This window comes from Pedobacter sp. JCM 36344, assembly GCF_046546555.1.
Taxonomy (GTDB): domain Bacteria; phylum Bacteroidota; class Bacteroidia; order Sphingobacteriales; family Sphingobacteriaceae; genus Pedobacter.
The window spans coordinates 57,672-115,342 of record NZ_JBKHKK010000004.1; the positions used below are offsets into that span (position 1 = coordinate 57,672).

Annotated in this window: 55 protein-coding genes and 1 pseudogene (2 of these 56 cut by a window edge); 20 read left to right on the plus strand and 36 right to left on the minus strand. The window is 39.0% G+C overall.

Features of this window, described 5'->3' with window-relative positions:
* The 6 genes from ACHFIZ_RS05365 to ACHFIZ_RS05390 all read right to left on the minus strand — a co-directional run.
* Positions 1-823, minus strand: partial view of a sigma-54-dependent transcriptional regulator gene (locus ACHFIZ_RS05365; RefSeq protein ID WP_410883613.1) — the 5' portion only. The gene continues 512 nt to the left of window position 1, outside the view; the window shows 823 of its 1,335 coding nt (coding positions 1-823); it begins with the start codon at positions 821-823; its stop codon lies off the left edge, out of view.
* Positions 824-1,198: 375 nt separating this feature from the next.
* The gene (locus ACHFIZ_RS05370; protein ID WP_410883615.1) at positions 1,199-3,622 is read right to left on the minus strand and encodes a TonB-dependent receptor domain-containing protein; all 2,424 of its coding nucleotides are present in this window, start codon (positions 3,620-3,622) and stop codon (positions 1,199-1,201) included.
* A gap of 38 nt (positions 3,623-3,660) precedes the next feature.
* Positions 3,661-4,944, minus strand: a complete 1,284-nt coding sequence (locus tag ACHFIZ_RS05375) for a sensor histidine kinase (protein ID WP_410883617.1) — start codon at positions 4,942-4,944, stop codon at positions 3,661-3,663.
* Positions 4,941-5,615, minus strand: a complete 675-nt coding sequence (locus ACHFIZ_RS05380) for a response regulator transcription factor (RefSeq protein WP_410883619.1) — start codon at positions 5,613-5,615, stop codon at positions 4,941-4,943. The genes ACHFIZ_RS05375 and ACHFIZ_RS05380 overlap by 4 nt, the downstream gene beginning before the upstream one ends.
* A gap of 122 nt (positions 5,616-5,737) precedes the next feature.
* Positions 5,738-6,952, minus strand: a complete 1,215-nt coding sequence (locus ACHFIZ_RS05385) for an LTA synthase family protein (RefSeq protein ID WP_410883621.1) — start codon at positions 6,950-6,952, stop codon at positions 5,738-5,740.
* Positions 6,953-7,007: 55 nt separating this feature from the next.
* Entirely contained in the window at positions 7,008-7,508 is a 501-nt protein-coding gene (locus tag ACHFIZ_RS05390) for an RICIN domain-containing protein (protein WP_410883623.1), read from the minus strand.
* Between the two features lie 270 nt (positions 7,509-7,778).
* Here ACHFIZ_RS05390 and ACHFIZ_RS05395 point away from each other — a divergent pair, with 270 nt between their 5' ends.
* Together ACHFIZ_RS05395 and ACHFIZ_RS05400 are read left to right on the plus strand one after the other, a co-directional pair.
* Positions 7,779-7,913 carry a hypothetical protein gene (locus tag ACHFIZ_RS05395; protein WP_410883625.1) on the plus strand — a complete coding sequence of 45 codons (135 nt, stop codon included), beginning with the start codon at positions 7,779-7,781 and terminating at the stop codon, positions 7,911-7,913.
* Positions 7,914-7,988: 75 nt separating this feature from the next.
* A complete protein-coding gene (locus ACHFIZ_RS05400) occupies positions 7,989-8,300 on the plus strand; it encodes a hypothetical protein (RefSeq protein ID WP_410883627.1) in 312 nt (103 codons plus the stop codon).
* A gap of 295 nt (positions 8,301-8,595) precedes the next feature.
* Here the strand turns inward: ACHFIZ_RS05400 and ACHFIZ_RS05405 are convergent, their stop codons facing one another.
* The 6 genes from ACHFIZ_RS05405 to ACHFIZ_RS05430 all read right to left on the minus strand — a co-directional run bounded on the left by ACHFIZ_RS05405 (position 8,596) and on the right by ACHFIZ_RS05430 (position 13,142).
* Complete coding sequence (locus ACHFIZ_RS05405; RefSeq protein ID WP_410883629.1) at positions 8,596-9,171, minus strand: hypothetical protein; 576 nt, start codon at positions 9,169-9,171, stop codon at positions 8,596-8,598.
* A 54-nt stretch (positions 9,172-9,225) separates the two neighbouring features.
* A complete protein-coding gene (locus ACHFIZ_RS05410) occupies positions 9,226-11,004 on the minus strand; it encodes a DUF885 domain-containing protein (protein ID WP_410883631.1) in 1,779 nt (592 codons plus the stop codon).
* A gap of 237 nt (positions 11,005-11,241) precedes the next feature.
* Complete coding sequence (locus tag ACHFIZ_RS05415) at positions 11,242-11,970, minus strand: hypothetical protein (RefSeq protein ID WP_410883633.1); 729 nt, start codon at positions 11,968-11,970, stop codon at positions 11,242-11,244.
* 56 nt (positions 11,971-12,026) lie between these two features.
* On the minus strand, positions 12,027-12,239 hold the full coding sequence (locus ACHFIZ_RS05420; protein ID WP_410883635.1) for a DUF6965 family protein: 213 nt from the start codon (positions 12,237-12,239) through the stop codon (positions 12,027-12,029).
* 1 nt (position 12,240) lies between these two features.
* Complete coding sequence (locus tag ACHFIZ_RS05425) at positions 12,241-12,561, minus strand: hypothetical protein (RefSeq protein ID WP_410883637.1); 321 nt, start codon at positions 12,559-12,561, stop codon at positions 12,241-12,243.
* 404 nt (positions 12,562-12,965) lie between these two features.
* Positions 12,966-13,142 (minus strand): hypothetical protein, encoded by a 177-nt coding sequence (locus ACHFIZ_RS05430; protein ID WP_410883639.1) that lies wholly within the window; start codon positions 13,140-13,142, stop codon positions 12,966-12,968.
* A gap of 185 nt (positions 13,143-13,327) precedes the next feature.
* Between ACHFIZ_RS05430 and ACHFIZ_RS05435 the strand changes: the two genes are divergently transcribed.
* Genes ACHFIZ_RS05435 through ACHFIZ_RS05445 form a run of 3 tightly spaced genes read left to right on the plus strand, consistent with a single transcriptional unit; the run spans position 13,328 to position 15,200 of the window.
* A complete protein-coding gene (locus tag ACHFIZ_RS05435) occupies positions 13,328-13,795 on the plus strand; it encodes a protease (protein WP_410883641.1) in 468 nt (155 codons plus the stop codon).
* Positions 13,796-13,816: 21 nt separating this feature from the next.
* The gene (locus ACHFIZ_RS05440) at positions 13,817-15,037 is read left to right on the plus strand and encodes a lycopene cyclase family protein (protein WP_410883643.1); all 1,221 of its coding nucleotides are present in this window, start codon (positions 13,817-13,819) and stop codon (positions 15,035-15,037) included.
* Positions 15,027-15,200: a hypothetical protein gene (locus ACHFIZ_RS05445; protein WP_410883645.1), complete on the plus strand. Its 174-nt coding sequence runs from the start codon at positions 15,027-15,029 to the stop codon at positions 15,198-15,200. The genes ACHFIZ_RS05440 and ACHFIZ_RS05445 overlap by 11 nt, the downstream gene beginning before the upstream one ends.
* Before the next feature lie 113 nt (positions 15,201-15,313).
* Here the strand turns inward: ACHFIZ_RS05445 and ACHFIZ_RS05450 are convergent, their stop codons facing one another.
* The 4 genes and pseudogenes from ACHFIZ_RS05450 to ACHFIZ_RS05465 all read right to left on the minus strand — a co-directional run bounded on the left by ACHFIZ_RS05450 (position 15,314) and on the right by ACHFIZ_RS05465 (position 17,446).
* A complete protein-coding gene (locus tag ACHFIZ_RS05450; RefSeq protein WP_410883647.1) occupies positions 15,314-15,514 on the minus strand; it encodes a glycoside hydrolase domain-containing protein in 201 nt (66 codons plus the stop codon).
* The gene (locus ACHFIZ_RS05455) at positions 15,462-15,731 is read right to left on the minus strand and encodes a glycoside hydrolase domain-containing protein (protein ID WP_410883649.1); all 270 of its coding nucleotides are present in this window, start codon (positions 15,729-15,731) and stop codon (positions 15,462-15,464) included. Before ACHFIZ_RS05455 ends, ACHFIZ_RS05450 begins: the two co-directional genes overlap by 53 nt.
* Before the next feature lie 151 nt (positions 15,732-15,882).
* Positions 15,883-16,308: pseudogene (locus ACHFIZ_RS05460) on the minus strand (hypothetical protein); the annotation flags it as partial.
* A 133-nt stretch (positions 16,309-16,441) separates the two neighbouring features.
* Positions 16,442-17,446, minus strand: coding sequence for a hypothetical protein (locus ACHFIZ_RS05465; RefSeq protein WP_410883651.1), 1,005 nt, complete (start codon positions 17,444-17,446; stop codon positions 16,442-16,444).
* A 109-nt stretch (positions 17,447-17,555) separates the two neighbouring features.
* On the opposite strand from ACHFIZ_RS05465, the gene ACHFIZ_RS05470 reads away from it, so the two are divergent.
* The 3 genes from ACHFIZ_RS05470 to ACHFIZ_RS05480 all read left to right on the plus strand — a co-directional run bounded on the left by ACHFIZ_RS05470 (position 17,556) and on the right by ACHFIZ_RS05480 (position 18,901).
* Complete coding sequence (locus ACHFIZ_RS05470) at positions 17,556-17,681, plus strand: hypothetical protein (protein WP_410883653.1); 126 nt, start codon at positions 17,556-17,558, stop codon at positions 17,679-17,681.
* A gap of 184 nt (positions 17,682-17,865) precedes the next feature.
* Positions 17,866-18,582, plus strand: coding sequence for a pirin family protein (locus ACHFIZ_RS05475; protein ID WP_410883655.1), 717 nt, complete (start codon positions 17,866-17,868; stop codon positions 18,580-18,582).
* 1 nt (position 18,583) lies between these two features.
* Complete coding sequence (locus tag ACHFIZ_RS05480; protein WP_410883657.1) at positions 18,584-18,901, plus strand: hypothetical protein; 318 nt, start codon at positions 18,584-18,586, stop codon at positions 18,899-18,901.
* On the opposite strand, the gene ACHFIZ_RS05485 is transcribed toward ACHFIZ_RS05480, so the two are convergent.
* The 14 genes from ACHFIZ_RS05485 to ACHFIZ_RS05550 all read right to left on the minus strand — a co-directional run bounded on the left by ACHFIZ_RS05485 (position 18,902) and on the right by ACHFIZ_RS05550 (position 42,696).
* Positions 18,902-21,367, minus strand: coding sequence for a glutaminase domain-containing protein (locus tag ACHFIZ_RS05485; protein WP_410883658.1), 2,466 nt, complete (start codon positions 21,365-21,367; stop codon positions 18,902-18,904).
* A gap of 97 nt (positions 21,368-21,464) precedes the next feature.
* A complete protein-coding gene (locus ACHFIZ_RS05490) occupies positions 21,465-22,571 on the minus strand; it encodes a DUF5013 domain-containing protein (RefSeq protein ID WP_410883660.1) in 1,107 nt (368 codons plus the stop codon).
* Positions 22,572-22,740: 169 nt separating this feature from the next.
* Positions 22,741-23,769, minus strand: coding sequence for a PKD domain-containing protein (locus ACHFIZ_RS05495; protein WP_410883662.1), 1,029 nt, complete (start codon positions 23,767-23,769; stop codon positions 22,741-22,743).
* A gap of 150 nt (positions 23,770-23,919) precedes the next feature.
* A complete protein-coding gene (locus tag ACHFIZ_RS05500; protein ID WP_410883664.1) occupies positions 23,920-24,951 on the minus strand; it encodes a PKD domain-containing protein in 1,032 nt (343 codons plus the stop codon).
* 47 nt (positions 24,952-24,998) lie between these two features.
* Positions 24,999-26,477, minus strand: coding sequence for a hypothetical protein (locus ACHFIZ_RS05505; RefSeq protein WP_410883666.1), 1,479 nt, complete (start codon positions 26,475-26,477; stop codon positions 24,999-25,001).
* A 58-nt stretch (positions 26,478-26,535) separates the two neighbouring features.
* Entirely contained in the window at positions 26,536-28,320 is a 1,785-nt protein-coding gene (locus tag ACHFIZ_RS05510) for a DUF4983 domain-containing protein (protein ID WP_410883668.1), read from the minus strand.
* Positions 28,321-28,370: 50 nt separating this feature from the next.
* A complete protein-coding gene (locus tag ACHFIZ_RS05515) occupies positions 28,371-29,984 on the minus strand; it encodes a DUF5008 domain-containing protein (RefSeq protein WP_410883670.1) in 1,614 nt (537 codons plus the stop codon).
* A gap of 83 nt (positions 29,985-30,067) precedes the next feature.
* Entirely contained in the window at positions 30,068-30,868 is an 801-nt protein-coding gene (locus tag ACHFIZ_RS05520) for a hypothetical protein (RefSeq protein ID WP_410883672.1), read from the minus strand.
* A gap of 19 nt (positions 30,869-30,887) precedes the next feature.
* A complete protein-coding gene (locus ACHFIZ_RS05525; RefSeq protein WP_410883674.1) occupies positions 30,888-32,507 on the minus strand; it encodes a RagB/SusD family nutrient uptake outer membrane protein in 1,620 nt (539 codons plus the stop codon).
* A 24-nt stretch (positions 32,508-32,531) separates the two neighbouring features.
* Positions 32,532-35,678 carry a SusC/RagA family TonB-linked outer membrane protein gene (locus ACHFIZ_RS05530; RefSeq protein WP_410883676.1) on the minus strand — a complete coding sequence of 1,049 codons (3,147 nt, stop codon included), beginning with the start codon at positions 35,676-35,678 and terminating at the stop codon, positions 32,532-32,534.
* A gap of 25 nt (positions 35,679-35,703) precedes the next feature.
* Positions 35,704-36,816, minus strand: a complete 1,113-nt coding sequence (locus tag ACHFIZ_RS05535; protein ID WP_410883678.1) for a DUF5007 domain-containing protein — start codon at positions 36,814-36,816, stop codon at positions 35,704-35,706.
* 29 nt (positions 36,817-36,845) lie between these two features.
* Positions 36,846-38,072, minus strand: a complete 1,227-nt coding sequence (locus ACHFIZ_RS05540) for an ATP/GTP-binding protein (protein WP_410883680.1) — start codon at positions 38,070-38,072, stop codon at positions 36,846-36,848.
* Positions 38,073-38,088: 16 nt separating this feature from the next.
* On the minus strand, positions 38,089-39,639 hold the full coding sequence (locus ACHFIZ_RS05545; protein WP_410883682.1) for a RagB/SusD family nutrient uptake outer membrane protein: 1,551 nt from the start codon (positions 39,637-39,639) through the stop codon (positions 38,089-38,091).
* Between the two features lie 48 nt (positions 39,640-39,687).
* Positions 39,688-42,696 carry a SusC/RagA family TonB-linked outer membrane protein gene (locus ACHFIZ_RS05550; RefSeq protein ID WP_410883684.1) on the minus strand — a complete coding sequence of 1,003 codons (3,009 nt, stop codon included), beginning with the start codon at positions 42,694-42,696 and terminating at the stop codon, positions 39,688-39,690.
* Between the two features lie 658 nt (positions 42,697-43,354).
* Between ACHFIZ_RS05550 and ACHFIZ_RS05555 the strand changes: the two genes are divergently transcribed.
* The 4 genes from ACHFIZ_RS05555 to pgl are packed head-to-tail and all read left to right on the plus strand — an operon-like array spanning position 43,355 to position 47,788.
* On the plus strand, positions 43,355-44,119 hold the full coding sequence (locus ACHFIZ_RS05555) for an ROK family protein (protein WP_410883686.1): 765 nt from the start codon (positions 43,355-43,357) through the stop codon (positions 44,117-44,119).
* Entirely contained in the window at positions 44,120-45,532 is a 1,413-nt protein-coding gene (gene gndA, locus ACHFIZ_RS05560; protein ID WP_410883687.1) for an NADP-dependent phosphogluconate dehydrogenase, read from the plus strand.
* Between the two features lie 18 nt (positions 45,533-45,550).
* Positions 45,551-47,062, plus strand: a complete 1,512-nt coding sequence (zwf, locus tag ACHFIZ_RS05565; protein WP_410883689.1) for a glucose-6-phosphate dehydrogenase — start codon at positions 45,551-45,553, stop codon at positions 47,060-47,062.
* A complete protein-coding gene (pgl, locus tag ACHFIZ_RS05570; RefSeq protein ID WP_410883691.1) occupies positions 47,063-47,788 on the plus strand; it encodes a 6-phosphogluconolactonase in 726 nt (241 codons plus the stop codon).
* A 405-nt stretch (positions 47,789-48,193) separates the two neighbouring features.
* On the opposite strand, the gene ACHFIZ_RS05575 is transcribed toward pgl, so the two are convergent.
* From ACHFIZ_RS05575 to ACHFIZ_RS05590, 4 genes are all read right to left on the minus strand, one after another.
* The gene (locus ACHFIZ_RS05575; RefSeq protein ID WP_410883693.1) at positions 48,194-48,304 is read right to left on the minus strand and encodes an integrase core domain-containing protein; all 111 of its coding nucleotides are present in this window, start codon (positions 48,302-48,304) and stop codon (positions 48,194-48,196) included.
* Between the two features lie 2 nt (positions 48,305-48,306).
* Positions 48,307-48,552 (minus strand): hypothetical protein, encoded by a 246-nt coding sequence (locus tag ACHFIZ_RS05580; RefSeq protein ID WP_410883695.1) that lies wholly within the window; start codon positions 48,550-48,552, stop codon positions 48,307-48,309.
* A 77-nt stretch (positions 48,553-48,629) separates the two neighbouring features.
* Positions 48,630-49,091 (minus strand): transposase, encoded by a 462-nt coding sequence (locus tag ACHFIZ_RS05585; RefSeq protein WP_410883697.1) that lies wholly within the window; start codon positions 49,089-49,091, stop codon positions 48,630-48,632.
* A 39-nt stretch (positions 49,092-49,130) separates the two neighbouring features.
* Positions 49,131-49,625 (minus strand): DUF4833 domain-containing protein, encoded by a 495-nt coding sequence (locus ACHFIZ_RS05590; protein ID WP_410883699.1) that lies wholly within the window; start codon positions 49,623-49,625, stop codon positions 49,131-49,133.
* Between the two features lie 302 nt (positions 49,626-49,927).
* Here ACHFIZ_RS05590 and ACHFIZ_RS05595 point away from each other — a divergent pair, with 302 nt between their 5' ends.
* The 8 genes from ACHFIZ_RS05595 to ACHFIZ_RS05630 are packed head-to-tail and all read left to right on the plus strand — an operon-like array spanning position 49,928 to position 56,074.
* Positions 49,928-51,049, plus strand: coding sequence for an NAD(P)/FAD-dependent oxidoreductase (locus tag ACHFIZ_RS05595; RefSeq protein ID WP_410883701.1), 1,122 nt, complete (start codon positions 49,928-49,930; stop codon positions 51,047-51,049).
* On the plus strand, positions 51,049-51,762 hold the full coding sequence (locus ACHFIZ_RS05600) for a methyltransferase domain-containing protein (protein WP_410883703.1): 714 nt from the start codon (positions 51,049-51,051) through the stop codon (positions 51,760-51,762). Before ACHFIZ_RS05595 ends, ACHFIZ_RS05600 begins: the two co-directional genes overlap by 1 nt.
* A complete protein-coding gene (locus ACHFIZ_RS05605) occupies positions 51,741-52,823 on the plus strand; it encodes a type III polyketide synthase (RefSeq protein ID WP_410883705.1) in 1,083 nt (360 codons plus the stop codon). Before ACHFIZ_RS05600 ends, ACHFIZ_RS05605 begins: the two co-directional genes overlap by 22 nt.
* Positions 52,817-53,614, plus strand: a complete 798-nt coding sequence (locus ACHFIZ_RS05610; RefSeq protein ID WP_410883707.1) for an SDR family oxidoreductase — start codon at positions 52,817-52,819, stop codon at positions 53,612-53,614. Before ACHFIZ_RS05605 ends, ACHFIZ_RS05610 begins: the two co-directional genes overlap by 7 nt.
* A 28-nt stretch (positions 53,615-53,642) precedes the next feature.
* Positions 53,643-54,089, plus strand: a complete 447-nt coding sequence (locus ACHFIZ_RS05615) for a 3-hydroxyacyl-ACP dehydratase FabZ family protein (RefSeq protein WP_410883709.1) — start codon at positions 53,643-53,645, stop codon at positions 54,087-54,089.
* The gene (locus ACHFIZ_RS05620) at positions 54,082-55,350 is read left to right on the plus strand and encodes a beta-ketoacyl-[acyl-carrier-protein] synthase family protein (RefSeq protein ID WP_410883711.1); all 1,269 of its coding nucleotides are present in this window, start codon (positions 54,082-54,084) and stop codon (positions 55,348-55,350) included. Before ACHFIZ_RS05615 ends, ACHFIZ_RS05620 begins: the two co-directional genes overlap by 8 nt.
* Positions 55,351-55,358: 8 nt before the next feature.
* Positions 55,359-55,613 (plus strand): acyl carrier protein, encoded by a 255-nt coding sequence (locus ACHFIZ_RS05625; RefSeq protein WP_410883713.1) that lies wholly within the window; start codon positions 55,359-55,361, stop codon positions 55,611-55,613.
* Positions 55,610-56,074, plus strand: coding sequence for a 4'-phosphopantetheinyl transferase superfamily protein (locus tag ACHFIZ_RS05630; protein ID WP_410883715.1), 465 nt, complete (start codon positions 55,610-55,612; stop codon positions 56,072-56,074). The genes ACHFIZ_RS05625 and ACHFIZ_RS05630 overlap by 4 nt, the downstream gene beginning before the upstream one ends.
* Here ACHFIZ_RS05630 and ACHFIZ_RS05635 read toward each other — a convergent pair.
* The gene (locus ACHFIZ_RS05635; RefSeq protein WP_410883717.1) at positions 56,065-56,961 is read right to left on the minus strand and encodes an exopolyphosphatase; all 897 of its coding nucleotides are present in this window, start codon (positions 56,959-56,961) and stop codon (positions 56,065-56,067) included. The genes ACHFIZ_RS05630 and ACHFIZ_RS05635 overlap by 10 nt on opposite strands.
* Positions 56,962-56,966: 5 nt before the next feature.
* Positions 56,967-57,671: the end of a polyphosphate kinase 1 gene (ppk1, locus tag ACHFIZ_RS05640; RefSeq protein WP_410883719.1), read on the minus strand. It continues 1,353 nt past the right edge of the window; only the last 705 of its 2,058 coding nucleotides appear in the window; its start codon lies beyond the right edge, outside the window; the stop codon is at positions 56,967-56,969.

The window sequence follows — 57,671 nt, forward strand, 5'->3', positions numbered from 1 at the left end:
CCAGGCTAGTCTGTGTATCTCCCACTTTGATATAAGTCTGATTCTCTAACACCCGCAGGAGTTTAGCTTGCAGGTCAAGGCTCATTTCTCCAATCTCATCCAGAAATATGGTGCCCTCATTTGCTTCTTCAAGCAAACCCTTCTTGTCTTTGGCCGCACCGGTAAATGCCCCCGCTTTGTAACCAAACAATTCACTCTCGAGTAATTCTGAATTAAGTCCACTACAGTTTACTGCTACAAAAGGCTTTAGTTTTCTTGGACCTTCGTAGTGAATAGCTTGGGCAAACACCTCTTTTCCAGTACCCGTCTCTCCCAGTAAAAGAACCGTTGTACTGGTAGCAGCAACTTTTTGTGCCAGTGCAATAGCTTCCTTTATCGACTTTGAATTACCAAGGATAGCATCGAAATTATACTTCTTTACGATCCGCTTCTCCAATTCATAAACACGGGCGCTGAGCTTGGCTTTATCCATTGCTTTGTAAACAAGGGGAATAATTTTGTCATTATCGTCCCCTTTTGTGATGTAGTCAAAAGCACCATTCCGCATGGCCATTACGCCATCTGCTATTGTACCAAAAGCCGTGAGATTAATAACTTCTATGATCGGATTAATTTTCTTAATTTCAGATACCAGCTCTACTCCATTGTAGTCCGGAAGCTTCACATCACTTAAAACAACAAGAACTTCTTCCATTTTAATTATTTTAAGCCCTTCTTTGCCTGTTGAAGCTTGAAAAACTTTAAAGCCTTCCAATTCAATAATGCGGGCCAAAAGACTACATATTTTTTTCTCATCATCGATGATCAGAACTGTATCTTGCATTGGTGAAATTCTATTGGTGTTGTGATTCATATACTTTTAAATCCACTAAATTATCTTTCGCAAGATAGGGAATTATAGAATCTAATAAATCTATATAAATAGTGATGCCATCACTGATTTCCGATAAGTATATATGCTCATCTGCGCTGTGAGATCTTGCAGAATCTCCCGGTCCATTTTTTATTGAAGGCATATTAAAACAGCCTTGATCTGAACTATTGGGGGATAAATACGTTTTTCTTCCAAGATCAATCCCAGCTCGTTTACTAATTCCTGTTCCCCTGGCGATAGCTGAAGCTTCTGTTTAACGCACCGCTTCAAAATGGCGGGGTAATTTCCGTTTTGAAGCGTATTTGTTTCAATTAGATTGAAAGTTTAAAACTTGTAACTATATCCTATACGGAAGACTTGAGTCTCCAGATAATCTGTACTTCTTAATACAAAATTGTTTCCAAAGATTTCCCGACGGGTGTATAAGGTATTGAGAATATCTGTTCCATTGAAAAAGAGTTCTCCTTTGCCTTTCTGGATTTGAATCTTGTAACCCATATCTACCGAGAATCTTGAGCCAATTTTACCCTGCGGAATAATATCTGGCGCTAAATAGATAGCAGAAACCTGTAAGTTGGATTGATTGCTCAATTTAACGGAGCTATTCAATTTCGCATTCCAGGATGTAATTGCATCCTCATTCATATGATAGGTTGTTGGAACGGGATATTTATTAGTCACCGTAAACCTATCAATTGTGTTTCGGTAGATGGATGCACTAATATTCAATTTATACCAGGATGTCAATTGTTGATCTAACGTAACCTCTCCCCCCCTATTGTTACTTTTGTCTGCATTCTGAAAAATGTTATAAATCAAACTACTTCCAGAAACGGTAGTGGCAATCCTCGTAATTGTAGCATCAACATTCTTCAGGAACAATGCAGAGTAAATGCTCCCTTTCTGCCAGGTTGCTCTGTGTCCAAGTTCTATGCTTTTCGTGAACTGTGGCCGTAATGTTGGATTTCCAACCTTTATCACCTCAGGTTCATCATACTTTGGAAATATCCTGATGTCGACTTCGTTGGGTCTATCTACTCGCTCATTATAAAACACGGAGATTTTATGTTTATCACCAAGCTTGTAAGCAATCCTTAAATTAGGAAAAGGTCTAGAGTAATCATAACCATCGCTAGTGTAGGTGTTGTGCCCTGGGTTTACATCGTAATTAACTTTAACGTACTCCAGCCTTAAACCAGCTTCTATTTCAAATTTTACATTTTCGTAAACATAATTTCCATAGAGTGCAGGGATGGTCTCTTTATAGTCTGCCCAGCCACCCGCATTGACATCCAGAGGAGAATTTAATCCTGGAAAAAACTGCATGTTGGTAGGAATCGTACGCCGTCTGAATTTTACGCCAGTTTCCAGGCGACCGTGTTTTAAAGGTTTGATGTAATCAAAATTCAAGTCAGCAACATGTTCATCAGAGAGTAGTTTAAATGCGTCTTCGCCGGCAAAAGTGGGTAGTATGTTAGTAAAGAAGTATTTTTCATCCTCCCGATGGAAAGTGTAGTTGAATCCAGCATTAATAACATGACCAGGCTGTTGAAATTTATGTTGGTACAATGCCGAGGCAGTTGCAGTGTACTTCACCTCATCTTCTAAAAATTGCCAAAGTCTGCTCCTCACACTTAAGTCTGCATTGAAGTATGGAATATCCCCACGATCCAGAATTCTTTCTTTGTTTAAATATCCAGAAAAAGTAAAGCTATTCTGATCTTCCGGATTCCAATCGACCCCCATCTTCAACGTCGAAAAGGTAGTCGTCCTATTTCTTTTAACCTGTTGTCGGATTACTGTTCCATCATCGTAAATCCTTTCTCCGAAATCATTTCTGTTTAGCGTCTGGGTAGATAGAACGTCTGCCTGTAAAAAGGTGTTGACCTTATTTTTCCGATAATTCAAAGAAAGGAAAGGGTTTACCTTCGGAGTTGCTTGATACTGAGGCCTGATACCTGGAAGGTTTTCCTTTCGAACCCACAGCGCGCCCAAACCAGATGTTAGTCCCACTTTACCGTTAAATCCCTCTTGTTTATTTTTTTTATAGATGATGTTTATAATTCCCGCATTGCCATTTGCATCATACCTGGCAGAGGGGTTGTTTATAATTTCTATTCTTTCAATTGCTGATGCAGGTATATTGTCCAAACCTGTTTGTGATCCAAATCCTGTCACTGCATTTTGTTTGCCGTCAATCAAAACAGCCACCTTATCATTGCCACGCAGTTGTACCTTTCCATCTTGTATGGTGATGCCTGGAAGGTTTTGCATAGCTTGTAGCACAGATCCCCCTATCTGCGTAACGTTGTTGGACAAATTGAATGTCTTTTTATCCATCTTTTCAGATACTCCATCGCGTGCTTCGGCAACGATCGAAACTTCCGTCAGAATCCTCGCATCCGCTTCCAATTCTACTACACCCAAATTAAGAAAGGGGCTCAATAACCCTACTGTATAATTTTGCTTGTGAGTAACAAAACCAACCATGCTAACTTCAAGGATATAAATGCTACTCTTCAAGTTTTCAATCTTAAAACCTCCATTCTCGTTGGTTATCGTTCCAACGACAAATAAACTGTCTTTTTGAGTTTTTAGAACGACGTTTGCATAAGGTAGGGGCGCTTTTTTTGCGTCTTGCACATAGCCTGATAGTGTAATAGTTTGCAAGGTCTGGCCAGACACAAAAAAGGGAAAGAGCAGTAAGCCAACTAATAAGTGTTTGATATATTTTAAGAAATCATTCATATTTCGAATTTGAATGCGAATTCTGAATATATTTTGAATTAAGCAGAATTAAATGTAATTGTAAAGCTATGCGTGCGCTCGGTAAAGTTATAAGAAACTATCCAACCGTGACGGTCACAAATCTCTTTTACAATCGAAAGCCCCAAACCACTACCAGGAGTTTGAACAGATGTGGAACCGAATCTTAAAAATAACTTTTGTTCTTCCAGGGAATAAGTTCCAGCGTTGGAAACCACTAACTTATCCGAGAACAGGGAAATATCGAGTTTTGCATCATTGCATGTATACCTTATTGCATTCATCAATAAATTTGTCAGCATGATTTCTGTTAAAGTTGAATTTGCCTCAACTTGGCATTCTGCATGTACCTGAAAGGCAATCTCCCTGGTTTCAATTAGATTAGTTAATAATTCAAGCATCACACTTAATTTCAAAGACATGTTGATGGACTGCTTTGCTAAAAATTGTTGGTTTTCAATTTTCGCTAATAACAATAAATTTTTATTAATTCTTGACACCCTGGACAATGCGTTGTTGGTTTCCTCGATCAGCCGGGATTGATCAGCAGTAATGGAATCGTCCTGGATCAGCAAATCCAACTTTGACTGAACAATTGCCAGTGGAGTTTGCAGTTCATGAGAGGCGTTCTCTGTAAATTCCTTCTGGCGTTTAAAAGTCGAGAGATTACCTTCCATCAACCTGGCTATGCTGTCATTGAGTTCTTGAAACTCGATGATAGTGTTTGGAGCGAACTGTACTACCTGGTCATCACTTAAATTAAAGGCTTTTATTTGCTGGAGGGTATGATAGAAAGGGGCCCAAAGCCTTTTGGAAATATTCTTATTTAACTTGATAAAGCCTACAAGCAGAATGATAAAGAACAAGATGGTAATTGCAGTGATTGCGATGATTGTTTCATAGCTTTCTTCCACATTCGCTTCCACGATAAGGCTGTAGGGCTGACGGTTGATTTCAACATAGGTGACCAGGCCCTGAAAACGATCATATCCCCCATCAGCATTGTAATTGTCCTTCCTGTAAACATTGTAGGTACTGTCATTTTTTAAAGCCCTAACAGGCTGTATTTTAGTTTCGGGCTGCAGGGTATTCCATAAACTAATCGCAGCCAATAACTGCGTCTGGTCTGAGTTTAAGCGAACCAGGTTTTTCTTTGTAGCCTCCGCTACGAGCTGATTATGTTCATTGATTTCATGGACCCAAATCAGATCGATGATTATAAAATAGACTGGTATACTACACAAAAGGACGATCATTGAGTAAGTGGTGAAAGCTCTTAATGGCTTATCCAGTAACTTAATCATATGTCCCATTTATACCCGTTGCCGTAAAGCGTTTTCAAATAACTTCCGCATCCTGCATCCGACAATTTCTTCTTGAGGTTTTTGACGTGAGCATAAATGAAATCGTGGCTATCCAGCATATCTGCCAGATCACCAGAAAGGTGTTCAGCAATGGCGCTTTTTGAAATCACCCTTCCACGGTTGCCTATAAAAAAGATGAGCAGCTCAAATTCCTTTTTTGTCAATACAACGGTTTTTCCACAAACCTCTACAATTTTTGCAGGCAAGTTTACCGTCAACTCTCCGTGTTGGATGATATTTGCATTAGCGAAACTACGTCTCCTAATTACAGAAAAAACACGTGCTGACAATTCAGATAAATGGAAAGGCTTAGCTAGGTAGTCATCCGCGCCGAGTTCTAGTCCCGAGATTTTGTCTTCCAGAGCATTTTTTGCCGAAATGATAATGACGCCATCCTCCTTTTTTAAACGCTTAAGCTCTTCTAGAATACTTAGCCCGTTGCCGCCAGGCAACATGAGGTCCAACAAGATGCAGTCGTACCGATAAGAACTTATCTTAGCTAATGCCTGGCTGTAATCGGAGGCAAGTTCGCAGACATAGTTTTGACCGGAGAGGTAGCTTACCATATTGGCAGCAAGTTGGAGCTCATCCTCAATAATTAACACCTTCATTTAAATTTCTTTAATTATGTTTAAATTCACACTTACGCTTTGATAACTACTGATTATTAAAATGGCAAATTTCCCATGCAGCAATTTTTGGCTATTGATGCAGACTTCCGTTTTTAAACAATTCATGTGCGGTCTGATGATTCGCTTTCTTCATTAATCAACTTTAAGGGTAATAAACTAGGCGTTTGGATGTTAACATTGATATTGTATAGGAATGTCTCTGCTTTACCTTGTGGACCAAGAATCACGAGGCTGTCTGATTTTAGATAGGCACGCTTTTGATAGGTACCTAACAAAGTCCTTGGCTCGAAAGCGGAATTCTTGTCAGCACCTCGGATAACTGCATTAAATAAATCCTCGTCATTGATATCCCAGGCATTTTCAAAGTACACTAATCTATCCGGAATGACGGTTCTTCTCGTTAAATAGGTGTCATTGATTTTTAGGTTTCTTCCCCGATCAGTAATGTCAAATCCACTACTACCAAAATATTTCTTCATGTTATCGAAATAGCCATCTCCTCCATGATAAAATGTTCGGCTATAGCATACCTGTTTAAAAATATTTCCCACAGTTGTCAGGTTTTGATTATGCTGACGTCTTACTATACTATTTTCTGGAGTGGGCGGGATAGATAAACTTAAAGCTTCCATCCCCCTGACAGTTGTAGTACCCTTAGCATACCTATTGTTAAAAAGCAGACCTTGATCTGCTAAAGAATTCAAGGTTGGAGTCAACTGTTGCTTACTACCAAAATGAGCTAAGAAATCGCCGCTTAAACTTTCGACGGCAATCACGATCACATTCGGCCTAGAGGGTTTTCCAGCGACTATAATCCTTCTTCGCATAGAATTGTCTAAACTAACAAAGTGACTATTGTGATTAATTAGTTGATCTCGCATTATTTTATAAGACTCGCTTTCTAAAACTAAGGAATAGAAATCATGATAATTGAGCTCATTATTCTTGAAAGCAAAAAAGAAAGAATAGATACCCCCCTTCCAAAGTTCATTCTGATAGCGATTATCACTTGATTCAGCATAACTGTTGCTCAATAGAAACGGATAAGAAATTGAAGCTACTAACATCAATCCTGAAATCTTCAAACGATTTTTGAAAGACATTTTTGTGTCAAAAGTTATAGCTGAAAGCAATGCTACACCTAAATCATAGGTTAAACCGAGAACAAAAATATTAACTATACCGCTGGCTGTAAAGGTATTTTTTGAATGTGAAAGAATTAAAAGCGTAATCCTGACCAGCAACGAGCTGGAAATAAAAACTAATATAAAAGAAAAAAGTATAGCGTATCTAGTCTTGAATATCTGTTTAAACATAAGTTTGGTGAATTACCAAGTCTAATATTAAATTTTGTAGGAATTCTGAGTTTCACTAAATCGTTGGATTTTGGAGATAGATAATCCATTGTTGCTCGCTTGAATTTTTCTTCTTTGCCAATACGATCGCTGAATTTGTACTACCATCAGCATCCGCCGGAGTCAGATAAAGTTCAGTTGCCTTGAGGCGGATTAAATAAGTATCCTTTTTAACCTTAATAAATTCATATTGCTGATTTACAGCATCTACTAAAAGCGGCTGTTCTTCAAGAGCCACCGTCTCCTTTGCTTCACCTAAGGGCTGAAAGGTTTTTTTTGTGAAAAGATTTTTCAGTTGATAAGTGTTATCTCCCATAGACTGGAAATCCCAGGTCATGCATTTCCAATTTTGTGGACCATAAGCAACTAAAGGCGTTCCATTTTTACCATTGGCATCTTTTATTCGAAGGAGCATGCCTGTCTTCACATTTTTAATCGCGTAGGTACCTTTTATGTCTTGGGAATACGAATAACTGAATAATAAAAGCAGACAAAAGAAAGAAGTTATGATTTTCATATTAAGCTATTTAGGAAATGAATTGGTTATCATTTCAATTTTTTTTTACTAAGCTAAAAATAATATCTTTAGGAAAATCATAATCATGTCCAGATGCTAAATATCCAAATTAAGGGTTGTAAACAACCTTCCCTGTTTATCGTGTTGGGTATGAAATAATTTCCTGCCTTAGTGCCTAAGCTCTCTACCTATGCAATACATCAACTAATTTAAGTACCTACAACATCATTCAGGCCACTTGGCACCTTTGCAATAATCACAAATATCCTTATGGAAATTCTATACTTTGTAGAAGTAAAGTATCTTCAGGCAGTTGAAGAACTAAAATACGGTAGATTGTCGAAAGCACTGCACTATTTTAACACGATCCTTGACATAGACGCTGGTTATGCTAGAGCATATTAACCGATAGGTTGTTTTCACCACTATCATTTTAAGAACTATCAAACAGCGGGGTATTATTTCAAAAAGCGCATCAATTTGGAACCAAGCTTCCCTGACATTTACCCGCATTATTTGAAGATGTTGATTGTCTTAGAAATGCATAAAGCAATAATGGGCACTGCTGAAAATGCATTATTAATCCTTGGGGTTTGTCAAACGGATATCTATGAGCTCCTAGGCAATTATTTAGAAGCACAACAACATTTTACTGAAGCGGCAGCAAATTACAATATGGCAATGTTAGCAACGGTTGACCAAGCTGGTCATGTAAATTTTCAGGAACATTTAAAATGTATCGCTATGAAGACCGATGCGAAAAAGAGAATAGTATACATTTATCAGGCTTAATTTTTATCGAATTAACATTGGTAGGAATCCATGAGTAATAATTTTCCTTGGGGATTTTTTTGATATGTTGAAAATTTTATCTGTTCGACTCTATAGTAATCTTGTTTAATCCTTGAATTGAAATCGGAATAAATGTTTACAGGAGATTAACATTTTGTTCATATTGCGTTTGCATATTTATGGTGAATAGAAATACAAACCATATGAAATTCAATTATCCCATTCTACTTTTTGTTCTGGTCGCAATTGCAGCGGCAGTATATGACTTGTTTCGCAGAAACAAAAACCTAAAAACTTAGATAGAAAGCATTTTGTTGTCAGATTCTTCATTGTTTAACAACGTCTTTGCCACCCCTTTTATAAAGAAGTAATTAACTGTCCCACCTACTAATCCACCAACTATGGGAACTAGCCTCTGAGAAGTTTTTGAACCTAAAGTTAGCACAAGCTTTTCTGCTACTTCTTCCATAATATTTTTGCTTAGGGCTAGTTTGGTATCAGCTTTAACAGTTGAGGCAACAATTCTGAAGAAATCTTCAAAATTGATCTTATAACTACCTGTTTGATGGTAAGAGATAGCCAGGGTTACCCTAAACTGCTGCGTGATGAGGTTAATGATGTCTAAAGGAACGCCGATAAGCAGAGAGCTCAATCCTCCTAGTCCAGTCACCAGCCCTGACCCCGCTGCCATGTAAGCACATTGATTGATAAACCTATCAATACCCAATTTATCTACACCCTTCTTGATTCCCAACTGATCAATTCTGGAGAAGATCTGCTTAAATCCTCCAGTTGAAAGGCGCTTGATACCTTTCCTGAGTTCGGAACTAATATTTTTCGGACTAAATGAACTCATTAATAATTTTCGCATTTGGCTTAGTTTAATTAAACAGCACTAACGCTACAACCATGCCAGATCGTTTATCTATTTTTGTCTATCTGCCCAGGCATTCATTTTAGATTCGAATACTGATAAGGGCAAAGATCCGTCTTTCAGCACCTCTGTATGAAATGCAGCAATTTTGAATTGACCTCCAAGCTGCTTCATGTACTTCGCGCGAAGCTCTCTAATCTTCATTGCACCAGTCTTGTACCCTAAAGCTTGTCCCGGAATACCCATATAACGCTCTATTTCTGCAGTAGCTCCTTCAGTACTGATTGCCTCATTGTCGGTCATGTATTTTATCGCGTCCTCCCTGCTCATGTTTTTTGTATGAATTGCTACGTCGACTACCAAACGGACGGCTCTGTGCATTTCATCACCTAATGCACCCATATGCTGGTAAGGATCCTGATATAGGCCAAGCTCCTTACCCAGCGACTCACAGTATAATGCCCAGCCTTCTACGTATGCATTATGACCTCCAAAACGACGGAAGTTAGGGAGTGAGGTATTCTCCTGCGTCAATGAAATTTGATAATGGTGACTAGGGATTGCTTCATGGAGAAATAAGGATTCCATTCCTGAAGTGGTATTGAATGTTTTTGCATCAAGTATCGGAACGTAAAATATTCCAGGGCGCTTACCGTCGGCGGAACCCGAATTGTATTCTGCACTCGCTGATGCGGCGCGAAAAGCTTCCGTCTGACGAATCTCAAAGGGCGTTTTGGGTTCCCTTTCAAACATCTTTTTCAGGTTAGGCTTCATCCGTTGATGAATGTTTTCAAAAGCAGTAAGAATTTCGTTAGCGTTTTTATAAGGCATGAACTTCTTATCCGTCTTCATGTATTCAAAGAATGCTTTTAGATCTCCTTTGAAACCAACTAGGTTTTTGATACTATCCATTTCAGATTTAATTCTTGAAACTTCTTTTAATCCAGTTTGATAAACTTCCTCAGGAGTTTTATTTGTGGTGGTTTGTTGTCTAACAAGGTAAGCATACCATTCTGCACCTCCAGGCATAGCGGAATAACCCGAAGTAGTTCTTGCTTTAGATAAATATTCATTCTGCAGAAAGTCACCCAATCGTTTATAGGTTGGTATAATTACCGTAGAAATTGCATTAATATAGTCTTGGGTAAGCTTCTGTTTTTCAGCTGCGCTGAAAGTTTTCGGCATCAGGTTGATCGGTCCATAAAACAAACTCGCTTTTGGATCAGTTACAACCAGCGCCTGCATTTGAGGGATCATTTTAACTACCAAAGCCTTAGGAAGCACAATTCCCGAAGCCTCGCCCTTTCTGAAATTCGCAATCGCAGTATCAGCCCAAACTGAAAATGCAGATACACGCTTCAACCAGTCTTCATAGTTTTTGACTGTTTTAAAGGGTTGGGCACCAGTTCCGGATCCAAGTTGTCCAATGGTTAATGGCAAAGCAAACATTTGGTTGAAAGGAAGATATTCAGAATGGTATTTCAAACCTTCAATATTCATGTCCAATTGATCCTTCAAATAATCGAACGATAATTTATCATTGGCATCCAAGCTCTCCCTGTCGTAAACCTTCAAACTGTCTAGGTACCTTTCATTAAAATTTTTGTAGTCCTGAATATAAGTAACTGAACCATCATTCGCCAACAGGTCGTTATAGCGCTCATCACCAATATATGTAGCGGCCAATGGATTGATTTTTAAACCCTCCTGATAATATTGCTCACACATTGCTGAAAATTGTTTATTCGCTACAGTCGGGTATGTTTTGGCGACTTGCTTGCAAGACATTATTGTCAAAATGCATGCTGGAATTAGAAAAATTTTATTCATTTTTTTTGGTCTTACGGTTGACCAAAAATAGCAAATTATCTGACATTAGGAGTTGAGTGAAAGCGAGTAATATTATAGAACAGAAAACTTAAAAATCGTCTTTGACTTATAGGTTTGACCAGGATTTAAAACCGTATTTATAAACTTTGGTTGATATGGAACATCAGGATAATGCTGGGTTTCCAGACAAAAACACCATACTTTACTGCAATTTTGGTAACAGGGTTTTGAATGGATCTAAGTGAGCATGTGCTGAAGTATAGGCTCACATTTTTCTTTGCAACAGGGATAAAACTGGCCGTGCTTCCAGGTTGCAGACTTGGGAGACTGCCCCCACCAGAATTCGGCCAACGCCAGGGGTTTCATATTATGAAGGAAGGCATACTGTAACAGCTTAATCCCTGCGCATTCTCCAGCTCCTGCCGGAGGATTTTTATAGCCAGCGTTGCTAAAGATTCCGCGGAGGCTCTTAGACATTCCTGCTTGGTTCAAAAGGTGGTATTGATCAAATATCTTATTTTGTAATGTGGTGGAATGAATGCGGCGTACAGCCTTGAGTTCTTTCAATTTGTTATGATCGAGTTTAGTCGCTTTGATTTCCTCATTCATTCTGTTTAACTTCTGCATCCCTGCATTTAGGAAGCTGCCTTCAGTTAACAGATCAAAGACTGGGGGCACAAACTCGGTATAGGTATTTTTGCCACCTAGCTTTCCAGAAAATCCAGAAAGGTATCCCAAGTTGCCAGTGGTTAGTTTTACAATCAGAACGCCAAACATTTTTCCAATGATAGCTAAATCATTTTCTTCTTTCAAGCCGAAATTATGATTAAAGAACTGGTTCTGACTAAGATGTTGTTTTAGTTCCTTTGCCGCCAGAAGACAAAGTTCATGCGGTATGTCAGTTGTGAGGCTAAGGACTTCTGGGATTTGGAATTGCTCAATATCGACTTTAAAGAGTGTGAACATATTTTAACGAATGAGCTTAGAATGGGTTTACCAACGACAGGTTGTTTTTTGAATATTTAGGCCAGTAGAATCTCCTTCAAAGCGACAAGCCGCTCATACGCCGGTATACTCATTCTGCTTTCAGGAGCATTTTTGATGATGCTCAACTGAGCCTGGATAAAAGCTTTGACATCAATGATACGCGTTGCAGCATTCAATTCAATCGGTCCTTCCGGTAAATCAATGCCCTGAAATATCCCTTCGATATCCTCTATTTCTCCTGTTGTCATATTACGAATTCCGTTTAACACTAATGATGCTTCCCTTCCAAATGATATAACCCAACTTTGCACAAAGATCGTAAACTATCTTTTCAATCTGAGTTGGGACATCATTGACAATTTTCCAACGGATTGCATAGTTAGAGGTGTAACTGATCCAGACCACAAGGTCATCACAATCCTGCTCCCCTTCCAGCAAAACATCTAATTCGGATTGCATTTCTGAAGCAAATTTAGCCAATCTGTTGTCCATTACCTTATGTAATGACAGGTTGTTACCAGACTTAGGCTCATTGATAGCCAAAACTGTTATTGTTAGTTCGCGAGACATATGCTACAAATATTAGCATTTAAATTGAAATTGAAAAACAAAAGGGGATTTCCATCCGGATGACCCCCTTTTCTAACCAAATATAAACCTGTATGAACGGGTCCAAGCTTCAAATATACCATCACGATACTCCTTGGCTTTCGGCTAAATGTCATTTAACATTATTTAACTTATGAAAATCGCAATCGAACTGTATTCATTGACTATCTACCATCAGCCAGATTTAAAAGTATCGAGTTGTTCGAAGAACTTACCCTGAATACTGTTCGACCATTCGGCTCGCTAAAAATCCCTTCCAGCGCTTTAACAGCGCAATTCATTCTTTCAAACTGGTAGTCCATTTTTGGAGCACTTACAGCTTTAAACGGAAGATTCGTTTTTTCAGCAGCAGTCAGATCAAGAAACTAACTGGTTTTAAAGGAGCCGCTAAAGTGAATCCTAATCTGTTTTTCATCGAGATCCATAATCTGATACGACGCTCTGTTTTCGATGTGCTTTACAACAGTTTGATAAAAAACATCTTCCGTAATGATATTAACAACCTCAAGTCTAGGTTTTTCCGCCTTATTATTGGCTGCCATGGCTACAAATGCAAGCCATGAAAAGATGAAAGAAAAAAGTTAGCTACTATTTAGCAAAACATAGCTTTCTGATCCAAAACTTTCATCTACTATAAAGTTAGCAACCTGATAATAGTAAAAAGTACCTACCTTCGTATATCTACGCTAATCGTGGCATCGTTCCTGTTATTTTCGATCATATAGTTATGAAAAATTCTATCCCTATTTTAGCAGCAGTTGCGCTCGCATCTTGTAGTCAAAAGACAAGAAACGCAGAATCAGCATCCGCCGATTCTGCGGCACTAGATAACGCAATTGCAAAAAATTCGTCACCACCTTATGCAAAAATGATTGTCTCTCCGACAATTAAAATGGGCAAGCCTGTGCAAATGCGTTTCACTGTGCACAACGATGCTGATAGCATTCAACAATTCTGCAAATGGCACAGTGTTTTTAACGAACAAGCCAACTATAAAGGTGCAATGGCTACACGAGTAATGCCTCCTCCCGCAAATAGTTATGTTAAAATTGAACCCAAAGATAGCTTGTCTGTCATCTTTGATCTTGCAAAGGGATATGATATTACTGAACTCTCAACATACAAACTGGGATATAACGCTCAAAACATGAGTAGGTTGATAGTGAAAGATAGCGTCAGTGTTTACTGGAAGTAGTTTAGTATTTTACCTTTCGAAATGATTAAAAAATACGACATTATTATTTGTGGTGCTGGACTTGCTGGTCTTAGTCTAGCATACAGCGCATTTTCCTCAGATGTTTGGACGAATCAGCGGGTGTTAATTATCGATAAATCTACGAAAGACACAAATGACCGGACTTGGTCCTTTTGGGAAAAATCACCCGGTATTTTTGAGTCTCTTGTTCACCACAAATGGAACCAGTTGGTTTTTTTTACAAATGATCAACAGCGGATAGATTTGCAGCATCTACCTTATAAATATAAAACCATAAAGGGATTAGATTTTTACAACTATGTGCGCAGCTTTTTACAAAAACTTACCCAAGTGGAATGGATTGAGGAGTCGGTCGAATCAGTCGAATCCCCAGGCGACCACTGTTTAGTAAAAACCGATAAAGGTCGCTATGAATGCAAGTTTGCCTTCGACTCTAGATATAAAAAACCGGATTTGAAGTACGGAGATCAGTATTTTCTTCAACATTTTAAGGGGATAACTATCAAAACTGGCAATCGAAAATTTAATCCTGATCAAGCTTTTTTGATGGACTTTCGTACCTCGCAAAAAAATGGAACAACGTTTTTCTATACGTTACCAATGAGCGAGAATGAGGTCTTTATTGAATACACACTATTTTCAAAAGAACTGCTTAAGGAAGACATCTACGATCATGAGCTCAAAGATTATATTACTAATGTGCTTGGGGTGTCAGATTACGATCTGATTGACAGCGAGTTTGGCGTGATTCCAATGACAGATTATAAGTTTAAACGAAGATCTGGAAATGTGATGAATATCGGAACCGCCGGTGGCGATACGCGGGGATCTACAGGTTACACTTTTACGAATGTTCAAAAAACCATTACAAAAATTGTTCAAGCATTTGAAAGGACTGGCACGCCTTTTTTTGAAGACGAACAGCTTGGTTCAATAGAGAAGCTTTATGATTCTACACTTCTAAATGTTCTTGCCGAAGGCAATTATGAAGGCCATCAACTATTCACAGATTTGTTTAAAGGCACAAAAGCGAAAACTGTATTCTCGTTTTTGGACGGAGAAAGCGGTATCATAGAAGAACTGAAAGTCATGAAAAGCCTAAGAACTTGGCCATTCTTAAAATGGTTCACAAAGGTTGTCTACAAAAACCTATACTTTAAGCTTATCAATCTTAAAGTAACCCAAAATAATCAACGTAATTCTTCTACTGATGATCGATAACATCAGTAACCTGACTATTGAAGTGAACTTTGCTACTGATTCGTACGTCTTTTACCTACTTCAAGAGCATAGTATCTTTACCAGAAACATTTGTGATGTGTTCGTCGGTAGCGCCGTCTTTGCTGTACAGCATGCCTACTCCAAAAGCCTAAACATTATTTGACTCGTACAACAACGAACAATAACTTATGTTTTGTCTAGCAAATCTTACTTTAAATACGCTTTATGGCAACTTCGTTCAAATTAATTAAATGAGCTAACCCACTTATCTGGTTGCTAATCTTTAACTGGAGCATCGGATGCAACAATCTTTAACGTGCCGCCCGCATTTATATCGTTCTGGGTAATATAGTTACGATTAAAATCTTTTCTATTAGGTGTCACCCGCTTAATGTACTTACTTTTTGGATTGAAGTTCTCCACTTCAATATGAAAGCTCTTTTTGTAGCTCACCTTTTCTAGACCGGTATTGTCCATCAGATTCTGAGATCATATATGGGGATTGCATCGTCCTATACAACAAGGAATAGAAAAGGCGGGTATCCTGAATATTCCCTTCAATAGCTATCCTACTCAACAAACTGTTCCAGTCTGCGCTTGTCTGTTGCTGCAAGGAGTTAAAGTTGTTTTTATTGATCGATGACTTAGCCGCAGATATACTTATGGAAGAAAGAGCTATGTTAAATTCTACCACTTACTTTTCGTTTGATAGTGCAACCTGTAACTTGTGATCACAGAGATCTTGCCAACTGAATTTTGCAACCAATTCAAGAAAGTAATAGACCCTATTATTACCTAAGGCACAGGTATTTTTAGCGTCAATCCAACCTGTCAGTATATTTTTGTCAATTCAATGTTGCTCTGCAATAAAACCCCCTGAGAAACTGCGGGAAAGATCTCCATAGATGCCCTTTTGTTCCCTGGGAGTAATCATAGTGGTGCTTGCCGGCATTACCGGGCACAGTAAGTTGCGCTTTAATCTGGTTCGCAAAACCGGCCTCGTAATAACCTGGATTAGCGCTCTCGGTAGTTTTAATAAACATTGACTGAGCAGGATCAGCTCCCAAAAAGGGCTTAATGAAGATCAAACCACCGCTTCCGGTACAACCAACGCCTTAGAATCTGGTATGTGTGAAGCCTGTAAATTTCTTTGCAAGATGCTCATAGCCCATGTGTGTTATTGGAGAGGTTTGCGAACCTACGCTAAACATCCCAAATGGATAAGAGGCTGCAGGAGACATTTGGCCATGATCTCCCGATGATCCAAGAAAAACATTTACAAGATTGACAGTTTTACCTGACTTAACTGAGAAAGTTTGACCTTATATATCAAGCGGAGATTTCTGTTGCCCAAATGCGTTGTTAGTAACTATGGCTAAATTAGCATGAGGATGCTTTTCATAACTATCTGATTTTCTTGCTACCCATAATACTATAGCGCAACCCAAAAGCTTGCTGGCTATCCACCACCCCATCCACAAAATGAAAAGAAAGATCAAGGATACCTTCGATGTTCTTAAAAAGGATTGGTCTCCAGGTAAGGTCGGTTCTGTTGTAAACTTTAGATGTGTAAAAGCGGTCTCCAAATCTTATGTTATGGCCTTCGCCGTTATAATAAGAGTTTATGATTCCAAATCTTTTGTATTCTGCATGAAACTCGACCAGCATACCTTTAGGTGTTTGCCAACCACCTACGGTGCGGACACGTTCAAAGGACATTAATCCACCGACACTGAAGGTTAACGAGTCTAAAAAGGTTTTCCTAGAAAGGTCTATGCCCACTTTAATTGCTAAGGCACCATTGTCTTCAATATGATCTCCTTCTATGCTAACCGCAGGACCAGCATTATGAAGCATCATCGCATAATGAGAAATAAAGAAAAGACCAGTTTTATACTTTCCTGATAATCCGAAAAGGAAGTTCTCCCTTGCTGTAGCGGTCTGTCTACTCGTCCAATCAATCCACAGGGTTTGTCTGAAGTGCTCATTTTCATACTTAAGCAACATACCTTCTACATTCGGGCGATAATAGTTAAGAGTATCAGTGAGAATAGAGCGTGGATAATCTGTAAGCAACTTATTTCTTGGAAAAGCCCCCATATAGAAATTCCAATCATTTTTTAGGTATTGATAATAAACTACAGGATCAATATGGTTGGTAAAACTTGGAGATCCGAATTCGTGAAGGGCATTGAATCCCACACGAACCCTATGGGTGCTGTCTAGCAACAGTCCCAATTCCGGAGAGAACCTGATTCCAAAAATAGTTTGAGGATATCTTCCGGATTTGCCGTATTCTCTATTGTCCGCAAAAGTGTGTAAGCCTAAGCTTCCTTCTACATTTTGGGCACGAACGATATTAAAGGTAGTTAAAATAAAAGCGACGATTGATAGGATCCTGATCCGCATAAAGCATTTTTTAATGGGCTAAATATATAGCTTTTTGATGTATTGGAAACTTATTAACCAATCAAATTGTTAACGTTAACAAATATAATATTAAGCAAACACGACACCTATGAAAACGCCTAAGAACAAAACCCAAGAAGCAGAGACTCTAGATCAGAAAAAACCAAAAGGTTCAGAACCCGAAAATGCTACCTCTGCTAAAAATGCAAAAAAGGTATCTGTAAAGAAAAATTAGGTTATATCCGGTTCGAAAAACGGCATATCAAATCTCCGGTGTCAATTTCTTGGTGAAATAACCGTAGGATCTGAGATCGGCATTTTGTCCAGATAAAAATGTCAGGACGTTCGTTTTCTTATTCTAGGTTAAGATTTAAAATATAGAGTAGAAGTATCTTTGGGTTAAACTTAACATTAGTAACATGGCACAGTCAATATTACATACCGCAGAAAGCAGAGATAAATCAGATCATGGATGGTTGAAAAGCTACCATACTTTCAGTTTCGGCGGCAACTATAATCCTGAACGCATTCAGTTTGGGGCGTTGAGGGTACTCAATGACGATTGGGTGAATGGAGGAATGGGCTTTGGTGAGCATCCGCATGACAATATGGAAATCATCTCTATTCCATTAAGTGGTGCCTTACAGCACGAAGATAGCATGAATAATGTTGCCGTTATTGAATCAGGGGAGATCCAGGTTATGAGCGCTGGAACAGGTATTTATCACAAGGAGTTCAATAAAAATGCGGATGAACCTGCTGAGTTTCTCCAAATATGGCTATTCCCAAATCAAAGAAATGTGGAACCAAGGTATCAGCAGCAGAGATACTCGGATGATATCTTTAAAAATAAATTTAAACAAATCCTTTCTCCTGATAGCAACGATTCTGGTGTTTGGATCTATCAAGATGCCTGGTTTAGCATTGCCGAATTTGATCAAGAAACCACTAGCACTTACGCGCTGAAAAACAAAGTTAACGGCTTGTATGTATTTATGATTAAGGGGTCGGCAAAGTTTAGCGAACAAGCTCTGAATGAACGAGACGGCTTTGGTATATGGGACATTGATAACGTTGTGATTAAAGCATTTAAAGGAAGTAAAATATTACTTATGGAAGTTCCAATGAATTACTAAGATGGATAAAACGGAAATACTAATAGTTTGTAGCCATGACGAAATCTTGAAAACGATAGTGCGTCTGATCAACTCAAATACCTCAATGCGGGGCACGGGAGCAAATACGCTCGAGCAAGCACTAACGCTATTCAAATCAACCTCTTTTCAATTGGTACTAATTGGCGCTGGTTTAAAACCTGAGGAGGAGAAAGAGTTGATTGAAAATCTTAACCGATTGCAGCGTAAAGTACCAATTGTGCAGCATTACGGTGGCGGAAGTGGATTGCTGTTTACGGAAATCTTTAAGGCATTAGGCAAGAAGACACCGCTATCCTAACTATTTCTTATTCCAGTCGTACTCCAGCATCTTAATAAAATAACCACCCACAACACTTCTAGCCTGAAAGCCAGTCATTCTGCCTGTAGTAGTTTCATGCCAATCGCTTAGTGGAACTCTCGAAGTCGTTTCGTTAGCATACTTGTAAACAGGATTTACCAAGGCTTCGAAATCAGCCCTATTATCTGCCAATACAGAAGTCCATAAGATCCAATCAGATTTTGAATAAGTTTTGCGACTATCTAAAGGTAGTCCGTAAGGATTCTGCTTAGTTAGATAAAACTTAACTTCTTTGTCGTAAACAGATTTGGGAAAAAGGTTTAAACCCAATAGCTTGTCCCATACTAAATTGTATTTTTGACTCCAGGTACCCTTCTTATCAAATGTTAATGCATAGTGGTCTCCATCATCAGCCATAATCATCCACTTTAAAGCCATCTCTTTCGCCATAGTAGTGTATTTTTTCGCTTCCTCGGTTTCACCAAGCTTTTCTGCCAGCATACCATAAGTTCCTAAAGCAACGATAGCTTTCACTGATAGATTCGAATTTCTTGCAAGGTGACCGGCGAAATCATCTGTACACAACTGGTTACCGGGATCAAAGCCTTCTCTACTTAAATATTCTGCCCAAACACCTAACGTTTTCCAATGCCTTTTAGCATATTCCGCATTACCCTCGGCTTTGGCAATTGCGCCGGTCAGAATAATCATGTTTCCCGATTCTTCAACAGGCATATCTTCACCATACGTCTGCCCATTTGCCAATGGATACGTTCCTAAATCATGTGCCGCAAAAGGCTTCACCCATCTCCCACTTTCGCTATAAGCGAAAATTCCATTTAAAAGGCCTTTTACCAGTTCCGGATTATAAACCAGAAATAATGGTGCAGAAGGATAGGTAACATCAACGGTATGAATAGATCCATTACTAAAATTCTCCTTTGACATAAATAAGAGCTCACCAGTAGGACTTTTGACCAGTTTGTGTGCGGCAATAGCTTGTCTATAGCCCAATACGCAAAGTTTAGCATATTTATCACCACCGGCGGCCAAGGCATTCTTATACATTGATACATCAAAAGCATTACTTTTTTGGATGATCTTTCCATAATCCGCACTAGCTTTAACAAGCTCGCTGTTGAAGGTTTTCATACCGTCGCTATTCCAGTATGCCCTTAGGTTTTGTCCGAAGTATTGAACAGCTTCCTGGTCGTCGTACCCCACCATTACATACTGTTGTTTTTCAGCTAAACCAACTTTACCGAATGAGAGCACGGTGCTTAGAGATAACCCTGTTCCTGTTTCCGAAGAAGGTCTACTAATCTTTAGTCCCTTGGCAAATTCCGAAATGGCATTCTTCTGAGGAATTATATATTGAGTGGCTCTGTTTGTCAATGGTGTTGCGACATACATATAACCCCAATCAATTCTAAGGTCATCTCCCTTCTTTTTTAAAATCGGCTGTTCGGTTGTACCGGCTTTCAAGATTGCTAATGGTCCAGAGTTGGCTACATCTGCTTTAACTTCCTGTCCTGAGGTATTCGTAGCTATACTAGTCGAAGCATTGAACAGTATATCTACGTTATGAACCTTCTTGTCATTTGATTTAACTTTATAGGTAACATAAGAAATGGGTCTTGATACCATGTGTAAATCACCCAATAACAAAGGCGAAGTAAAAGTTAAGGACAAATCCACACCGCCTGATTTAAACTCATATTTTGTCTGAGTTGCGGCAATGTTTACACTTTTCTGCTGCGCAAGAGCCACAGGGTTTTGCGATACGGTTTTAGATACCAATCCCGCATCCAACCAGGCTCCACCTGCAGTGTTAGCAATGTGTATAGCCAGCACATTGTTCTCCTTTTTCAGTCCTTTCAAGACCGAAATCGATATAGGAATGTAGACGAATTTATTATTGGTCCATCCAACATGACTATATATCAAACTACCATTTAAGTAAACTTCGATGTTGTCATCATGATTGAGTTTCAAAACAAGCTCTTTAAGCATAGGATCTGCCAAATCGAAAGATCTCCGCACCCACAGATTTTTTGATGACCAGGCAGTTTTAGCAAATTGAGAAACATCACCAAAGGGCGCTGCTCCAGTTTTCCAGTTGCCCGAACTGTATTCAGCAGCTTTCCAGTCTCCACCAGGCGCAGTTTCAGTATAGCTAAAATTATAATCTTTGTCTTCAGATGAAGGAAGGATTACATTATAATTTTGCGCTGAATTTCCGAGGAAACGATAAGACTTACCATCAACCTTTATAATTCCCAATAAGGACTGTTCGGCTCCTGTCCAATGATTGGTAACTGAAGCATTCAACTGATCCGTACTAGACCAGATACTAAAATACGCATCATGGGTAATTAGAGGGTAAGATGGTGCTCTTTTCTCCTGAGCTAAAACTACCGTAGAAATAAAAACTGCTAAAATGGTTATTAGGTATCTTTTAATCATTATATGTGGCAAAGTGTAAGTATAAATTCATCTTGATTATACTACTAAAAACCCGGCTGTTTTTATCAGCCGGGTTCATTACTTTAAAGTGAAAAAATTACTTATCTTGTCTGTAGAGCTTTATTGATGTAAGTTTAAAAACTTGATCTGACTGCTGGAAGGTAGCAACAAATCCAAAAGTAACCTTTCTGACTTCCTTTATTTCAAACGGAGTTGTAGAATTTAACGGCCCATTTCCACTAATTTTCAAGAGCCCAATAACATTTGCATCAGTTTCGACATTGTTAACATCAGGTAAACTATTAGCCTTTGAAATAACATTATATAACTTATCCCTAACTTGGAAATCGTGGAATTGTAATACATAAAAGTATTTCCCAACAGGCAATTCTACCAGTGAAGTTTGCTCAATCTTACCATTCACAATATCTGGTTCGCCACCCCATTTTTCCATCGACATGCTATTTCCTTCCCATTCATCCCAGCCGCCCATTCCACCTTCTCTTTGTCTAACCGCTTGATTTACTCTCCAATCTGCAACTACGCCCCATCTGCCTCCAACACGTTCCGACGCTGCAAACTTTGGACCGGCATTTTTAATGAATTGAGTGGTTACCTCTTCCAGCGTCCCATTAGAAGAAACTAGTTTACTAACAGTTGCCTGAGAACCATTTACTGTAGTCAAAACGACTTTGGCCGTAAAAAGTTTCCCATCAGCGTAAGCTTTCGCCGGTTCTAATTCTGTCGAGGTAGTTCCATCTCCAAAGTCCCATTTAGCAGACTTAAGTTGAGCGGTGGTAGCTATTCTAAACTTAACAGTGTTAGCGGTTCCGTTTGGCAACGCAACTACTTTCGCCACTTTTTCTGCGTCAATTTTAACAACAACCAGTTTTTTAGCAGTTGCACCAGTCTCTGAGATGGCTGTCAAGACAACTTCATACTTTCCATCTTTAAGAAATAAGTGCGTTGGCGAAACTTCTCTGGATAAACTATCGTCTCCAAAACGCCACTCAATGGCTTTAAAGTTGGTTGATTTGTTCTTGAACTCAAATGTGAAAGGATCATCTTTTGCAACAATCTCATAATCAACAAAAGGGCGTTCGCCAGTTTCTGTGTTATCAATTGGTAGCAGACGGTCTTTCTCGCAGGCAACGATAGTTGCCGCACAAAACAGAAATAAAATCGGTTTAAGGATTTTGTTCATGGGAGATAAATTATATTCGGTTTATATTTACTTAACTATTTGTAAGTTGATTGAATAGTGTAAATATAATGAATATTGTCTTGCTCACCAAAAATTATTGTAACAAATATATTGCAATTAAAAAGCCAACTCGTTTCCGAATTGGCTTTGAAGAATAATGTATTTAAAACTACCTAAACAATCTAATTTCAGACGCCTGAAAATTCACATCATTATAGATAGATGTAATCTTCCACCTGTAAAAGACAAAAGGTTTTGGCTCAGCAATAGTAAAATAAAACAACTGTTTCCATTGGCTATTCGCCTGAGTGTAGAATGTGCTAGTTAAACTTCGTGAATCAAGTATAGTCCACGATAAGTCATCATTAGAACCTTCGAGTGTCCAAGTCTTTGGATCTCTAGAGTCTGAATCGTTCGCAGACCCAATTGCATAAATTTTTACAGTTTGAGCAGAGTAAAATTGGAATTTAAAAGTTAACGGTAACGGAGCTTCTGCTAGCAAGGCCTTAGTATCAAGGTCATTATCTATTAATTTGGCAGCATTTTCGTTGGTATTGCTGTTATCAATCGACGCTACAAAAGACAGCGCATTTTGAGTGATGTTATCGGCGATACCCTCCGGAGTAACGAACTTATCAAAAGTCACCATAGAGCCCTTATCGGTAGTAATAGTTACTGAAAAACTGTTGAAGGATCCAGCTTGATAATCTCTAACAGGATTCATGCTCTCAAGCACAACAGATGGCGACACATCATTAAAAGTCCATTTAGCGGATACGATCTTAGCCTTACTACTCAGATTAAATTTAACCTGGTTTAATACACCTGTCTTAGTAGCCGTAACTTTTACTACACTATCTGGAACGATTTTAATATCAACCAGTTTCCTGGAAACGGCATTTTCTGAATTAAAGGCTTGTAGGTCTACCTGATAAAGTCCTGGCGCCAAAAATACGTGTGTAGGCGATAAGACAGTTGACAAAGTGTCATCACCAAAACGCCACTCGACTTTCTCAAAACCACTGGACTTATTCTCAAACTTAAAAGTAAAAGGATCATCTCCCGGGAGAATCGCATAATCTACTAAAGGAAGTTTCTCAGATTGGAGCGGTTCTTCCGGCAACACCCGATCTTTCTCACAGGAAACTATCATGGCAGCAAATACCAGTAATAGGAAAGGTTTAAAAATTTTGTTCATTTTTTTGGGGGGAATATTTTAATAATATGCAAAATTAAGCAAATTATATGCCATCGGGAGCTAAAATCGCTTGAGTACCCAATTTATTACATTATCCCAAAAAAAAGGCGGCTTTTTAAAGCCGCCTTGCAAGTTTTCTAAGGGAAATTTCTATCTGAACAATCTAATCTCAGAAGCCTGAAAGTTAGAGCTTCCTGACATTGAAGTTATTCTCCATCTGTAAAATACAAATGGTTTAGGTTCTGCAATAGTGAAGTAAAACAACTTTTTGAATTGGTTACCAGCTTGGGCATAAAATGTACTTGTCTGGGTTCTTGAATCCAGAACAGTCCATATATTATCATCATTGGAACCTTCCATTGTCCAGATTTTTGGATCTCTTGTTTCCGAATCGTTCGCAGATCCAATCGCGTAGATCTTTACAGTCTGAGCTGAAGCATATTGAAATTTAAATGTAAGCGGTAAAGGTGGACCCCCAAGAAAGATCTTAGTTTCCAAATTATTGTCAACCAATTTCGCCGCATTTTCATTTGTATTACTGTTGTTCGTCGAAGGAGTAAATGAAGTATAATTTTGAGTGATATTTGCCGCGATTCCTTCGGGAGTAACAAATTTCGAAAGGTTAATAACAGAGCCATTCTCAGTTACAACACGTACACTAAATGAATTAAATGATCCTGCATTGTAAGTTCTCACCGGCTCCATCGAGCTGGATTGCACATTTGGCGTAACATCAGAGAAGGTCCACGTAATCGTCTTTATTTTAGCCTTTACAGTTATCCCAAATTTCACTTGGTTTAACACTCCTGTCTTCACCACTGTAACTTTGCCTACGCTATCAGCAACAATATTAATGTCGACCAGTTTCCTGGTAGCAGCACCAGTAGAAGAAAACGCTTTCAAATCAACCTGGAATTTACCGGTGGTTAAATATACATGATTAGGTGAAGCTAGTGTACTTAACGTATCATCGCCAAATCTCCATTCCAGCCTTTCGTAGTTGGAAGATAAATTCTTAAAACTATAGGAAAAACCATCATCTGGATCCTTAGTGACCTCAAAATTCGCTAATGGATTAACAACAGGTCCTTCATCTTCGATACTCAAAAGACGGTCCTTTTCGCAGGAGAAGAGCGCTCCCGCTAAAAGAAGTAATGCTAGTGGTCTGAAAAATCTTTTCATCTCCTTGTGGTGGTTATGGTTTGTTTGGGTATTATTCTGAATCGTAATTAGCTTTTTCTGGTGAAGATCCAGCCTTTTACATCATAAGTAGCTCTATTCATGAAGAACTTAAATATATGCCTTCCTTTCTTAAGACTAACTGTGGTGTAGTTAGGCTGTTGATCTCCATAAGCACCTGGAGTTTTTTTAGCAGACAACAACGGAGTGATAGCTACCCCGTCGAAGAAAATGGTATAACGACCTTCATCACCAGCGGAGCCGATAATTGAATTAAGCTCATAAGTTCCATCAGCTTCCACATTGACAGTATAAGTCAACCATTCGCCATCACCAGTCCATCCAACAGCAACACGAGGAATATTATTAGCTATATCAACCTGATCGTTAGGACGGAATCCAGTAGCACCATCTTTACCGCCATTGTCATGGAATGCCACACCCTCTCCACCAAGATCGTAAATTGCCGCAGGAATCAATTCCGAGGCTTGGTCAATAGTTCCCGAGATTACAAAAGGAGTACCAGTGTAAGGACGAACTAAAGTAGTTTCGTTACCAATGTATGGCCTAGAAAGATTATTACCATCAATAATGACAACAATAGACTTTTTGGTAGCGCTGGTTTGATACTTTGTTGGATTGGTAAGTGTCAAACCCAATAACCATTTTTTATCAGTAAGCGCCATTAACTGCGAGAAATTAGTGCTCAATACTATACTAGTTGTATTTTTAGATAGATCAAATGTAACCTTACCGATTCCAACTGCAAACCTGTCACTAGGTAAAATTGCAGCATTAGTAACACCACCACTTGTAATAAGCGCTTGTGATGCAGCTGCATCTTTCGTTACATCAACTGTGAAGGTTGGCCCAGCAATACCCGATAATGAAATCGGCAAAGTAATTGTGAGATCCTGGGATCCAAGGACAAAGTTATTGTTGTCCGGAACTAATAATGTACTTGCTGCGAAACCAATGTAATGTACTGCATCAGCTGCGATCGCTTCAGCCGTTTTTATGGTAATTATACCGACACTTTTGCCTTGAGCAATAGTATTACCTTTTGCAGGACTTGTCATCTTCAGAGCAAGAGCAACTGTTTTACCATAATTTACCTCAAGGAAAGACCGACTAACAACAAGGTTAAATGTTGTTTTTGTAACTCCAATTGGAACGTTAAGTACCGTAGGTATAGAGAATGAGCCTGTGCTGATTGGCACAGTACCAGTGGCCAAAGTTCCAGCAGTAACCAATTGAGCAACGGTATCAGCATTCGCTGTAAGCTGAACTGTAAAAGCTCTGGTGGTGGCAGTAGAAAAATCAACAGTAACGGGAACAGTTAATTCTCCACCTGTTAAGGTAAAAGTACTTCCCGTACCAATTTCAGTCTTCGTAGCGAGAGAAATTGCTACATTATCAAACTGTTCTTTTGACAACACGTCAGCAAGTTTTTCTTTCTCACATGACATGAATAAAGATGCACCAGTTGCAAGAAGGCAAAAGTGCAATAGCGTAAAAACTTTTTTCATATACAAGATTATAAATAGTTTGTGTAAGCGGAGTCATTTTCAGGCTCCGCTGAATGCTTTAATTTGAAATCCAAACTTTACCGTCCAAAGCCCAAGACTCTTGACGAGGAATATTAAACCAACTAATAATTTGCGCAGGTAAGTCAGAGTTCTTTGGAACAAGATTTCCTAGAGCAGTTACAGTTGGTGAGCAAAGAAGGTCAGTGAATGATTCCCATGCGTAGGTACCCTGCAAAGTCATGTTAGCTTCAAATGGTCCCAAGTCTTTCATCGAAGATCCTGATCCTTCGTTCAAATGCCAGTATCCAACTAGGAAATCATAATAAGGATGACTTGAATCCATAGTAGGATCACATGCATACTGTTTGACAACGGCGTCAGGTAACGCGACTTTCCATATTTTCAATTCAGCCAGGCTAATATTGATATTACCAAAATCTCCATCGATTTCTCCTGGGCTGTATCCAACACGCACAGGTGCATTATTGTCAAAGTTCGGCTGACCATCTAATCTTACTTCAGTTGCGGAAGGCGTCGCCGAGGACCCACCATTTCTATTTGTTGTTCCTAAAACACCGTCTGTGTAAACCCTCACATATTTGAATCCATCAGCTTTTTTCTCAATTACAACAGTTAGGTCATGCCAGGTGTCTCCACTGAAATCCAAACCACCAATTTCGGTTCCACCACCCCAATTTGGACCACCAGAAGCAAAGAAGCGCCAGCCGTTGTAAAATAACGAGAAATCCCAACCTGGGTTGCCTTCTCCCCATCCTGAATTCGCACGCTTACCAAGTATAGATGGCCATTGATAAAAATAGTCGCCACGAGACCTGTTCTTCGTGTATCCCTTTTTTACTTTTACGGAAACGCTAAAATTAGTATTCGATCCAAAGTTGAAATTGCCAGACTTATCAGCAGCAGTTATTCCAGCTGTTCTCTCTGGATCACCCTTATACCTTACGGCCGATCCGGCGAAAGAGTTTCCTAGGAATGGTTTCCCAACAAAAGTTGGCTTAAAACTTGGGTTGTAGATAACTGTAAAGACGTTAGCATTAGTGTTACTAAATACAGTTTTGTCGTCAAGATTCGCAGGAAGTGTAAACTTGCCACCACGGTTTGAAGTTATAATTACTAACCAGTTTTCTTTTGCATATGTGGGTCTAGCTTTGACAGCAGCAACCAATTCGCCTACTTTAGCGTCAAATGCATTAATGGCAGCCTTATATGGCGCAAAAGAGTTATCAAATCCTGATGCTTTACCAGCTGTCTGAACTCCAGTGAACTGTCCCAACACTAAAGCAGCTGTATCCGTTTTAAGAAACTCAACCATTCTTGTTTTGGTTGCATCATCATTTCCCGCGAAAGACTCTGAGATATCTGTACCTCCAGTCAATTTTGTTTTGAACACCTCAGAAGATGCAAAGCTTGCAATCCTAAGCTTAGGATTTGTAGCTTTGATTCTGGTAAAAATAGAAGGATATAGCGTCAGTTTGTTCCCGACGAAATCCTCAGAAATAACACCATGTTTTTCTTTCTTTACACCAGTAACCATGTCAGCCCAGTTGGTTGCATCAGTTTTCGTGGTGTCTGCTAATCCTGTCCATGTATATATCGAGTTACCAATAAGCGACTTAATATTTATGCTTTCTGCATCTCTAACAGAAGTTCCCCTCGCCCCATCAGCAATAATGTAAAGCACCTTTGGAACTTTATAATCAACATTAGTAGAAACCGGCGGTGCACCAGGAGTAACTTTATCGAAGTCACTTTTACACGACGTGGCAAATGTTGCTACAAAGAGAGATGCTCCAATATATGACTGGAATTTAAAATTTTTCATACTCTTTAGTTTATTTTTCAATTGGTTAGTTTTAAACAGATCTCTCATTATTACTCTATGGTTACTCTAATGATGTTGTTGTAAGGCTTATTATCAAAGATACTAAAGCTTCCCATCAAGATTAATGCGCGCTTTCCATCAACAGAAGTACTTTCTAAAACGTCATTAAGTTTCTGGGTAGATCCAAGAACGTTACCAATCGTATTGTAACCTGCCGCTAATGCACCAGTTTTATCAACAATAAGGAAACCATTTCTAGAAACTCCGTCGTAAATCTTAAAATCGCCACCAATAACCGACAAGCCATCACTAAGCTGTTTCACGTAATAAGGCTCGCCACCTTCAAACGCTTTCGGCGCAAAAGAGGCGTCAATTGAACCATCATAATTTAACTGCACCATATTACGGGAGGCCTTGCCATTAAATGACTTAAATCGACCAACGGCAACATACTTGTTAGTTGTGGCATTATAGCTGATAGATGCGATAAAATCATCTGCTCCTGCGCCTCCTGCGTTGAAGGTAGGATCAATCGTACCGTCAGCGTTTAATCTTATAATTCGTCCAACCGTTGCATCATCAAACTTAGCAAAGACACCATAACAGAGTATCTTTCCGTCTGTGTGCATAAGTGAAAATAATATCCCGTTTCCACCTGGCAAACTTTTGCCAAGAATGCCTTTATAACCCGGAGCGTTAGGCAAAAATCTCCATGTTTTATCTAGTGTACCATCAGGGTTAAATCTAACCAACTGTCTAACATCCACACTATCAATTACAGTACTGTCTTTGTAAGTATAACTAGGCTGATCATATCGGCGAGACAAATAAAAGTTGAAATCTCCTGTAGCAATAAGCTTACCACCAAAAGTGTAAAGGCTACGTATAACGCGATCGACTCCACCATTAAACTGAGAGACAAAAATAGCCTTCTTCAAGTAAGTTTCCTTTGAAACAGTATCAATGGTACCAGTACTGCTGATTTGTGTGATTTTACTTAATCCTCCGCTTCTTTGAGCATAACCTCCAAAGTCACCCGCGATATAGTACTTACCATTTAAGATCGTCATATCGTTAATAGTCCCCGTAGCACCAGCACCTGATTGCAAAGTCCTATCCCAAGTACCATCACTCAAAATTCTTGCAATGCGTCTGATGGGCTTAACAATTCCTTTGTTATCATAATTCTCAAAATCACCAAGCAACATGATATTATTGTCCGGCAATCTAAAACCTTTAACGACTGTACCGCTGGCACCTATAGTACTTTTCCAGGTCGGGTCAACTTTAACCCTACCGGTTACTGTAAAAGCAGGACCAAAAACAATTTGTTCATTAACAACAAAGGTAGTTACACCTGAACTTGCTTTTGGAGGCACTACAACTTCTATTCCAGCAGAAGTAACTTTCTTAATCACAGCGTCTTCGCCATTGAATTTGAATTTTAGATCTGCTCCAAAGCGTTCTAATCCTGTAGCAGCGATGGTTACAATCGTTCCTACTTCACCTGATTCAGGAACCGGAATTTGTTGTGAATTGGTGATGATCCCCAATGCTTCCTTGCCTCCATCATAAGGATTTTTGAAGTCCTTTCCCGCCTCCTTACACCCGCCGATCAATAATCCGGCGAACACAACTACTAAACTGGTATATTTAAATTTCATACTGTTTATATTTATTTATTAAAAACTAATGACAATTTTCAGAATTATACTACTAAATATATAAAAACCTGAACAACATCATCTTATCTACTTAAAAGAACCTCACGGTTAAAGTCATCATTAAACCCAAATATGTTAGCACCACGACTGGTCAGCACATCTCCAATTGCGAGACTCCCCATAATATTACCAATTCTAACAAAAGTTGTGATCGCCAATGCATGGACTACACCGTTACTAGGTTGAATGTCCGATGAAGCCACGGCGGCAGGAATAAACGACAATGGGTTTGATGGATCGGGCAAATAAGAAATAGACAGCTGTCTATACCCTGTATATTTAACATTGTTAGCGCTATTGTAGACAAGGCCAATATTAGCGAGGTCATTATTGTAACCAGTGTAGAAGCCTCCTGGAAAAAGGGGTTTAAGAAAGAAATCAAGCTGCGGATAATCTTTTAATACATTCTTTCCTTTAAACATGTAACGCATTAAGAACTTTCTCCAGGTTCCAGACGGTACATCAGCTAAAACTCTAATCGTATCCTTTCTGGCATCGAACAGGCGTTGATTTAACCCGTCACCCAAAAAATCAATATTTGTATTTACTAGTCCGATAGTTCGTCTGATCACTTCATCGGTAGGTGCAAAAAAAGTAATCTGTTCAGTGTTAAAAACATTTTCTAATCCAGCCAATTTAACGATCTGAGCAACGGTATCAAACTTAGGATTAGATTCTAAATACTGTAACATAGTACCCTTAAATTCGCCTTTTGCAGGCCCCCCATCTACAAAGTAGTCTTTGGAACATGAAGACACCATCATGGTCAGAAAAACTGAACATACAGCTATTGGTGTAAAATATTTCTTTATAAAATTTTTCATTTGGTTATATTCAATTAGATTAAAGACCGGTTCCTATCCAATATGAATTCAAGCTCATATACGGATTATTTGATAGTGCGGATGCATCGACTGGCCATGTCCAGCCACCTCTCCCAAATTTGTCTGATGTCAGTGGATTATCAGTGTACAATTTGTTAAGAATTCTTTTAGTACGAACAAGATCAAAATAATGACTTCCCTCACCCATCAATTCCTTTGCACGCTCCCAGAAGATGGCATCTTTTCTATTTCCATCAATTGCTCCAGCTCCAAAAAGCGGTGCCCTGGCACGTAGACGTATCATGTTCATCATTTTATCTGTACCAGCCGTGTTACCCAATTCCTCGTATGCTTCAGCGGCTAAAAGAATTGCATCCGAATACCTCATTATAAGGTAAGTATTATCCGGGTTAATATCCAGGTTAGGGTTATTTGCATCAACGAAAGTATTAACAGCAAATTTTTTCAGTTGAAAAGTCTCTGCATTCTGATCAAATGGAGCAGTAAACCAAGTTTGCAAACGTCCATCTTCTAGATCAGGATACAACTTTCTTAAATAATCTTCCGTAAATACAGAGAAACTATAGCGGTGTGTATATTCCGGCACTTTATATGGAAAGTGAATGAATGCATCACCGAATGGAGAATAGGCATTAGCTTGAGCAAAAGGATTATTTAAATCGGTGTTGTAGTTTAAGGTTCTGAATAATTCAAATAAACTCTCCTCCGAACGACCTTTAGCTACTGTAGACCATTCGTTAAGGTTAAGCAACCTGAAAGCACCGCTAGCTACAATTTCCTCACCCAAAGCAGCCGTCTCGGTGTAATACTTCATTTTTTGGGTTGGATCAAATCCAGCATTCCACATGTACATATTCATCAGTAGGCCAATAGCAGCACCACGAGTTGCCCTAACACCTCTAAGTGATGGATCGCCTATGGTCAATGGAAGATCATTTTTAGGTCCTCTTAAATCCTCAATACATTTATTGATTACCGAAACCATATTTTCTCTTGGAATTGGATCTTTCTGATATGGAGTGGTATAGTATACAACATCTCCATATAGTCTAACCATCTGGAAGTAACAAAAACAACGGATGAATTTAGCCTCCCCAATGTACCTCTTGGTCTGCTCAGCAGTAAGTGCAGGGATTCCTTCCTCTAGTTTACTGACTAAAATATTTGCTGCCTGGATTACACGGTAATAGGCATCCCAATTTGTCAAATCACGAAAGTTGTAACCTCCCCATTCACGATTATTGTCAATTGCATCTAAAAGAAGACGATCGTTGACAGTACTGATCGGGATATTCTGTTTACTAAGATTTCCCTGGGGATCAGGAGTCTGTCTGGTATGTCCACCTATTCTTCCTGTACCACGTCTTCCTTCGCCACCCTGTACTGCTGGAATTACCTCTCCAGACCGGAACTCACCTGTTGCACCAGCAAATGCCGTTGCGGTGTATTTATCGAATAGCTGCCCATACATATCGGTGATGTTACTTTCGACATCGTCGACATTCTGGTAAAAATTGTTACCTGTTAACCTATCAATTGGCGTAATACTCAGAAACTTTTTACAACCATATTGTGAAGCGCTTACCACAATCAATAAGCATATTATAATTTTTTTCATGTCTTCTGTTTTTCGTGACTTCAATTAAAATGTAACGTTAAAACCTAGTGTGAATGTTCTTGGATTCGGATAACCCGCTGAAAGATCTTTACCTAAGCTAGTTACGTTCTCTGGATTTGGACCCGAGTAAGGAGAGAATACCACTAGATTCGAGCTTGATACGAATGTACGAATGTTGTTCAATCCTATCCGCTTAACAAGCTTTTTGTCCAAACTATAGGAAAATGTAACCTGATTAATTTTAAAGTAGCTACCATTTTCTTGCCATAATGTTTGTTCGTATCTAAAGTTATTCATGTATACCTCATGTGCATAATTATAGGCATTAGCATATCTCGCATTAGAATCCCCAGGACCTTTCCAAATATTTAAATCTCCAGCTGGTGGAATTGAATTAGTATTGAATGGATCGCTTAACAATAATAAACGTTTAGCTAAGGCATTGTTTAATACGGAACGTTTTGCAGTAAAAGATGCGAAAATGTTCAATCCAAATTGTTTGTATTGGAAGTTATTAGTAAAACCACCTGTTATTAAAGGCTGAGTATTACCTGAAACCTGTCTGTCTCTTCTATCAATTATGTAGTCACCATTTGCATCAACAAATCTGGCATCACCACCTTGATAAGAGTTAAGGTAATTCCCTCCATCTTGGTTTCTCATACGAAGGCCTGTAACAGGATCGACAGGAACATCCGAAGTGCTACCGTAAACACCATTGTTTACGAACAAATAATTTGACAATGAATTTCTACCGGTTCTCAAAGCAATAAACTGAAGAATGTTATCTTGATTGATCTCGTTAATGTATTGTCCATTGTATTGATCAGGAATTCTTAACAACACATCTTGATTCCATGCACCGTTCAATGATATGGTCCATTGGAGTGGACTTTCTTTAGACAATGGGCGGCTAGTCAGTGCCAACTCATAACCATAATTGGCTAACGCCACCCCGTTGCTTTGATAAGTACTAAAGCCGAGTGTATTAGACAATACATTTGTAAACAATTCATTATCTACTTTTTTGTAATAAGTATCGAAGATCACATCCAATTTACCATCAAACACACCCACATCTACACCAAAATTATACTGAATAACATTTTTAGCTTTTAAATAAGGGTTTGGTATACGGAAAGTGTTGATACCTACACGTGGAGAATTGTTGTAAAAACCTGTCGGATTGTATTCACCGTAGATATCAGTCAAACTACCGTTTGGATAGATATTCTGACCCGCAGTCAACCTAATATCACCGTAGTTTAACCATTTTGAGTTCTTGAACCAATTTTCCTTATTGAAGTTCCACTTCAAACCGATCGAAGGGTTTTTAGAATATGGATCTAGCTGACCACTCGCAGATGAACCATCCAAACGGTAAGTTAAATCGACAACATATTTTTTCTTGTAATCATAGGTAAAAGCTGCAGCAATTGCAACGGTTTTCAAATCACGGAAAGTCTGCAAAACACCGCCACCTCTTGAGAAGTAACCGTCATATCCCAATGGACCTTCAAACTGATCATTTGGAGATCTCTCCAAACGGGTTGCTTCTTCCTGATTGTTTCTCACGTAAAGCTCAGAAAATAAGTTACCAAAGAAGTTATGACTGTCGTTGATAGATTTTACGTAAGAGATGTTGTTTCTATTATACAACGTAGACCCATAACCGCTGAAGTTATACACCTGTGCAAACTGGCTATTGGCAGCTGCTGGAAGGAACCTATCTTGAGTTTCTGTTACATAATCATAATTAACGGTAGTTCCTGCACTCATACTAGCATCCATCTGCGCATTGATATTTCTAGGACCACTACTTTCTCTAATTTGCAAGGTAGATAACACATCACTTGTCGCGAGTAAGAATGATGGACCAGGCAACAGCGAAGACCTATTTGCACTGTTGTCAACCACTTTCTGCAACACTCCGGTACCACTTCCTGACTTTACTTTACCAAGTGATCCTCTTACCTGACCAAAGAAACGTAATCTAGTGGAAGGCTTGAATTCCATATTCATACTTAAACTGTATCTCTCGAAACCAGTGTTCTCAATGATACCGCTCTGTGAAAAGTAGCCAACGTTAGTTTTGTAATTGAATTTCTCATTACCACCGTCTAAAGCAACGTTATGAGTTGTATTAAATCTATTGCCATAAAAAATATCTTGCCAGTCAGTTGAGTTGTTATAAAAAGCATTCAAACTATCCGCCAAAAAAGGCGTGTTGCTTATACGATATTTTTGCTCAAACTGGCCATATCGCTCAATTTGAGCAATCTTGAAATCACGTTCAGCTTTCCCACCGTATGTTGGACGTAAAGGTGGAACTGTCGAAACATAATATTGTGAGGTATATCTAACCTGAGGAATCTCAGATTTACCACGAACAGTCTGAATTAAAATAACACCATAAGCACCGCGTGAGCCATAAAGTGCAGTAGCAGTTGCATCTTTCAACACTTCGATACTTGCAATATCCTCTTGTGGAATTAATGATAATGGACTTACACCGGGACCTTGCTGATCGAAACCAAATTCAGAAGCTTTATCTGCATCCATCGGTACACCATCAATTACATATAAAGGTGATGTTGGTTGCAAATAAGCACTTTCACCCGTACCAGTTACAGAGATCGTAGAAAGACCACGAATGTTTGTACTTCCCCGCATACCGGGCGCACCAGTGTTGTTCTGAATATTTAAACCCGCAACTTTACCCTGAAGCAATTGCTCCACGTTACCTACTGGTACATCTTGTACTTCCTTACCGGATACTATATATGATGAACCAGTTGTAGTCTCCCGGGTTCTTTTGACATAACCCCTAATTACTACTTCTTCCGAAAGCTGATTCTTAGTTTCTTTCAGCCGAACGTTTTTTATTGCTTCACCAGGTTTCAATTTAATTGTTTGTGGATCGTAACTTACATAACTAAATGTTAAAGTAGCACCTTCATCAACAACAGCCGAATAGGCTCCATTTGCGTTAACGGTTGCAACAACCTTTAACGGTACTCCGGAGGAAACATATGCTCCAACCATAGGTTCGTTGGAAGCCGCATCCGTCACGGTTCCCCTAACGGTAATCTTCTTGGTTTGCGCCATCAAATCCTTGCATAGAAAAATGCAACTGAAAAAAATTGATAGCAGAATAATTTGTTTTCTCATTGTATTAATTTTTTATCGTTAGGATCTAATCGTTCGCAAATTTCGGGTTAACTGTTTTAAAGTGGAATACAATCTCCCAGTCGCCCTTCTCAAATATTTGGAAGTTGGTAGAAATCCTACCTGTTTCCCGCACATTATTAAAGCCAAGACGTGAGAAACTAAACTCAACATAAGCCTCACCACCTCCACCAGTACTCGTCGGACCACCAGCTGTGTACAGTGTAGGGATTCTCGCCAATGGGATTGGATAAGCGACATCATATTGAACGTAAGTAGTTGTCTTCACCATGTTAAATCCATGAACCAATTGATTCCATTTGGTATCACCGAACTTAACCGGATCAATTGCTACTGAATCCTTGTTCAAAAACTTAAACCTCAACGAGCTACCATTTGCACCGTCGCCAGTATACTTTCTGATATACATATACACTAAACCGGTATTTGTATTGTTTGCGCCCTGGAACTGAGTATTTGTTAATTCTCCTCTAATTATACCAGACAGATTAGGGAAATTAAAAATCCGCGCCTTTCCACCAGGAGTAGTAGTGTTAGGTGCACCAGTGATCGTATTGTAATCACGACTAGGTTCGTACGGTACATCTATCCTGGGCGTAAATTGTAAATTCTTGATAATCCTTGCACCACCGGAATTACTAATCTTAACATCAAAATATCTAATATTCTGAGGATAAATGATAGAATCAGCTGGCTTGAGCAGGTCTTTAGTGGCGGTATGCCACAACACAAAATCGCCAGAACTCCTCAACTCCACCATAGGGTGCGGCTCCAACTTTCTTTTAGCTTCAATTTCGGCTATACTTTTTTCTTTACCAGTGTACTCTGATGTCCAAACAAGTGTCGGTTTTACAGCTAACATATCACTAGCATCCCTTCCGTCTCCAAATCTTGGGTTAACAATTTCGAAAGTCATTGGGAAGCTGGAGTTGTCGGCGTTGAAAATACCGGTACGAACAGTTGTTCTACCCAATCTTGGATCGAAAGCCTTTACTGTAAAGTCTGCTCTTGAACTTAAATAATCTCTTTCCTCAGGTAGGTTAAATATTTTCCTACAACCAGAGAAAGCAACAACTGCAGTAAGCAGTATCAAGGCTTTATATTTAATTGCGTTTTGCATAATAGTCTTTTGGTTTAAAATCTCTGCGTTTAATCTAATTGCCTATAGTTCAATGACCATTCTGCCATTTGAAAAAGACCGTCACCGTGGTTAGTTAAAATCGTAAGCCTGTAGTAACCATAAGCTACTGTATTAGGAAAATCAAAAAGTTTAGTCTCAAAATAAGAACTAAAATCGATATCCTGGCGCGTATCTAACTGAACCCAATTGGTACCATTTAGCGAACCTTCCAATCTCCAGCTTTTAGGATCCCGTGGATGCGCATCATTTGCAGAGGTTAGCGTGTAAACGTTTGCAACAGCAGGACCTCCAAAAAACTTATAGGTGATTACCGTCGGATCATTACCCTGATCTGTAAACCTTGAAATAAATTTGGTTAATACGTTATTGTCAAATAACTTATCGATTCTTTCTCCTCCGGAAACTTGTCCATCTTGATAATTTCCCCGAAATGTAACGCTGTACGGTGGTGAAGCGGGTTTAGGAAGGGCAGAACTATACTTTGCTATATCATTGAAAATTAAGTTTGTTGGTGGTGGAATTAGAGTTAATCTTCTAACAAATTCATCAAAACCGAACACATGATCGGGTCTTAACAAGTGAATGATCCCATTTTTACTTTTTATGTTCACAGAACTAGTTGTAGTTTTGGACCAGTTAGGAACAAATACGCTACGTTTTGTATTGGCAAACTCAATAATTTCTGAACCACCATTTTGCCATCCCTGACCATCAGCATATAAGCGCTGACCGTGCATTGGATAACCATGGCGAACACTAAAGATTGTTTGACCATCTCCAACTGAGAAATCGCTTGATAGAAAACTTTTTCTGATTACATATCTAGAAACCATTGTGTCAATGTGAGCTAAGTCCGCCTTTGCTTTCGGTAAATCTTTAGGTAAAAGTGATAAGCCAGAAACGAGTTCCTTTAAATATACGGCCGGCTTATTTTGTGATTTACGAACTTGGTTCAAGTTCTTGATTGCAATTTGAAAACTTAAATTAGACGGCGCAAAAGTTGTGACAGTGCTGTCTTCCAATGTTTTCTGCAGACCCAATTTGTCAACTAGAAAAAGCAACGAGTCGTAAACACCCGGTTTACTTTTCAAATAAGCATAGGTAGTTAAGTTAGTAGTATTATCAACTGGCTTTCCATCTATATAACCATCTTCGGTTTTACATCCCACTTGAAACATTAGTGCAGGCAGCAAGGCCGCAACTAAAAATCTTGAATAAAAATTTGATTTTTTCATGTCTTTCTTTCCTTTATTACTTCCAGTATGAATTTTGTGTTAATAATGGGTTCTGAGCAATGAGATCGCGAGAGATCGGCCAGTAAATACCACCTGTATTTATCAGGTTCAAAAACGTGGCATTAGTTCCCTTAATCTTATGGTATCTAACCTGATCATAGAAATGCATTCCTTCTCCCATGAATTCTTTCTGTCTCTCTAAAAATATAGCATCGACTGGAGCCCCATTTCTAGCAGCATCGTAGGCTATAAAAGTAGAAGCACTTTCATTCAGCTGACCCTTATTATCAACATTGTATCTCAACCGTCTAACCGTGTTTAAATCGTTGATCGCATTTGTGTTTTCGCCAAGAGCTGCATAAGCTTCGGCCCTTAACAAAGTAATATCTTCTAGTCTCGACACAACGATTGAACTTGAATAAATCCTAAAAGTTGGATCAGTGGAGCCATCCTGCATGACCTTAATCTTACTGAAAACAGGATACCTCCCAAGAAAATTAGTAAAGTAGGCCTGAGAGTGAGTGACCCCGGTCGTATCAATATTAAATCTACCGTCATTTGTCTCCTTAAATATTGTCAAAATCGAATCTTTTGGAACAAAAACATCTGGAATACTCTTGTTAACTACAGGCTCAGCTAATGCTAAAGACTCCATATTTCCTGAAAAAGAAGCATCCTGGTGACCCCATACAAAACCAAAGGCCAACAAATGCTCATTTCTTTTGTCATAAAAGAAGCCATTCCGTTGAGTTAGGAACGTTGTAGAGGTATAGTTCATACTCGCCTTAGGGTAGTCAGTGAGTACAATGTTTGAGTATTTAATTACATCTGTGTATTTTCCTTGCCACGCAGCAACATTAGCTAACATTCCATAAGCGGTAAGCTTTCTAATTAATGCGCCGTTCCATCTGCTATCATATTCATTATAGTACAAGCCCGGTTGCTGAATATCGTTCACACTGTAACGGTAAGGCAATACCAATGCAGAGGCGAGCATTTCAGCCTGAACAAATTCAAGAATTGCATCTTTGTTTGTCCTTCCTACATTTTCAAAACTACCGTCGCGAGAGGTAGTTAAAAATGGTACATCTCCCCAAATCCTAACCATATAGAAATAGGCATATGCTCTTAAAAAACGAACCTGAGCAATATCCACATCCATATTGTTTTGTGTATACCTTGCATCATTCGCCTTCACTTCAGGGATACGCTCTAAGAAGATATTTGCCGCATTTACAATCGCATAAAATCTTCTCCAGTTGGATAGCTCCTTAATTACCGGATAAGATGCATTCAGGTCATTTTTTATGATAGCCTTTAGATCCTGACGGATGGGGCTATCAAAATTACCCATACGTACATCACCATAGATCCAGTGTCCGTTGTTATCGGCCAATGCTGCTCTGGTTAACCCGTACACTCCCATGATACCAGCACGGGCATCTTCAAGTGTATTCCAATAGTTCACTTCATTCACCACACGGGTTGAGTTGACATCTAGTGCTTTTTTACAGCCTCCGGCAAGGAGGGAAAAGAAGACTAGACTCAGCAAAATTATTTTTTTCATTTTCTCTATTTTAAATGATACTTAATATTATTTGTCTACGATCAGGAATTAAAAATCCAGCTTTACACCAATAGTATAAGTCCTTGGGATTTGCAAGCCATAACCTGTATCATATCCCGTAAAACTTGCTAATTCAGGATCTTGTCCGGTATAGTTGGTCAATGTGAAAACATTATGAACACTTCCATACACATAGAAACGCGCTACATTAGGAGTCTTCTTCTTAAACATATCCGTCAAATCATAGCCTAATGAAACGGTGCGAAGCTTAACAAACGAAGCATTTTCTAAGAACATGTCTTGATTAACCTGGTAAGGAGAAACTGAACTCCATGGATTGTAGATTGGATATTTAGAGTAGTCACCACGTTTTTCCCAGAAAGTGATCTCTCTTACAGAATTAATATCATTTAATCCTTCACGATTCACGAAATCAAATCTGTTCGCCATTTCCTGGTTAATAAGGTCGCGACCAAGGTTGTAGTAAAAGTTCAGACTTAAAGTCCAATTTTTGTAACCAAAATCGTTATTAAAACCACCAGAGAAGGTTGGAAGAGCATGACCTTTTAATGATCTGTCTGCATCAGTGATTGCATTATCACCATTGATGTCCTTCCATTTTGGGTCACCCGCCTTAAGCGTAAGCCCATTATAAGCCATTTTGCCACCAGCACCATTCGATGGAACTTCAGCATCTGTATTATATATTCCTTCATTTGTAAATACCCAATAACCGTCAACAGCTTCTCCAACTTTCAATAACCTGTCACCTACAATGATTTGATTCAATCCACCAGGTAAAGCGGTTAACTTATTTTGATTGAAATTCAAATTAATAGCTGAAGTCCAGGAAACCGTGTTGGATTTGGTGAAGATATCTCCACTTAGGGTAAGGTCAAGTCCGGTATTTCGAATTGCCATACCGTTTTTGATAACTGAAGTATAACCATATTCAGCGGCAGATGGAATTCCTAATAACATGTTTTTATCATGCTTATAATAGCCATCAATACTTGCATGAACGCGATCATTTAAGAATGATGCATCTAATCCAAGGTTAGCCTGATCTGTATATGCCCATTCAAGGCCATAGCCAACAGAACCAGTATTATATGGACGAGTCAACGTTGCGATACCATTGTATCCAGGCGCAATTAGATTTCCTGTGAAACCAATAAATGCAGTGTATTGAGGACCTTGAGCATAATTGTCAAAGTTTTCATACCTACCCATTCGGCCAACACTTCCCCTCAGATTTAATTCTGAGAAAGTCTCGCTGTTTGCAAAAAACTCTTTCTTCATATCCCATCCAGCTGACAATACCGGAGAGTAGAACCAGCGGCTTGTAGGCTGTTGATTTGATGACGCGTCTGCGCGTAATAAGGCAGAAAAGTTGTATTTGTCTTTAAAACTATAATCTGCTTTTCCGTAGAATGAAAGTTGATTATTTCTAGTTCTGTCTAAGAACTTATATACCAACTCTCTTCTAAATACGTAAGGCTCCAGGTAATTGCCTGGACTGTTTGGATCAGAACGTAATAGATTTAGTTTGATAAAATCATTACTTCCTTTGTAGGCATATGCATAGCTATACCTATAAGTATCATATTGAATGGTGTTACCTAAACTAAACGTAAACTTATGATCCTCATTAAGGTCATAATCGTACGTAGCGATGTTATCAACGGTAGCACGCTGATTGTATCCAAAATAATTGGACGCATAGTTAGTAGTTTGCAGCAAAGTACGTGGGAAGAAAATATCACGATAACCTTCATAATAGTCAAGTCCGGCGGTAGATACGAATTTGAATTTACCAAGATCAATACCAACTTTAATGTATCCTTCAATGATATTAGACTTATTTTTATCAAATCCTTTATCAAACTCTCCCAAATACCGTCCGTATTTAATCTTGTTTGGCGCGATTGGAGAGCTCAAATCAGGTAGATAGTTCACCTGAGCCAACCTATCGCGAACATTTCTGTTACGCGTACGCTGCACTCTATTTGCGTTAACCATTGCACTGAATGTCAACCACTTTACCGGTTTCATGTTGATAATGAAACGCGTATCATAACGATCGGCTTTAGTTTCATCAGCAATACCAGCACTACGAAGGCTTCCAACAGAAAAACGGAAGTTCGCTGTTTCAGAACCACCCGAAATGCTAGCATTTACTCCATATTGTAGTGACGATCCATAGTATTGATCGTTCCAATTAGATGGGCCGTAATAATCATTATTCAATGAGTCACTTAAATATAATGGATATACATCATTGTCGCCATAGACTCCATTTGCTGTATACTTATTATAAAACTGTCTTCTGAAATCATTTTCAAATTTACCGTTGATTGTTGTAACTGCGTTCGGCGTAGCAACACCTACATAGCTATCAAATGTGATCCTTCTTTTTGAACCAGGAGCATTCGTAGTCAATAAGATTACACCGTTTGCAGCTTTCGGCCCATAAATACCTGTTGCATTCAATCCGTTCAAAACCTGAACTGATTTAATGTTTGCCATATTGATGTTGGCCAATGGATTGGTAGCAGGACCGATTCTATCGAATTTGAATTGCTGGATATCAAATGCGAATGGGTGCTCGCCTATAAGAGGAACACCATCTAATACTACTAAAGGTTGAGTTTGGAAAACCTCACGCTGAGAAAGTAGCGGTTGAGACGTTCCATGAATAAACATGTTTTGAACAGTTCCAGGCTCACCGGATGGCTCAGTAACATAAAGACCTGCAGCTTCTCCCTTTAAAAACTGTTGGAGAGAAATCGCGGGAAAAATAGAAAGCTTCTTAGGATCAAGATTACTACCTTTAGATTCAAGCTTCTTAGCGATCGTTTTCATCATCGGTTTAATACCAACGGTGGTGGTGTCCGCTACCTTGGTAGTGTCCCGACCTGCCTTGGTAGTATCTTGTTGGAAGCTTCCCTTAAACGAGAAGTGGTTCGTAACACAGGCAGACCTAGCCGTATTGCCGAAGGAGTATGTTGTTGTACACAACACACCCAGAAAAGTTATAGTTGCAATAATGCGCATAACAGATAATTAAGTATTAACTGATTAAAAAACTGTTTATTGATTGTTTGATTGTAATGAAAATATTTAAGTTTTGAAGAAACTTATTTCAAATCCCGAAAATAAATAACGGAATGAAAAAACTCACTTCATCTAAAATATAAGTCAAAATCGTTTTGGTTTGCTTGGTTTACTAATAATCAGTCGTGCACAAAAAAGTACCTGAAGTAGGTCTAAGTTGTTTCTGAAGATGATTGAAGGGCTGAAGTGAGGCATCACTCCATAGATTTTTTGTAAAAGTTCGATTCATAGCTTGGTTTATAAAATAATATACTTGGTTTATTTAACGGCCGATCATTTGTGCGAATTCGGCGATTCCCTTAACAATTATACGAAAGAAATAGTTAATTGCAAATAATTCGTATAATTTTTTTTTAACATTCTTTAACATTACCTAAATGACAACTCCTTTATTCTTAGAGGTTTTAATTTTGTACTTAAAAATATACAGTTAAACAGAATAGCGTGAACGAGTGACTTTTATTAAACACACTTTTCTCAATTTTGACATTTATCAGTAATTATTCCACATTATAAAAAATTACTTCGCCAGTTATCGGACTAAAATTTGTTATTTTGAATTGTATTAAACATAGGCCATTTAACTAAAAAAGCATATATGCAGGTCCAAAAAATTAAACAAAGCGCCAACGTACTGTCTATAGATATCGGCGGAACAAGTGTTAAAGGCTGTATTTTAAGCAAAGACGGTGACATGGTCACCGATTTCATAAAAGTCCCTACACCTAAAAAATCTACGCCGGAAGCAATTATAAATTGTATTAAAGAAATACTAAAATCCTTTAACGATAATTTTAGTAAAGTGTCAATCGGCTTTCCAGGGTATGTAAAGAAAGGAATTGTAGAAACGGCACCAAACCTCGCTAAAAATAGCTGGCTAAATGTAAATTTGGCTCAGCAAGTAAGTGATTTGTTGAACCTACCTGTCAGACTCATCAATGACGCCGACCAACAAGCACTTGGTATTGTGTCTGGCAAAGGCTTCGAGATCGTTTTAACCGTTGGTACCGGTTTTGGAACCGCACTGGTTTATGACGGAGAACTACTTCCACATCTTGAACTTGCACATTTGCCTGTTACCAAGAGAAAAGACTACGATAGCTACATCGGTACAGAAGCGTTGGGAGAAATCGGTATTAAAAAATGGAATGAAAGATTACAAAGAATCATCCAGATTTATAAAACAGTTTTCAACTATGACACCTTATATATAGGTGGGGGAAATTCAAAACATATCGACTTTGAATTAGATCACAATATAAGACTGGTAACAAATAGAGATGGTATCAAGGGAGGTGCTAAACTTTGGCAGGTTGCTGAGAAATATCATGTTTACACAATCCATCCCCAAAACAATAAATAGATGAATAACAACTATACTTTAGGAATGATTGGCCTTGGAACGATGGGCCGAAACCTATTGCTTAATATGGCCGACAAAGGCTTTCGGGTTACGGGTTATGATAAAGATGAGAAGATGCTTAAAAAACTAGAGGAAGATGGTAAAGCACATCAGCTGAAAGGATTTGAGTCATTAGAAGATTTTATAAAGAGCCTGGAACTTCCTAGAAGAATCGTATTACTTGTTCCTGCTGGTCCTATTGTGGATAGTGTAATTGCCGAACTGGTTCCTTTACTCGATAAGGATGATGTGATCATTGATAGTGGTAATTCCCATTTTACCGATACCAGCCGCCGCGCTAAAGAGCTTTCCGAACAAGGAATTCACTTCTTTGGAATGGGAATTTCTGGTGGTGAAGAAGGTGCTCGCTTCGGACCAAGTATGATGCCAGGAGGTGATAAAACTGCGTATGAATCTGTTCAACCAATTTTTGAAGCGGTATCAGCTAAAGTTAATGGAGATCCATGCGTTGCCTATATCGGCCCTGGTGCATCAGGTCATTTTGTAAAAATGGTACATAATGGCATCGAATATGCCATGATGCAAATCCTCGCAGAAACTTATGATTTACTTAAAAACGGACTCAAATACAATAACGACCAGATCTATGCATTGTTCAATAAGTGGAACAACGGTCGCCTAAAATCCTTCCTATTGGAAGTAACGAAGGACATCTTCAAAGTTAAGGACGAGAAAACCGGCGGATTGCTTATCGACGTTATTAAAGATGAAGCTAAATCTAAAGGAACCGGTAAATGGACCACTCAAGTATCGGTAGATCTGCAGTTGCCAATTCCAACTATTAATGAAGCCGTAAGCACCAGAGATCTCTCTAAATTCAAAGCACTTAGAGTTGCCCTGGCAAATTCATTGCCACACGAAGCTATTCACATTAAAGATACGGCTAATTTTGAAGTTCAACTGGAGCAGGCACTCTATTTCGCTATGATCACATCCTATGCACAGGGTTTACATCTACTGGAACAAGCTTCTACAGAATTCAAATATGAGTTAAACTTGAAAAAGATCTCCCAAATTTGGCGCGGTGGATGTATTATTAGAGCAGAGTTGCTGGAGGATATTTTCCAGGCTTACACGAAACAACCGAAATTACCTCACTTATACAGCGACGAAAGTATTCAGTCGCAACTAAAAGATATTTTACCGGGTACAAGGGCAGTAGTAATCGCTGCAATTTCAAATGGCATAGCCATTCCATGTTATGCTTCGGCCATTACCTACTATGACTCTTTCAGAACGGCTAATTCTCCACTAAATTTAACACAAGCTCAAAGAGATTTCTTTGGTGCACACACATTTGAACGTATTGATGAAGCTGGAATTTTCCATGCCGATTGGAATGCAAATAATTAGTACTACAAAATCCAACAGATGAAAACAAGCATCAGTCTCAATCCAACAATCGTCGTAATTTTTGGTGGAACGGGCGATTTGAACTTGCGCAAGTTAGCGCCAGCACTTTATAACCTATACGCAGATGGCTATATGCCAGATAAATACGCTATTATAGGAACGGCACGTAAGCCGCTAAACGACGAAAAATTTAGAGCTGCGCTAGAGGAAGGGGTCAATAGTTTTTCAAGATCCGGAAAAGTTAAAGACGAGAGGTGGTCAAAGTTTTCAGACCATCTGCACTACACTTCTGTAGATGTAGAAGCACCCGAGACTTTCGGTAGTTTGAAAAAATTAATTGAAAAATACCAACAGGAGTTTGGTGAGAAAACGCAGGTTATTTATTACCTGGCAGTTGCTCCAAATTTGTTTCCTTTAATTGCAAAATGTCTGTCCGATTATGAACTTGCGGGAACAGAGGAAAATTGCAGAATTGTTATCGAAAAGCCGTTCGGAAGAGACCTCGAAACCGCGAAAGAATTGAACTGTATTTTAACTGGCATTTTTACGGAAAAACAGATCTATAGAATTGACCATTACCTCGGTAAGGAAACGGTTCAAAACATCATGGCCTTTAGATTCGCGAATTCATTCCTTGAGCCACTTTGGAACAGAACTTATATTGACCACGTACAGATATCTGTAACAGAGCAACTTGGCGTAGGTGACCGAGGTGGGTATTATGAAAGCGCCGGAGCTTTGAGAGATATGATTCAAAATCATCTTCTTCAACTATTGTGTTTAATCGGCATGGAAACCCCCATAAACTTCGATGCAGATGAGATTAGAAATAAAAAAGTTGACGTGTTAAAAGCAATGCGACCTTTTTCACCTGAGGACATCCGTTTTAGTACTGTTCGCGGACAGTATACAAAAGGCTGGGTGGAAGGAAAAGAAGTACCTGGATACAGGCATGAAACCGGCGTAGCTCCAGACTCAAATACAGAGACTTTTGCAGCAATAAAATTCTTTGTAGACAATTGGAGATGGCAGGGCGTTCCATTTTATGTGAGAACTGGAAAACGACTGTTCCAAACTTCCTCATTGATTACCATCCAATTTAAGGATGTCCCGCATCAGATCTTCCCCCCTGCCGTTACTGAACACTGGCAGCAAAACCGACTGATTATCAGCATCCAGCCAGAAATGAGCATTCGTTTACAAGTACAAGCAAAAAGACCAGGGCTTGACATGATATTGAATCCGGTTGATATGGTGTTTGACTATAAAGGAACTTACAATACGGAAACTCCAGAAGCTTATGAAACACTGCTGCTTGATGTGATGACTGGTGATCAAACCCAATTTATGCGTGCTGATCAAGTGGAAAGTGCATGGGAATTATTGATGCCTGTGGTCAATTCGTGGGCAAATAAAAAGTCATTGAGTTTTCCAAATTACACGGCAGATTCATGGGGCCCGGAGGACGCGGAGGCTTTGATTGCTAGGGATGGTTTCCACTGGTTTACCCTACCACTAAATAAAGATTAAATGAGTGTTTTAATTTACAATAATTCAGAAGAATTATTCCACGATCTATCGGAGTATATCCTGAACATTGCCACGCAGTCGATATTAGAAAAAGGTGCCTTTAATTTCGTATTGACGGGAGGAAATTCCCCTAAGAAATTATACGAAATCTTAGCTACAACATATAAGGATAAGATTGACTGGTCTAAAGTATTTTTCTTCTTCGGAGATGAGCGAAATGTCATGCCGAATCACGAAAGTTATAATGGGCTAATGGCGAAGCGCTCAATTCTTGAGCCATTGGAGATTGCTGAAGATCACATTTTCTATTTGAATACTGCGCTGGAGCCCGACCAGGCAGCAATTGCTTATGAAGAATCAATTAAGAGCCATTTTAAAGGCACAGAAATTGCGTTTGACCTCATATTACTTGGTATGGGTGACGATGCTCATACCGCATCATTATTTCCTGAAACTAGCATACTAAGTAATACTGAGGCGACGATAGCTTCTGTTTACGTAGAAAAACTGTCTACCTACAGAATAAGCTTTACTGCTCCGTTAATCAATAAAGCTAAAAATGTTGCATTTTTGGTCTTCGGCGAGTCGAAAGCAGAGGCAGTACAACATGTATTGTCGGAGGAAGAAAAGAACACTCACCTTTACCCTTCCCAACTAATTGCTCCGATCAACGGGACACTCACCTGGTTTTTAGATGAACAGGCAGCAGGTCTTATAGAAAACTAGCACTAACCCTTAATAGCCTCGTATCTACCTCTTTTAGCATAGTGAGCCTGAAGTCGGCAATAGCTTTAACTCTCGGGGTTCCTTCGCCGTATTGTCTACGTTTCTTGTCCGCTTTCTGGTCGGTTCGAACAGACCAGAAAGCGAAGAGGTATCAAATATCATCTAGAGTTGACTGCAGTATAATTAGGATTTCAGAGAAGGAGAGGTAGCTACGTTAGTTGTATAGAAGTTTAATTAAATTCAATTTAAAACAATTGTAAAAGCAATGCAAGTCCAATTTTTAACGGTTCAAATTGGACTTGCATTGCTTTTACATTGGACTTGCATTGGACTTGCCCAAATTACAACCCTAACTTTGTCCTATCCTAAAATGGCTATACAGGTTTATGATTTAATTTGATTTGACTATAAGTCAAGCTCGGCCTTGAGAATACCATTCACCCTTTCTGCAATCGCGTTGTCATAAGGGCTTCCGGTTTGTGTCATACTGATAGCGATGTTATTGCTTACCAGCATATCTACATAGTTTTTGCAGCAGTATTGTGACCCTCTGTCTGAGTGATGTCACTGACCCAGACCTGTTCCGGGCGGCAGATCTGTAGTTCTTGGATTAGATTGTTGTATTTATGCATCCAGTGTCTTGAATTTGTTGTTATTGCTTTTCGTTTACGTTGTCTGATCAGTAAGCCATGGTCGCTCATGAGATCGAAGAGGTAATCCCTTCCTATGCTGATGTTATGCTCTTTTAATGGCTCCTGCAGCATGAAGTGAAGCTTTGATGTGCCTATTCTTTTCTGGCTTTTGCGTATTTCAAATACGTGCTGGAGTACGATTTCATCTCTTAAACCTTCATCCTGTATCCTCCACTGGTGATCGCCTTTTTCAAAGCTTTAATTTCCGCGTTTTCGGATTTAAGAGTGGGGTTTTTAGGCATTTCAATGGGATTAGAAATACTAATTTCCATATTTTCTTCTGAAAGATCCTTAACCCACCTTTGAATTACAGATCTGGAGGATATGTTGTAAGTAATCACAGCTTTACTCACAGACATGCCAGAGTTGACAGCACGGACAACAGATCTTTTCTCAGAGACAGTATAGCTTTTACGTCTGAGCAATAACGAACTATGTTTCGCTATCCAAACTCCAAGGGTTGTAGAAGTCATCCCATAAGTATTGGTGAGATCTCTACTAGGAGCACCTCCCTCCGCCAAACGAACAATATGTTCAATTAGCCGACGATCGAATTTCTGAGCTTTACTGGTTCTTTCGGAGTACTTGAACTCCTCCTTATTTGTTTCCATACACGATTAATTGTGTATAGCTTTTTTAGGAATGGACACCTAAACTACCAATCGCTCGGTTACTACGGTATCGTTGGCTTGATTTATCCCTCTTAATTCCACATATTTAACATTGGGAATCCAGAATGAGCCGCCTTCAATTCGCACGAAGATGCGGTCTAGAAGCAACTTCTTATTATTTATTGTAACGTATACGTGGAACTTTTTGTCTTCTGCGGATTTACTAAGATAAAACGGCAACTTTTTATGAGATACAAAGCGCAACTCAAACTGATCCTTGTTAATTTTTTTTGAATCTATACCATATGCGAACTTTCGCTGCACGTAAGAGAGCTCTTTCTTGGATTTATTTTCGTCATACCGGATCCAATAGGCTAGGATAGGTTGATCTTCATCGATATTACCACTATTATCTATGTTCAATTCATAGATAAGGGTGTTGTTATTAGGGTCCCGTTGGAGATAAAACAATTGGTTAGCAATCCCTTTCGGCGTTGGAAATCTAAGTGGAGATGGATTAACTTTATCAGCCATTTGCGCATAGGTATAAGGCAAAAAGAACGGTGAGAGTTGTAAAGCAAAAAACAAAAAGATAAAAACAATGTGTTTTGGCGTCCTTTTAATGGTACTGAAAATCATCCTCAAAGATAATAACACGGAATGATAACTTTGGGAACAATTTGTCAGATTAGGGCAATTATCACAGTTTTTTAGATATTCTGTTTCTTTCAGGTTAACAAAAGAAGCCTTCTTTATAACGACTGTCAATAAATGTGCTATAATTTCTAAACATTATTAGCGTATAATCAGTATTTTAGGTATGTTCACACTACCAGATGCTAAAAAAAAAGGTAGTTATTGTTGGTGGCGGCCTCGCCGGATTAACTTGTGCAATTCATTTATTGAAAAGCGGCATCCAAGTTACGCTTATCGAGAAAAGCAATTACCCAAACCATAAAGTGTGTGGCGAATTTATCTCCAATGAAATCCGCTCCTATTGGGCTTCGATTGGCATTGACATAAATTCTCTCGAGCCTGCCGAAATATCCAGATTCTCTATTTCATCATCTACAGGGCAGTCTGTTTCTAGCCTTTTGCCTTTGGGTGGTTTCGGGATCAGCAGGTTTAAGTTAGATCATTTTCTCTTTCAAAAGGTTGTTGTCATGGGTTGCCAGATCATTAAGGATACCGCTGATAACATTGAATTTTATGAGGATGAATTTCATATTCAAACCCATAAAAACGGAATTATTTTAGCCGACTTGGTTATCGGAGCTTTCGGAAAAAGATCTTCGTTAGATCAAAAGCTAGGCAGGCAATTCTTTGCAAAAAAATCTCAGTGGCTGGCTGTAAAGGCCCACTACCGGGGAGATTTTGAATCTAATAAAGTAGCTTTACATAACTTCGAAGGTGGTTATTGCGGGATCTCTAAAGTGGAAAAGGACGTAATAAATGTTTGTTACCTGACTGGCTATGCTCATTTCAAAGCATTCAAGAATATTGAAGAATTTCAAGAAAAAGTTCTTCGTAAAAACCCGTTCTTAAAGAATTTTTTTGATTCATCTGAGATGATCTTTGACCATCCTATCACCATCAGCCAGATATCATTCGGTAAGAAATTACCAGTTGAAAGACATATTTTAATGATTGGCGACACAGCAGGTTTGATTCATCCTTTGTGCGGCAACGGTATGGCCATGGCGATCCACAGCGCGAAGTTATGTGCGGAATTGGTTGACAATTACCTCCATAATAAAATAAAAAATAGATTGGAACTAGAACGAGCTTACTCCTCCATCTGGAAATCAACCTTTCAGAAAAGACTGCTTATGGGCAGGCTTTTGGCTTCCATCTTAAAAAAAGGAAACATTTTAAATGTTTTATTACATCTATTGGTTAAATTTCCATCCCTATTGCCAAGAATTATAAAACGTACTCATGGAAAACCACATATATAATGTTCGTAGACACGAAGTTTAGAAGCAATGCTGATGAGATCATGGATGATTTTGCCTTAGAGGGTGAAATTTTAAGCGATGCGTTGGATAAAATAGCAGGGATAAACAGGATTTTAGGTGGCAATAAGGTAACTATTGAAGGACTAGAATGGTTACTATCCCGGCAAAAAAGAGGGTCTGAAATCAGTATTCTTGACGTAGGCTGTGGCAACGGAGATATGCTGAGAGCGTTGGCCGGGTATGGAAAAGCCAAAGGGCTGAAATTTCAGCTTACAGGAATGGATGCAAATGCGTTTACTGTAGATTACGCAATAAGTTTGTCTAAAGATTACGATAACATCAGCTATGTATGTGCAGATATTTTTGACGAAGTTAAACAAGCGCGACATTATGATGTTATCCTATGTACATTGACCCTTCATCATTTCAAAGATGACGAGATTTTGAAGCTGGTAACAGGGTTTAGAAAGCAGGCAATAATGGGAGTAGTCATTAACGATTTACACAGAAGTAGATTAGCTTACTATCTTTTTATAGCTGTATGCAAGGTCTTTAGACTGAACAAGATGTCTAAAGATGATGGATTGGTTTCTATTTTACGTGGCTTCAAAATGGACGACATTATGAATTATGCTGATCGGTTAAACATTGATAAACACATTTTACGTTGGCGATGGGCGTTCCGTTACCAATGGATAATTCCGACTATATGAGCCATGCGAGTGCTGTAAGAATAAAAACCGTTGTCAAAGTACTGCCCGAATATTCCAGAGAAACAGAAGAAATACTACCCTTTCTTGATATTTGGCTTAATGGTCAAGAACAGCGTTTTATAAGAAAAGTAAAAAAGATATTTGAAAATGCAGGCGTTTCAAAACGATATTCTATCATGTCGCCCGAAGAAGTGTTCAGTAAAACATCATTCGAAGAACGCAACGATATCTATATTAGAGAAGGAATTAAGCTGGCTTCGAAATGTCTATCCAATGCTTTAGAAAAAGCAAATTGGAAGCCCGAAGATTTAGATTACATCATTACTGTGAGCTGCACGGGAATAATGATTCCCTCAATGGATGCATACCTGATAAATAAGCTGGGTTTAAGACAAAACATCGTAAGGCTACCTGTTACTGAGATGGGTTGTGCCGCGGGCGTTTCAGGTATGATCTATGCTAAGAATTTTTTAGCAGCTAACCCTGGAAAACGGGCGGCTGTGGTTGCCTATGAATCCCCTTCAGCCACTTTCCAATTCGACGACTACTCAATGGCCAATGTTGTTAGCACGGCTATTTTTGGGGATGGCGTAGCCACTGTACTTTTATCGTCAGCCCCTATTGATGAGGGACCGGAAATAGTTGCAGAAGAGATGTACCATTTCTTTGAAGCAGAACAGTTGATGGGTTTCAAACTATCGAATACAGGTTTGAAAATGATACTTGATGTTGCTGTTCCAGACACCATAGAAAGTCACTTCCCAGCGATTATTCACCCCTTTCTGGCAGCAAATAACTTGAAAATAGAAGATATTGATCACCTCATATTTCACCCGGGAGGAAAAAAAATTGTACAGGTTGTAGAGAGTCTTTTTGGCAGTTTAGGAAAAAATATACACGACACTAAAGCGGTCTTAAACTTGTATGGAAACATGTCTAGCGCTACTGTCTTATATGTTTTAGAGAGAATCATGGACAATAAACCTGTTAAAGGAGACCATGGCTTAATGTTAAGCTTTGGTCCTGGTTTCTCTGCACAACGAATTCTGTTAAAATGGTAAAGGACTTTAGTGAAACTGGTTATTGGACATTGATTTTGGGCGGTAGTAGTGGATTAGGGCTCGCTTCTGCGAAGAAGTTAGCTTCGCAGGGAATGAACATTTGTATCCTACACAGAAATCCAAGAATAGAGATGGAGGAAATCTCCTCACATTTTGCGGAAATGAAAGCAATGGGAGTTGAGTTGGCAAGCTTTAACATTGACGTAACTGCTTCTGATAAGCGCGAGGTTATGCTAGTTGATTTAAAAAGAATTATGGGACCGGAAGGTCGCGTTAGGTGTTTGATCCATAGTGTTGCAAAAGGCAGCTTAAAGCCTATGGTAACAGAAAATACTGGAACACTAAGCAATGATGATTTTCTGATCACGATGCAGAATATGGCCTTCAGTTTGTACGATTGGACAGCCTCTGTTTTTAAAGCCGGCCTTTTTGCAAGCGATGCGAGAGTGATCTCTTTTACAAGTGAAGGGAGTAAAAAAGCAATAAAGAATTATGCCGCAGTTTCGGCTGCAAAGGCCGCATTGGAGGCTATTACCAGAAGCATTGCATTGGAGTTCGCAGCTCATGGCATTCGTGCCAACTGTATTCAGGCAGGCATTACAAGTACCAGATCTTTAAAGATGATTCCCAATAGTGAAGCGCTTATAGCGCACAGTTTGAACAGAAATCCCTTTAAGCGCTTAACACGTCCCGAAGATGTAGCCAATGTGGTTTATCTTCTATGTAAAGATGAAGCAGACTGGATTAACGGTGCCATACTTCCAGTAGATGGTGGCGAAACATTAAATTAAATCGTAAATTAGCTTACGCGCTGAATGCATGAACAAGGAAGAAGTTTTAACATATTTACCGTACACCGCTCCCTTTCTTTTTGTAGATGAAATCTTGGAAATAGATGAAAATAAGGTTATTGGATCCTACACCTTCAACCCTTCTCTTGATTTCTACAAGGGCCATTTTAAAGGGCATCCCGTTACTCCAGGTGTGATCCTGACGGAAACGATGGCGCAAATTGGACTTGTTTGCCTTGGAATATACCTGTCTGAAAATGTAGAAAGTGGACTGAGCGGACATGTGATGCTAACTTCAACGACCATAGATTTTATAAAGCCAGTGTTCCCGGGAGAAAAGGTGACTGTGCATGCCCAAAAAGTTTATTTTAGATTTAAAAAACTAAACTGCAAGGTGCAAATGTTAAATGAATCGGGAGAAATGGTTTGTCACGGCACAATTTCGGGAATGGTAACAAGTAAAATAAATGGATAACAGGGTTGTTATAACAGGTCTTGGAGTAGTAGCTCCTAATGGTATTGGAATTGCAGAATTTCGACATGCTATTAAGAATGGTATTTCTGGAATTAAGCATAATCCCGAGTTAGAAGCACTCCAATTTTCTTGCCAGATCTCAGGCACTCCCCCACTTAAATCCGAACATATTGCTGCTTGCTTTTCCGATTTAGAATTAAGAAATTTCAAAAGCACAGGAATTATGTATGGTGTAATTGCTGGAATGGAAGCTTGGCAAGATGCCGGTTTAAGCATTTCAGGAGATAGCGAACCCGATTGGGATAGTGGAGTTGTTTTTGGAATGGGCACCTCTGGAATAGATAAATTCCGGGAGGCTATTTATAGAATTGACAATCATGAGGTCCGCAAACTCGGTAGCACGGTAGTCTCCCAGATTATGGGAAGTGCAGTAAGTGCCCACCTTGGGGGGAAACTCGGGCTTGGAAATCAGGTAACTTCCAATTCATCTGCCTGCGCCACTGGCACCGAAGCGATTTTAATGGCCTATGAGCGAATAAAAGCTCATGGAGCGACCCGAATGCTAGCCGGCAGCACAAGTGACTCTGGGCCCTATATCTGGGGCGGATTTGATGCCATGAAAGTTTGCACCTATAAACACAACGATTCTCCCGAAGCTGGATCAAGACCAATGAGTGCCACTGCAAATGGTTTTGTACCTGGAAGTGGTGCAGGAGCAATGGTATTAGAATCGCTGGATTCTGCTTTGGAACGCGGTGCAAAAATATACGGGGAGGTGATCGGTGGAAATATAAATAGTGGTGGGCAAAGAGGTTCAGGCACAATGACTGCCCCAAACAGTGAGGCTGTTCAAAGGTGTATCACAGCTGCATTAAAAAATGCTGGGATAACTGCTGATCAGGTTGATGTGATCGCCGGTCATCTGACTGCAACTTCAAAAGATGCATTGGAGATTGAAAACTGGGCGTTAGCCTTAAACAGATCGGGGGCTGATTTTCCATACATAAATTCGCTAAAATCTACTACTGGGCATTGCATAAGTGCCGCAGGAAGTATAGAATGCGTAGCTTCAGTTTTACAACTACATGAGGGCTTTATCTTCCCGAATGTCAATTGTGAAGACCTTAATCCAGAAATCGACAAATTAATTGACACGAATCGTATTCCTCGCGTGTTATTGAACAAAGAGATCAACTTTTTGGCTAAAGCGAACTTTGGCTTCGGTGATGTTAATGCATGTATTATCTTTAAAAAGTATTAAAAATAACAATGAGCAACGAAGAACTAATTATTAAACTAAAACCGATTGTTGCCAACTATGCTCAGGATAAGCTTGCGCTAGAACAAATCAATTTGGATACGGACTTCATAAAGGATCTCAAAATTAACTCTGCCAATCTTGTCGATGTCATTCTCGACGTCGAAGAAGAGTTTGATATTGTGATAGATAACGAGTCTATGGAGCGAATGCTAAATGTTCAGTCAGCAATAGAGATCATTGAAGCTAAGCTTGTAAAAAAATGATAGGGAACGACATTGTCGATCTTGAGCAGGCAGAGCGAGACAGCAACTGGAAAAGACCAGGCTATTTAATCAAGCTGTTTACTTCTGAAGAGCAATTTCTGATCTCTTCAAACATTCAACCCGATTGTATGGTTTGGCTACTTTGGACTATGAAAGAATCTGCCTATAAGATAGATTCCAGAATTAGTAAACTAAGAGAATTTGCCCCGGCTAAACTAGTTTGCAACAACTTAATAATTCACGACAACACCGCGACTGGAAATGTAACTTATAACGATCAACTATACTTTACGAAGAGCGTAATAGAGGAATCCTACATACATACCATCGCCTCAATAACTCCAGAAGAATTGGAGGTGATTAAGATTCAAATCATTGAAACTAAGGAGCACTCATTGCGTTTCGGCAATCCTGATTCAGTTAGTCACCATGGTAAATTTTTAGCGTTTGTTTACGCATAAGTACTGTGCGTAAGGTTTTCTTCAATTAACAAATTGATGATCCCATCCACCATTCCGACCTTCGGCACATAAATTTGCTTTATTCCCGTCCACTTTAGTAAAGTGATAAAGATTTCACAAGCGGGAATAATTACATCCGCTCTGTCAGGATTCAAGCCAAAGATGGTGATGCGTTCTTTTAGTGAATGGCTATTTAGGTTATTGAAAAGGGTTTTAAGTTTCAAGTATGGAAGTGGCATTCCATCTTTTTCTTCAGACATTCTGAACAACTTATTGATATTACCACCAGTACCAATTCCTGCGAGGTTCTTAAGATCCCGGGTTTGATCCTTAACCCAATTTTTCATCTCTTCCCAAGTCTCTTCCTTATCCTGGTTATCCAGAATTCTAATGGTACCTATATCAAAAGATTTGGAGGCAATGGGTTCCCTATTTACAAAGACAGAAAGCTCCGTACTACCACCACCAACATCGATATATAAATAGCTTTTTTTGATATCCAGATTTTCTTCTATGTGATTTGAATAGATAATGTTAGCCTCCCGCTGACCTTCAATTATCTCCAGATCTAAGTCTGCGTGTTTCTTTACCTGCTTTATAATCTCTGCACCATTTTTAGCCTCCCGCATAGCTGAAGTTGCGCAAGCGAGGTATTTCGTAACACCGTAAACATCCATCAGGTTTTTGAAAGCGGACATGGTTTTCAATAAATCGTCAACTTTTTTTGCAGATATATGGTGATTTAAAAAAGCATCGTCTCCAAGTCTTAATGGTACTCTGATCAGCGTATTTTTTTTGAAATTAAAGCCTTCCTCATGCTTGGAAATATCGGCAATTAAAAGTCTTACAGCATTGGAACCTATGTCTATAGCGGCGTATCTTAGCATTAGCTTTATTGGTGTTTATTTTTCAAGTAATTGTAGGTCTGCACTTGCGCCCTAACTTTAGTGGTTAGCCTATTTTTATGGTACTTATTATTGTTCATTTTTGTAATATCCCTTGACTTCACATTGTCTTGCAACTGAAACTCAATGATATCTCGTATTTCTTGTTGAGCTTCTTTGTCTAAGACTGGAAATCCTACCTCAACGCGATGCTCAAAGTTGCGGCTCATCAAATCACCAGATGATAAAAACATTTCTTCCTTACCGTTATTACCGAAAATAAACACCCTGGCATGCTCTAAAAACTTATCTATGATACTAATCACGGTGATGTTTTCACTGAAGCCTGCAACGCCCGGAACAAGTGTGCAAATTCCACGTACAATCATCTTGATTCTTACGCCTGCATTACTTGCATCGTAAAGCTTTTGCACAACCCCTTCATCAGCGAGGCTATTTACTTTCAAAATCATATAAGCAGGCTTACCAGTTTTAGCAACCTTGATTTCACGATCAATTAAACCGTAAATTTTATTTCTTGAATCTAATGGTGAAACGATTAGGTGCTTAAACCCTTTAGCTACAGTCTTCTTATTCAGGGCTCCAAAAAGCTTAATAAGGTCGTCTGTTATTTCCTTTTTCGCAGTAAAGATGCTATGGTCACAGTACAGTTTAGCTGTCTTTTCATTAAAGTTTCCAGTAGCTAGATTAGC

Excerpts from the sequence above, each read along its gene's own strand:
- ACHFIZ_RS05420 (WP_410883635.1), bottom strand. The coding sequence starts at position 12,239 with ATGACAACAGGAGAAATAGAGGATATCGAAGGGATATTTCAGGGCATT.
- ACHFIZ_RS05495 (WP_410883662.1), bottom strand. The coding sequence starts at position 23,769 with ATGAACAAAATTTTTAAACCTTTCCTATTACTGGTATTTGCTGCCATG.
- ACHFIZ_RS05500 (WP_410883664.1), bottom strand. The coding sequence starts at position 24,951 with ATGAAAAGATTTTTCAGACCACTAGCATTACTTCTTTTAGCGGGAGCG.
- ACHFIZ_RS05615 (WP_410883709.1), top strand. The coding sequence starts at position 53,643 with ATGAACAAGGAAGAAGTTTTAACATATTTACCGTACACCGCTCCCTTT.
- ACHFIZ_RS05525 (WP_410883674.1), bottom strand. The coding sequence starts at position 32,507 with ATGAAAAAAATTATAATATGCTTATTGATTGTGGTAAGCGCTTCACAA.
- ACHFIZ_RS05575 (WP_410883693.1), bottom strand. The coding sequence starts at position 48,304 with ATGCTGGTAAGCAATAACATCGCTATCAGTATGACACAAACCGGAAGC.
- ACHFIZ_RS05530 (WP_410883676.1), bottom strand. The coding sequence starts at position 35,678 with ATGAGAAAACAAATTATTCTGCTATCAATTTTTTTCAGTTGCATTTTT.
- ACHFIZ_RS05610 (WP_410883707.1), top strand. The coding sequence starts at position 52,817 with ATGGTAAAGGACTTTAGTGAAACTGGTTATTGGACATTGATTTTGGGC.
- pgl (WP_410883691.1), top strand. The coding sequence starts at position 47,063 with ATGAGTGTTTTAATTTACAATAATTCAGAAGAATTATTCCACGATCTA.
- ACHFIZ_RS05470 (WP_410883653.1), top strand. The coding sequence starts at position 17,556 with ATGAAAACGCCTAAGAACAAAACCCAAGAAGCAGAGACTCTAGATCAG.
- ACHFIZ_RS05515 (WP_410883670.1), bottom strand. The coding sequence starts at position 29,984 with ATGAAATTTAAATATACCAGTTTAGTAGTTGTGTTCGCCGGATTATTG.
- ACHFIZ_RS05505 (WP_410883666.1), bottom strand. The coding sequence starts at position 26,477 with ATGAAAAAAGTTTTTACGCTATTGCACTTTTGCCTTCTTGCAACTGGT.
- ACHFIZ_RS05435 (WP_410883641.1), top strand. The coding sequence starts at position 13,328 with ATGAAAAATTCTATCCCTATTTTAGCAGCAGTTGCGCTCGCATCTTGT.
- ACHFIZ_RS05535 (WP_410883678.1), bottom strand. The coding sequence starts at position 36,816 with ATGCAAAACGCAATTAAATATAAAGCCTTGATACTGCTTACTGCAGTT.
- ACHFIZ_RS05430 (WP_410883639.1), bottom strand. The coding sequence starts at position 13,142 with ATGGCAGCCAATAATAAGGCGGAAAAACCTAGACTTGAGGTTGTTAAT.
- ACHFIZ_RS05465 (WP_410883651.1), bottom strand. The coding sequence starts at position 17,446 with ATGCGGATCAGGATCCTATCAATCGTCGCTTTTATTTTAACTACCTTT.
- ACHFIZ_RS05380 (WP_410883619.1), bottom strand. The coding sequence starts at position 5,615 with ATGAAGGTGTTAATTATTGAGGATGAGCTCCAACTTGCTGCCAATATG.
- ACHFIZ_RS05595 (WP_410883701.1), top strand. The coding sequence starts at position 49,928 with ATGCTAAAAAAAAAGGTAGTTATTGTTGGTGGCGGCCTCGCCGGATTA.
- ACHFIZ_RS05620 (WP_410883711.1), top strand. The coding sequence starts at position 54,082 with ATGGATAACAGGGTTGTTATAACAGGTCTTGGAGTAGTAGCTCCTAAT.
- ACHFIZ_RS05600 (WP_410883703.1), top strand. The coding sequence starts at position 51,049 with ATGTTCGTAGACACGAAGTTTAGAAGCAATGCTGATGAGATCATGGAT.
- ACHFIZ_RS05490 (WP_410883660.1), bottom strand. The coding sequence starts at position 22,571 with ATGAACAAAATCCTTAAACCGATTTTATTTCTGTTTTGTGCGGCAACT.
- ACHFIZ_RS05395 (WP_410883625.1), top strand. The coding sequence starts at position 7,779 with ATGGAAATTCTATACTTTGTAGAAGTAAAGTATCTTCAGGCAGTTGAA.
- ACHFIZ_RS05450 (WP_410883647.1), bottom strand. The coding sequence starts at position 15,514 with ATGGACAATACCGGTCTAGAAAAGGTGAGCTACAAAAAGAGCTTTCAT.
- zwf (WP_410883689.1), top strand. The coding sequence starts at position 45,551 with ATGAAAACAAGCATCAGTCTCAATCCAACAATCGTCGTAATTTTTGGT.
- ACHFIZ_RS05625 (WP_410883713.1), top strand. The coding sequence starts at position 55,359 with ATGAGCAACGAAGAACTAATTATTAAACTAAAACCGATTGTTGCCAAC.
- ACHFIZ_RS05605 (WP_410883705.1), top strand. The coding sequence starts at position 51,741 with ATGGATAATTCCGACTATATGAGCCATGCGAGTGCTGTAAGAATAAAA.
- ACHFIZ_RS05415 (WP_410883633.1), bottom strand. The coding sequence starts at position 11,970 with ATGTTCACACTCTTTAAAGTCGATATTGAGCAATTCCAAATCCCAGAA.
- ACHFIZ_RS05385 (WP_410883621.1), bottom strand. The coding sequence starts at position 6,952 with ATGTTTAAACAGATATTCAAGACTAGATACGCTATACTTTTTTCTTTT.
- ACHFIZ_RS05510 (WP_410883668.1), bottom strand. The coding sequence starts at position 28,320 with ATGAAAAATTTTAAATTCCAGTCATATATTGGAGCATCTCTCTTTGTA.
- ACHFIZ_RS05545 (WP_410883682.1), bottom strand. The coding sequence starts at position 39,639 with ATGAAAAAAATAATTTTGCTGAGTCTAGTCTTCTTTTCCCTCCTTGCC.
- ACHFIZ_RS05475 (WP_410883655.1), top strand. The coding sequence starts at position 17,866 with ATGGCACAGTCAATATTACATACCGCAGAAAGCAGAGATAAATCAGAT.
- ACHFIZ_RS05410 (WP_410883631.1), bottom strand. The coding sequence starts at position 11,004 with ATGAATAAAATTTTTCTAATTCCAGCATGCATTTTGACAATAATGTCT.
- ACHFIZ_RS05445 (WP_410883645.1), top strand. The coding sequence starts at position 15,027 with ATGATCGATAACATCAGTAACCTGACTATTGAAGTGAACTTTGCTACT.
- ACHFIZ_RS05585 (WP_410883697.1), bottom strand. The coding sequence starts at position 49,091 with ATGGAAACAAATAAGGAGGAGTTCAAGTACTCCGAAAGAACCAGTAAA.
- ACHFIZ_RS05375 (WP_410883617.1), bottom strand. The coding sequence starts at position 4,944 with ATGATTAAGTTACTGGATAAGCCATTAAGAGCTTTCACCACTTACTCA.
- ACHFIZ_RS05590 (WP_410883699.1), bottom strand. The coding sequence starts at position 49,625 with ATGGCTGATAAAGTTAATCCATCTCCACTTAGATTTCCAACGCCGAAA.
- ACHFIZ_RS05485 (WP_410883658.1), bottom strand. The coding sequence starts at position 21,367 with ATGATTAAAAGATACCTAATAACCATTTTAGCAGTTTTTATTTCTACG.
- ACHFIZ_RS05555 (WP_410883686.1), top strand. The coding sequence starts at position 43,355 with ATGCAGGTCCAAAAAATTAAACAAAGCGCCAACGTACTGTCTATAGAT.
- ACHFIZ_RS05635 (WP_410883717.1), bottom strand. The coding sequence starts at position 56,961 with ATGCTAAGATACGCCGCTATAGACATAGGTTCCAATGCTGTAAGACTT.
- ACHFIZ_RS05580 (WP_410883695.1), bottom strand. The coding sequence starts at position 48,552 with ATGCTGCAGGAGCCATTAAAAGAGCATAACATCAGCATAGGAAGGGAT.
- gndA (WP_410883687.1), top strand. The coding sequence starts at position 44,120 with ATGAATAACAACTATACTTTAGGAATGATTGGCCTTGGAACGATGGGC.
- ACHFIZ_RS05390 (WP_410883623.1), bottom strand. The coding sequence starts at position 7,508 with ATGAAAATCATAACTTCTTTCTTTTGTCTGCTTTTATTATTCAGTTAT.
- ACHFIZ_RS05550 (WP_410883684.1), bottom strand. The coding sequence starts at position 42,696 with ATGCGCATTATTGCAACTATAACTTTTCTGGGTGTGTTGTGTACAACA.
- ACHFIZ_RS05425 (WP_410883637.1), bottom strand. The coding sequence starts at position 12,561 with ATGTCTCGCGAACTAACAATAACAGTTTTGGCTATCAATGAGCCTAAG.
- ACHFIZ_RS05370 (WP_410883615.1), bottom strand. The coding sequence starts at position 3,622 with ATGAATGATTTCTTAAAATATATCAAACACTTATTAGTTGGCTTACTG.
- ACHFIZ_RS05520 (WP_410883672.1), bottom strand. The coding sequence starts at position 30,868 with ATGAAAAATTTTATAAAGAAATATTTTACACCAATAGCTGTATGTTCA.
- ACHFIZ_RS05630 (WP_410883715.1), top strand. The coding sequence starts at position 55,610 with ATGATAGGGAACGACATTGTCGATCTTGAGCAGGCAGAGCGAGACAGC.
- ACHFIZ_RS05440 (WP_410883643.1), top strand. The coding sequence starts at position 13,817 with ATGATTAAAAAATACGACATTATTATTTGTGGTGCTGGACTTGCTGGT.
- ACHFIZ_RS05540 (WP_410883680.1), bottom strand. The coding sequence starts at position 38,072 with ATGAAAAAATCAAATTTTTATTCAAGATTTTTAGTTGCGGCCTTGCTG.
- ACHFIZ_RS05405 (WP_410883629.1), bottom strand. The coding sequence starts at position 9,171 with ATGCGAAAATTATTAATGAGTTCATTTAGTCCGAAAAATATTAGTTCC.
- ACHFIZ_RS05480 (WP_410883657.1), top strand. The coding sequence starts at position 18,584 with ATGGATAAAACGGAAATACTAATAGTTTGTAGCCATGACGAAATCTTG.